The organism is Amycolatopsis dongchuanensis (assembly GCF_039542405.1).
GTDB lineage: Bacteria > Actinomycetota > Actinomycetes > Mycobacteriales > Pseudonocardiaceae > Amycolatopsis_E > Amycolatopsis_E sacchari.
On the sequence record NZ_BAABIB010000148.1, the window covers coordinates 1 to 46265 of the forward strand.

The following is a 46265-nucleotide window of genomic DNA, read 5'->3' on the forward strand; positions in this document are numbered from 1 at the left end:
GGGGCACGGGGCGCGGGGGCGCGGGGGCGACGACGGCCGGGCGTGCGCCAGGGGCGCGGGGCGCGCGGGCTGTGATGGCCCGGCGGCCGCAGCGGGTCGGGACGGGGCGGTAGGCCGACCCGGGGAGCCAGCGCCGCGAGAATCAACCCCCGAGATCCGCCAGCCGTGCTGCCAGCCGCTCCGGGTCGGTGGGCGTCAGCGTCAGCCAGGACTCGCCGCCGCGGCCGGGGGCGACGCCGCCGCAGTACGCCCCGGCCTCGGTGGTGAACCAGCTCAGCCCACCGACCCGGCGCACCCGCCCGCCTTCGCGCACCCGCACCGAGAACTGCCCCGCACCCAGCACCGGCCGGGCCTGGATCGCCCGCAGCTCACGCAGCTGCTTCTCCCGCGTCTCCGACCCGCCCCCGACCAGGGCCGACTCCGGCACGCTCACCCCGAACCCCGGCCCCGGCCCGAACGGCGGCAGCAACCCGACGACCGCCCCGTGCAACTCCGTCCCGCGGATCGCCGACAAGCCGATCGTCCGGCTCGGCTGCGCCGCCAGCACCGCGCGCCGCCCGTCCCCCGCCGCCACCGCACGCAACGGCGTCTCGTCCGACAGCGACACCAGCACCTCGCACTCGACGTACCGACTCGCCGACGCCAGGACCTCCAGGCGGTCGGCCAGCACGTCGTCCGGACGGCCCCCGTGGGCCAGCCCGCGCTCGGCCAGATTGCGGTACACCGCCTCCCGGACCTCCGCCCGCTCCCGCTCAGTACCGCCCGGGCTGGGCACCGCGAACGGCAGCGGCACCTCCGGCAACCCCAGGTCCTCCCACAGGACGTCGAAGGCCGTCGCCGAGACGCGGATCAAGTCAGCTCCGGCGGCGCCTCGAACACGCGGTCCGGGACCGACGCCCGCAGTGCCGCGTCCCGCGCCGCCATCACGTCGATCGCCTTGCGGCGGGCCGCTTCGGACTCTTCCCGCCGCCGCGCCATCCGGTCGGACAGGCCGACCAGCGCGACCACGTCACCCGCCGACTCGCGGATCATCGCGACCGGGTCGTACGACACCGGCGGCGGCATCTCCGCCCGCGCCCTGGCGGCGATCTCCGCCTGCCCGCTCACCGCACCGGCCACCGCCCGCGAGACCTCGGTGGCCTGGTCCGACCACGCCGCCGCCTTGGCCAGCGTCGCCCGCACGGCTTCGGCCGCCGGACCCTGCCACGCCTCGCCGCTGCGGTCCGCCAGCGACTCCAGCGCCTGCGCCGACTCACGCAGCCGCGTACCGAGCTCCGCCCACCGCGCGCCGAGCTGCCCCGCCGCGGCCGGGTCGTTGCCCTCGGCCACCTCGCGGGCCAGCTCCTCGTGCGAGCGGGACTCGTACCGGCGGACCGGTTCCGGAATCGTCACGGCTTCCTCCTACGGCAGCTTCGGCTCCACCAGCAGCGCCACCGTCTCGGCGCGACGGCAGGCCAGCCCGGTGTCCCGGAAGTTCGCGTTGGAGACGTCGACCTGCACGCTCGCGCGGTCCTCGACGTCGAGCAGGACAGCGCAGGTGCCGTCGTCCTTCTCCCGGTCGGCCACCTCCAGCGCCTGGTGGCGGCCCACGGTGCGCTGGTTCCCCTCACCGGTCCGCAGGTCGCTCACCGCGGCCGTGTCGTCGACCGTGACCGTGAGGCCGAACGTGCCGGTCTCGGTCCAGTCGCACGCCCTCGCGACCCCGATCGTCTTCTCCTGACCCAACGACGTCAGCCCGGCCTGTGAGCGGTCGACCGAGGACAGCAGCCCGCACGGGGCAGGCAGGGCACTCGGCGAGGGCGAGGACGCCGGCGGCGACGCGGGTGGTGCGGCCTGTGCCCCGCAGGCGGCCGGCAGCCAGGCCGCGGCGAGCAGCAGGGCGGGAAATCGCCTAGCCACCGTGGCAGTCGACCCCGTCGGCCGCGTCGTCGTCGGCGGCCCGGTACCGCTTGAGCGCCTTCTCGATGTTGTCGCGCAGGCCCTGCAGCTCCTGGCCGAACTTCGTCAGCTGGTCGGCCGCCGAACCGGGACCACCGATCCCGTAGCGCGCCATGAACTCGCCGATCTCCGCCGCGTAGCCGCCGCCGAGCGGCACGGCACGGCCCAGCACCTTGGCCTCGCGCACCAGCTCGCCCACGACGTCCTGCAACTGGGTGAGCTGCGCGAACGCCGCCGTCGCGAGTTCCGGGGACACCGCGAACGCACCCGCGTCCACCCTCGGTGCCACCTTCGATCCGACCATCGCGCCTCTCCGTAGCCGACCGGTTTCCCACCGCAGCATAGAGGCTGGGCCCCCGAATGCCCATCACCCGGGAAAATGAGGGTTCGGTCACGCGGTTGGCACGAGTTTGACACACTGGATGCGAGGCTGGAGACCAGCCGAACAGCATCGGAAGGCTCGTACGCGCCGCCGGACCCGTCTGTGAGACGCTTCCGCGCCACCACTCATTCGGGGGGCGTGCGGTTCACTCCGTACCCAGCACGCACGCAACAGGGGTTTCACCACCAGGAGGTCGAGTGACGTCGAGGATCCAGCCCGCGACGCCCGGCGAGTACGCCGGCGAGCAGGCACCGGGGCCCGCGCCGTACTACGCGTCAGGGGCCACCGCCTACAACGGGCACGCGACCGTCTCCCTCGACGAGCTGCACGACACGATGCGCCGCATCGCGGGCAACGTGGAACGCGTGCTCGTCGGCAAGCCCGACGTGGTCCGGATCGCGCTGGTGACCCTGCTCGCCGAGGGCCACCTCCTGGTCGAGGACGTGCCCGGCGTCGGCAAGACGTCGCTGGCCAAGGCGCTCGCCCGCTCCATCGACTGCACGGTCAGCCGCATCCAGTTCACCCCCGACCTGCTGCCCAGCGACGTCACCGGGGTGTCGATCTACAACCGGCAGACCGGCGGCTTCGAGTTCCGCCCCGGCCCGGTGTTCGCGAACATCGTGGTCGGCGACGAGATCAACCGCGCCTCGCCGAAGACGCAGTCCGCGCTGCTGGAGTGCATGGAGGAGCAGCAGGTCACGGTCGACACCACGACCTACACCCTCGAAGACCCGTTCATGGTCATCGCGACGCAGAACCCGATCGAGATGGAGGGCACCTACGCCCTGCCGGAGGCCCAGCGCGACCGGTTCACCGCGCGGGTCTCGATCGGCTACCCCGACCAGCAGGCGGAGCTGGCGATGGTCGACGAGCACGCCGGGCACAACCCGCTCGCCGAGCTGGAGCCGGTGTCCGACGCCGCCACCGTGGTCCGGCTGATCCACCTGGTGCGCAACGTGCACATGGCGCCCGAGGTGCGGCGCTACGCCGTGGACGTGGTGGCCGCGACGCGCCAGGCGCCGGAGATCCGGCTGGGCGCCTCCCCGCGGTCCACGCTGCAGCTCGTCCGCGCCGCGCGGGCGCAGGCGGCGCTGTCGGGCCGCGACTTCGTGGTCCCCGACGACCTCCACGCGGTGGCGATCCCGGTGCTGGCGCACCGGCTCGTGCTGACCACGGAGGCCCACGCCGCGCGCCGCTCGGCCGTCGACGTGGTGCGCTCGGTGCTGCAGCGCGTGCCGGTGCCACAGGGCGGTCCCGCGCTCAACGGCCAGGGCCGCCGGTAGCCGGCCATGCTGCGGTCGCTGTCGGGGCTGACCACGCGGGGCCGCTGCCTGCTCGCCGCGGGCGTGGCGGCGGCCGTGTGCGCGGTGGTGCTCAACGAGCGCGACCTGCTGCGCGTCGCCGTGTTCGTCATCGGGCTGCCCCTGCTGGTGGTGGTGTTCATCGCCGCGTCCCGCGTGCGCATCGGCGCCTCGCGGCGGCTGCTGCCCGACCGCGTGGCGGCGGGCTCGGCGGGCGAGGTCGAGCTCGCGCTGTGGCGCAACGGGAAGCTGCCCGCCGGTGAGGTGCTGCTGGAGGACGGCGTGCCCTACGCGCTGGGTTCGCGGCCGCGGTTCGTCGTGGAGCGGCTGCCGCAGGGGCGGGCGATCGCGCTGCGCTACCCGATCCAGCCGATGCTGCGCGGGATCCAGCAGGTCGGGCCGCTGCGCGCGACGCTGACCGACCCGTTCGGGCTGTGCGAGTTCGAGCGCGAGCTGTTCGGCCACAGCAAGCTCGTCGTGGTGCCGCGCGTGGTCTCCCTGTGGGGCCTGCCGACCGGGGCCGGTGTCGGCGCGGGTGACGACGGCAGCGTGCGCCTGCACGCGGGCCAGGGCGAAACCGACGTGATCGTGCGGCACTACCGCCAGGGTGACGACCTGCGCAAGGTGCACTGGCGCTCCACCGCGCGCCGCGACGAGATCATGGTCCGCGTCGAGGAACGCCCGTGGCGCGGCGGCATCACGGTGCTGCTCGACCACCGCGCGGCCGCCCACCACGGCACCGGCCCCGCCGCGAGCCTGGAGTGGGCCGTCTCGTTCGCCGCGAGCGTGTGCCTGCACGTGCGCCGGTCGGGGCACCGAGTGCGGCTGGTCACCGAGCACGGCAAGGTGCTCGCCGACTCGCCCGGCTACGGCGGCGAGGGCAGCTCCAGCAACGCCGACAACGTCCTCCTGGACGCGCTGGCCGCGCTGCAGCCGGCGCACCAGCGCGACCTGACCACCGGGCACGACCCGGCCGAGGGACAGGAGCTGATCGCGATTCTGGGCACGGTGAGCAACGAGGCGGTCCACGAGCTGGCGCGGTTCCGCGCCCGCGGCACGCGCAGCCTCGCGGTCCTGCTGGACACCCCGGCGTTCGCCGGTGGCGTGTCCGCGCCGGACAAGCGCGCGGCGGCCACCGAGGAGTCGGCGGCGCTGCTGCGCGCGGCGGGCTGGGGTGTGGTGATCGCCGACCCGGTGACGCCGATGACGCAGGTCTGGGCCGAGCTGTGCCGGGCCGCCGCGGGCCGGGGCGCGCTGCTGGGGGGTGCGCGATGACGAGCACGCTCCCCCGTCCCCAGGCCCCCGCGCCGCCGCCCGGCGGTCCGGAGCTGCACACCCCCGCGAAGCGCTACGTCCAGCCGCCGCCCGCGTGGCGCAGCTCCGTGCTCGCGCCCGCCGCCGCGGGGGTCGCGACGCTGTGCGCGTCCACGTCGCTGACCGGCGTGGTCGGCGGCGCGAGCTGGCTGGGGTACGTGGCGGTCACCGTCGTGCTCGTCGCGTGCACCGGGCTGGCGCTGCGCTCGGTCCGCACGCCGACCCCGCTGGTCGGGCTCGCCCAGCTCGTCGTGCTCCTGCTGCTGGTCACCGGCGTGTTCACGAGCAGCGGCCTGCTCACCGTCATCCCCGGTCCCGCCGCGCTGAGCGAGCTGAACGACGTGCTGGTCTCGGCGTTCGACCAGATCCGCACGGGACTGCCGCCGGTCGACCCGACGCCGCCGATCCTGTGCCTGGTCACGATCGCGATGGGCATGGTCGCGGTGCTGGTCGACACGCTCGCCGTGGCCGCGTCCGCGCCCGCCGCGACCGGGCTGGTGCTGCTGTGCGTCTACGCGGTCCCGGCCTCGCTGTCGGACTCGATGCTGCCGTGGTGGACGTTCCTGCTCGGCGCGTCGGCGTTCGCCGCACTGCTCGCGGTGGACGGCAACCACCGGCACCGCCGCTGGCGCAACCGGGACAGCCCGGGCACGAACCGCTCCCCCGCCGCCGCGTCGGCCCCCGTCGCGGTGGTGGCGCTGGCGCTCGTGTGCGGGCTGGTCGCGGGCACGGCGATCACCGCCGTCGGCACCGTCGGGCGATTGCCGGGCAGCGGGCGCAACGGGCAGGGCGCGGGCTCGGGCGGCCTGGGCGTCAACCCGTTCACGTCGCTGCGCGGCATGCTCGACCAGGGCGACACCGTGGACCTGTTCCGCGTGCGCGGCCTCGGCAACGACAGGCGGCTGCTGCGGGCGTTCACGCTGGACACCTACCGCCCGAACCAGGGCTGGAGCCTGCCGGACGGGCCGATGCCCGCCGGCTACCCCGCCGACCGCACGCTGCCCGCGGCGCCCGGTGACGACGGCACCGGCGAGTCGCGGCGGATCGACATCGAGCCGGTGAACTGGGTGGACGTGTGGCTGCCGGTGTACGGGGCGCTGCGCGGGCTCCAGGGCGTGTCGCCGGGCTGGTACTACGACCCGGACAGCGGCGCGGTCTTCAGCGAGCGCAAGCAGCACATGCAGCCCTACACGGAGCTGGCGTCCCTGGCCGAGCCGACGAAGGAGCAGCTGGAGACGGCGCCGGACCGCGGGGCGTCGCTGCCCGCGGTCTACACCCGGATCAACGGGGTCGACCCGCGCGTGGTCACGCTGACGCAGCAGATCACGGCGGGGCAGGCCACGACGTTCGACAAGGCCACCGCGATCTGGCGGTACTTCACCGCGGAGAACGGCTTCACCTACGACACGCGCACGGCGGCGGCCACGGACTCCGACGCCCTGGCGGACTTCCTCCTCAAGGGCAAGCGCGGGTTCTGCGAGCAGTTCGCGTCGGCGATGGCCGTGATGCTGCGGGTGCTGGGCATCCCGTCGCGCGTGGCCGTCGGGTTCACCACGGGCTACCCCGACGGCGACTACCGGCTGATCACCTCGCAGGACGCGCACGCGTGGGTCGAGGTCTACTTCGGCGAGGACCTCGGCTGGGTCAGCTTCGACCCGACGCCGCGTTCGGACGGCCGGGGCTACGTCCCGCCGTACCTGCAGTCGGGCAGCGCGTCGACCGACCCGTCCACGCAGGACGACCAGGAGGTGCCGAGCGTCTCCACGACCCACCAGGCGCCGACCGGTGCGCCGACCGCGCAGGAGGACGGCACGGGCGCGAACGGCGATCCGCAGGCGGCGGGCGCGGGTTCGGCGCCGGGCTGGACGGGCTGGATCGCGCTGGGGATCGTGCTGCTGGCGATCGCGCTGACGGTGGCGGCGTTCGCCGGGGCGCGGCTCGCGCGGGGCCGGGTGCGCTGGCTGCCGCTCGCGGCGGTGGGCGCGTGGCTGCTCGCGGTGCTGCTGAGCGCGTGGCTGGTGCACTGGACGCTGTCGCTGGTCCTGCTGGTGGTCGTGGGGGCGGTGCTGGCCCCCGCGGTGCTGCGGGAGGTGGCGCGGCGGCGGCGCAGGCGGGCCATCGCGGGCCGCGAGCCGGGTGCGGCGGACGCCGCGTGGGCGGAGCTGCTCGACGAGTGCGCCGACCGCGGCCTGCCGATCCCGCCGTCGGACACGGTGCGGGTGGCGGCGCAGAAGGTCGCCCACCAGCACCACCTCGACGAGCACGGGCAGGACCACCTGCGCACGGTGGTCGGCGTGGTCGAGCGGTCGTGGTACTCGCCGGGCGCGGAGCCGGAGGACCCGCAGCGGTTCGCCTCGGCGTTCGAGGGCGTGCGGGAGAGCCTGCGGCGGAACGCGCCGATGTCGTGGCGCGGGCGGCTGTTCCCGCGGTCGGTGTTCCGGCGCCGCTGAGGTTTCACCTCGTACTGGTGCGCACCGTGGTGGTCCACGTGACCGGCTCGACGGCGGCTCGGTCGCCGAGCGCGATCCGCGCGCAGGCGCCGGGAACGCGCCGCGGCCTGGCGCGGACGGCTGTTCCCGCGGTCGGTCTTCCGGCGCCGCTGAGGCCTCACCTCGTACTGGTACGCACCGTGGTGGTCCACGGGACCGGCTCCACGGCGGCTCGGTCGCCGAGCGCGATCCGCGCGCAGGCGCGGCCCTGGTCGAACAGGGACTGGGTGATGGTCGTCAGGCCCTCCCGCCGGGCCTCCGGGTCGTCGTCCCAGCCGCCCAGCGCGACGTCGTCCGGCACCTGGAGGCCGCGCTGGCGGGCGGCGTCCAGTACGGCGAACGCGAGCTGGTCGCTCATGGCGAGCACCGCGTCCGGGAGGTGCTCCTCGAACAGCCTGTCGGCCGTCGCCACCGCCTCCGCTCGGTCGTTGCGGGGCGCGACGGCGACGGGCAGCCGGTCCACGGCGACGCCGGCTTCGCGGCAGTGGTCGTAGATCCCCAGCAGGCGTTCGCGGGTCACCGGGAACGCCACGTCCTCAGCGGCCGGGCCCAGCGCCAGCCGTGACCGGCCGTCCCGGTCGAACGGGAAGCTCAGCACCGCCGGTCGACGGGCTCCAGCGAACACGCGCGCGGCGAGTTCCCGTGCCGACGCGCGGTTGTCGATGCTCACCACCTGCGCGCCGGGGACAGCGGGACCGCCGTGGACGGCGACCGGCTTGCCGAGCCCGGTCACCACGTCCAGCACCGGGTCGTCGTCGACGGTGGTCCAGACGATGTAGCCGTCGACCGAAGCCGAGCGGACCCGCTCGACGTCTCCGGCCTCGCCCGTCGTGGGGATCAGGTTCAGCCCCGACCCGCGTTCGCGGCACACCTCCGCGACGCCGGCCAGGAAACGGCGTGCCTGCGGGTCCTCGAAGGCGTACGCCAGGTGCTCCCCCAGCACGACGCCGATCGCGCCGGTGTGGCGGCGGCGCAGCGACCGCGCCGTCGGGTCCGGCCCCCGGTACCCCAGCTCGGCGGCCGCCTCGCGCACCCGCCGCAACGTCTCCGGCGCCACCCGATCGGGCTGGTTGTAGCAGTACGACACCGTCATCGGCGAGACGCCGCAGCGGCGTGCGACGTCGGCCATCGTCACCCGGGACCCTGCCCTCGACATACCCCTACCCTAGCTGTGTATCGTTACACACATGCGCACCGCAGTAGCTCTCGGAGCACTGAGCGCCGCCTGCTTCGTCTCCGTGACCTCGGAAAACCTGCCCGTCTCCCTGCTGCCGCAGCTCGCGGCGGGCTTCGGGGTGCCCTCCTCCGCCGTCGGCCTGCTGACCAGCGGGTACGCCGTCGTCGTCGCGGTCACGGTGGTGCCGCTGGTCGCACTCGCGGGCCGCTGGGAGCGCCGGACGACGGCGCTGGGGACGATCGCGGCGGTGGTCGCGTCCAACGTGCTGCTGGCCTTCGCCCCGAACTACGCCGTCGCCGTGGTCGCCCGGCTCGTCGCGGCGGCGGGGCACGGCGTGTTCTGGTCGATCGTCGCCGCCATGTCGGCCCGGCTCCTCGGCCCCGAGCGGGTCGGGCGCGCCACCGCCGTGGTCTTCGCGGGCAACTCGCTCGCCTTCCTCCTCGGGCTGCCGCTGTGCTCCTGGCTGGGCTCGGCGATCGGCTGGCGGGGCACCGCGCTCGTCGTGGCCGGAATCGCCACGCTGTCGGCGCTGGCGATCCGGGTCAGCGTCTCACCGCTACCACCGGAACACGGGACAGCCCGGCACGACGTGGCGGCGGTCCGCCACGCGCTCACCGACCGGGCGCTCGCCCCGGTCAACCTGGCGACCGTGCTCGTCGTGCTGGGGCACTTCGCGGCCTTCACCTACATCACGGTGCTGATCGGCGACTACGTCCACCTCAGCGGCTCGGCGCTCTCGGGCCTGCTGTTCGCCCACGGTGCCGCGGGACTCGTGGGCCTGCTGCTGATCGGCCGCTACGCCGACAGCCATCCGAGGGCCACGGCGCTGGTCGTCACGGGCGGTCTCGCCGCGTGCATGCTGGTGCTGCTGCTCGCCGGCCGCGGTTCGGCGCTTACGGCGGCAGCGGCCATCGTGGCCTGGGCCGTACCGGCGGGCGGGATGGGTGTGATCCTGCAGGCGGCCGTGCTGCGGGCCGCGGACACCCGCCAGGACCTCGCTTCGGCCGTCTACATCGTCGCGTTCCAGGCCGGCATCGCACTGGGCGCGGCGGTGGGCGGCGTCGGTGTGCCCGTCGCGGTGGGCACCGCGGCGGCGTGCGGACTGGCCGCACTGGGTGTCGTCCACCGGTCGGCGGCGTTCACGCGCAGCCGCACAACAAACAGGTAGCCGGTCCCACCTCGCGGCGGAACCGGCTACCGGAAGCTCGCTACTGCTCCTCGAAGCGCTGGCGGAAGCGTTCTTCCATGCGCTGCGTGAAGGAGCTCTTGGGCCTGCTGCCGCCCTTCTCCCCCTTGGCGCCCGCGGGGCCACGGCCGCCCATGACGGCCAGCACCACCCCGAAGAACATCACGAGGAACCCGAGCACGCTGGCGAGCGGGATCTCCGCGACCCACAGCGCCCTGACCATCACGCCCACCACGAGCAGCGCGACCCCGACTACGAACAGCGCGATCCCCTGGATTCGGCGGCGGCGGGCGGGCCGGCGGAACCGGGCACCGCGCACCGTAGACGCGAACTTGGGGTCCTCGGCATAGAGCTCGCGCTCGATCTGGTCGAGCAGCCGCTGCTCATGCTCGGAGAGTGGCATCTTTCCTCCTCCGGCACAGCTGTCGCGGGCGCCGGGCCGCGCAACGTCCTGGACCCAACAATGTCACCCCTGAGCGGGGTGCACTGTCCAGGATACGAGTCCTCCGCGCGGACGACTACCCGATCCCGCCACCGAGCTGTGGCCCATTCGGCTCTTTCGTACTTTCGTGCACTCCTCGTGTCACGTCGGACTGCGCCGCCGCGGTTCACCGGGCTCGGCGGACAGCAGCGAAGCGGGCCGGATGGCCGCCGCCCCGAACTTGGCACGGGCGCCGTCCGCGGCCACCTCCGCGTCCCGCCAGCGCGGCTCCTGCCGCTCGAAGCTCAGCTGCTCGGGCGCGTCGGTTCCGGCGAGTCCTTCGACCCGCACCCCGAGTAGCCGGATCTCCGCGCCGGAAACCGCCTCCCCCAGCAGTGCCACCGCGGTCGAGTGGATCACCCGCGCGACGTCCGTCGGCGCGGCCAGGGTGCGGGCGCGCGTGATCGTCCGGAAATCCGCGAACCGCACCTTGATCGACACGGTCCTGCCGCGGACCTCGCGCGCCCGCAGCGTCGCCGCCACGCGCTCGGACAGCCGCAGCAGCTCGCGCTCCAGCAGCCGCGGATCACGCTGGTCGGTGTCGAAGGTGTGCTCGGCCCCGATCGACTTGTCCACGCTCTCCGGCACGACCCCGCGCTCGTCCTGCCCGTTCGCCAGCGCGTGCAGGTGCTCGGCCGCCGCGTTGCCGACCGCGCGCCGCAACCGCGGCAGCGGGGCCGCCGCGACGTCCGCGATCGTCGCCAGCCCGAGCCGTTTCAGGCTCTCCTCGGTGCGTTTGCCGACGCCCCACAGCGCCGAGATCGGCAGCGGGTGCAGGAACTCCAGCGTCTGGTCCGCCGGCACGACGACCACGCCGTCGGGCTTGGCCATCCCCGACGCCAGCTTCGCGATGAACTTGACCGCCGCGACCCCCACCGAGCACGTGATCCCGTGCTCGGCACGCACGCGCTGCCGGATCAGCTCGGCGACCTCGGCCGGCGTCGCCCGCAGCCGTCGCAGCGCCCCGCTCACGTCGAGGAAGGCCTCGTCGAGGCTCATCGGTTCCACCAGCGGGGTGAGTTCGCGGAAGATCGCCATGACGCCCCGCGACACCTCGCCGTACAGCCCCTTCGTCGGCGGGATGAACACGGCGTGCGGGCACAGCCGCCGCGCCACGGCGACCGGCATGGCGGCGCGGACGCCGTACTCCCGCGCCGGGTAGTTCGCCGACATGACGACCGAGCGCGGCCCGCTGCCCGCCACGACCACCGGCTTGTCTGCCAGCTCGGGCCGCGTGCGCAGCTCCACGGCGGCGAAGAACGCGTCCATGTCGACGTGCAGCAGCCCGCATCCGGTGTCGTCCGGCACGTGCTGCCCGGAGACCCGGAACCGTTCGTACCCGGCACGCAGGCCGGAGTTGTGTCCCATCGCAGGTCAGCCTAGAGGGACCTACCGACATTTACGGACGACGAGCCAGCGCATGGAGTCGGGTCGCGATGTCCCGCAAGGGGGAAACCACGCTCGCGGCCGTCTCGAACTCCGTCAGCTCCTCGGCGGTGAACTCGTCCGACTCCGCCTCGCCCAGCGTGTCCGACACCACGCCGTCGCCCTGCAGCAGCGCCAGTTCCAGGCCCGCGGCCTCCAGCAGCGTGCGCAGGCCCTCGCTGTCGAAGCGCCGCAGGATGCTCTCGCCGTCGTCGGGCAGGACCCCGTCGGTACCGGTGAGCAGGTGCCGCGCCTCCGTGAGCCGCCCCGCGAGCGCGCGGTGCAGCACGGCGGCGAAGCGGTTGGCGGCCAGCACCGACAGCGCCCCGCCGGGAGCCACGGTCGCCGCCAGCGCGGCGGCCGCCCGAGCCGGGTCGTCGACGACCTCGAGCAGGCCGTGCGCGAGCACGAGGTCCGCCGAACCCGCCGCCACGTGCTCGGAGATCGCGTCGGTGTCGTCCGCCACGACGGTGATCCGGTCGGAGACCCCGCACTCCTGCGCGCGGCGGCGCAGGGTGGCCAGCGCGTTCTGGTTGGGCTCGACGACCGTCACCCGGCAGCCCGCCGCGGCCAGCGGAACCGCCCAGACGCCCGTGCCGCCGCCCGCGTCGACCACGTGCGGCTCGGCCCCGCCCTGCGCGCGGACGCGGGCCAGCTCGTCCTCGAGTACCCGCCAGACCGCGCTCGAGCCGCGTGCCGCCCCGATCTCCGTTCGCATGGTGGGACAGCGTAGTAAGACAGGCGGCGCGGGAGGCGAGCGCACCCGGCTACCCTCGGAGACGTGCACACGGTCGCCGTACTCAGCCTCAAGGGAGGCGTCGGCAAAACGACGGTAGCGCTCGGCATCGCCTCGGCTGCGATGCGTAGGGGCATCCGGACGCTGGTGGCCGACCTCGACCCGCAGGGCAACGCCACGGCCTCGCTCGACCCGCCCTACACCGACGCCACCCTCGCCGACGTGCTGGAGAACCCGCACCGGACGGTGCTCGACCAGGCGATCGGGCCGAGCGTCTGGGGCGCGGAGGTCGAGGTGCTCGTCGGGTCCGAGGACCTGGAGGCGCTCAACGAGCCCGGCCCCGACGAGGAGCGGCTGACGAGCCTGTCGCGTGCGCTGGACGAGCTGGACGAGGCGCCGCCGCGCGGCAAGCCCTACGACCTGGTGATCCTCGACTGCCCGCCGTCGCTGGGCAGGCTGACGAAGTCGGCGCTGGTGGCGGCCGACAGCGCGATCCTCGTCACCGAGCCGACGATGTACGCCGTCGCCGGGGCGCAGCGCGCGCTGGAGGCCATCGAGACGATCCGCGACGAGCACAACCAGGACCTGCGTGCGGTGGGCGTGCTGGTGAACCGGCTGCGCCCGCGCTCGCACGAGCACCAGTTCCGCATCGCCGAGCTGCGCGAGTCCTTCGGCGCGCTCGTGATGCCCACGGCGATCCCGGACCGGCTGGCGATCCAGCAGGCGCAGGGCGCGTGCAGCCCGATCCACGAATGGCACTCGCCGGGCGCGCAGGAGGTCGCGCTCACGTTCAACATGGTGCTCGCCAAGATCCTACGGTCCACCCGCGCGGGGCGGCACCGCATGGACCCGGAACCGGAGACCGAGGCCGAGGTGACCGGCCCGATCGAGCCGATCCGGACCGATGCCCGAGGGTGACACCGTCTTCCTGGCGGGCAAGAAGCTCGACCGGGCGCTGGCGGGCCGGACGCTCGTGCGGACCGATTTCCGCCACCCCGCGCTGGCGACCGCCGATCTCGCGGGACGCGAGGTGCTGGGCGTGCGCACCGTCGGCAAGCACCTGTTCACGCGGTTTTCCGGCGAGCTGAGCCTCCACAGCCACCTGAAGATGGACGGCTCGTGGGAGGTCTACCGGCCCGGCGGCCGCTGGCGGCACCCCGCGCACCACGTGCGGGTGGTCCTCGCGGCGGAGGAGGTGCAGGCCGTCGGGTTCCGCCTGCACGACCTCGAACTGCTGCCCACCGGCGAGGAATCCCGGCTCGTCGGGCACCTCGGCCCCGACCTGCTGGATCCACAGTGGACGGACGAGCACACCGGCCGGGCCGTCGCGGCGCTGACCGCGCGGCCGGACCGCGAACTCGGCCTCGCCCTGCTCGACCAGCGGGTCATGGCCGGGGTCGGCAACCTCTACAAGTGCGAGATCTGCTTCCTGCTCGGCGTGACCCCGTGGGTTCCGGTGTCCGAAGTGGACGCTCGCAAGACCGTGGCGCTCGCGCGGAAGCTGTTGCTGGCCAACGCGTGGCGGCACGAGCAGAGCACCACCGGCGACACCACGCGCGGCAGGCGCAACTGGGTCTACGAGCGCAGCAGGCAGGGCTGCTTCCGCTGCGGCGGCCGGCTGCGGGTCGGCACGCAGGGGCACGACGTGCAGCGGCGGCCCACCTGGTACTGCCCGCGCTGCCAGCGCGGGCCCGCTCCGGCAACGTGAAATTAATGATGTTGCGGGACCGCCGGGAGCAGGCATAACTTGGCAGTACACGAGAAAGGAGGTGGTCCGAAGTTGATTAACTACAGGACTCGTGAGGTGGCTGTCCGCTAGCGGACCGAAGCTGCGAAAAGCTCGTGACGGCGGTGGCCGTCGCGTAGTGCCGCCCTCCGTCGATCGCCGCCCGGCGTCCGGAGGAGCGACAGGACAGTGAAGGCCTGCGAAGCGAATACCAGGCAGTCACCGGACCCCCGGCGTCCCGAGCAAGTCCGGCTCGGGCCGGCAGCGGCTGACGACGCTGCCGGAAGCACGCCGGGGGTTTCCTGTCACCCGCGGTCAAGGCCGGTGACGGTGCGCGATTTCCGCGTGGAACTTCCACGCAGCGCCGCGGTTTCCGGGAAGGATTGCCCTTTCTGCCGCAATTACCCGCACACGACCGAGTGATCACCGGCCGCGAAACCGGCGTTTCCTAACTTTTCGGCAAGATCCTTGGACAGTGTTCCTGACGAGCGCCCGACCTGCGGCTACCCTGCTCGATGTGCTCCGGCCCACATATCCGCTGAAGACACCGCGGCTGCTCCTGCGTCCGTTCACCCGGAACGACGTGGCCGCGTTCCACGCCATCTATTCCCACCCGGACGTCGTCCGCTTCCTGCTGTGGGAGCCGCACCGTCCGATCGAAAGCGTCAAGCTGCTGGAGAAGAAGGCCAAGCACAACACCCTTTCCGAACCCGGCCAGACCCTCTCCCTCGGCGTCGAGATCGTCGACACCGGTGAGCTGATCGGCGACGCCTCGCTCACGTGGGCCAGCCAGGAGCACGGCAGCGGCGAGATCATGATCATCCTGCACCCGAAGCACCACGGGAAGGGCTACGCGGCCGAGGCGACGACGGAGATCCTGCGCCTGGGTTTCGAGGAGCTGGGGCTGCACCGGATCTACGGCCGTTGCGACGCGCGCAACATCGCCTCGGCGTCGCTCATGGAGGGTCTGGGCATGCGCCGCGAAGCGCACCTGCGGGAGAGCGACCGCGTCAAGGGCGAATGGACCGACGCACTGGTGTACGCGATGCTGGCGACGGAGTGGCAGCGGGGCTGAGCGAAGATGGGGGCGTGCTCTTCGAGAAGCTCCTCCGGCCCGCGCTCTACCGGCTCAACGGGAACGACGCCGAGACCGTCCACGAACGAACGGTGCGCCTGCTGAGCCTGCTGCCCGCCGATCCGCCCCTGCTGCGGGGCATCTACGCGGAGGACGACCCCGCGACCGTGTTCGGGCTGCGGTTCCCCAACCGCGTCGGGCTCGCCGCCGGGATGGACAAGGACGGCCGGGCGCTGCACGCGTGGCCCGCGCTGGGGTTCGGTTTCGTCGAGGTCGGCACCGTCACGCGCCTCGCGCAGCCGGGCAACCCGAAGCCGCGCCTGTTCACGCTCGCCGGGAACGACGCGGTGATCAACCGCATGGGCTTCAACAACTCCGGCGCCGACGCGCTCGCGGCCCGGCTCGCCGCCCGCGGGAAACCCGCGGTGCCACTGGGCATCAGCATCGGGAAGTCCAAAGTGGTCCCATTGGACGAGGCCGTGGAGGACTACCGGTACTCGCTGCGGACCCTGTACCCGCACGCGGACTACTTCGCGGTGAACGTCAGCTCCCCCAACACCCCCGGCCTGCGTGAGCTGCAGGACAGGGCGGCGCTGGCGGAGCTGCTGGGCGAGCTGCGCCGGACCTCGGCGGAGCTGGCCGGGGATCGCGAGCCCACTCCCCTGCTCGTCAAGGTCGCGCCGGACCTCACGGACAGCGCGCTGGCGGAGCTGCTGGAGGTGTGTGACGAGCACGGTGTCGCCGGGCTGATCGCGACCAACACGACGTTGTCCCGCGAGGGGCTCACCGGCCAGGAAGCCGTGCTGGGCAAGGAAACCGGTGGCCTGTCGGGCCGCCCGCTCACCGCGCGCGCCCGCGAGGTGGTGGGGTTCGTGCACCGGCAGACCGGCGGCAGGCTGCCCGTCATCGGCGTCGGCGGGATCCTCAGCGGCGCGGACGCGCGACGCATGCTGGACGCGGGGGCGAGCCTCGTCCAGGTCTACACCGGGTTCGCGCTCAAGGGGCCCGGGCTGGTGCGGGAGATCAACCGGACATTGGGCGGGTGGCGGTGAGGTAACGCAGGTACGCCCGCCAGTCGCCGAACGCCGTGATGTCGCGCCCGGTTCGCGTGTCGGTGCAGTGCACTCCCAGCGCCGTCCTGCCGTCGTCCAGTTCGATCTCGCGAAGCTTGAGGGAGCCCGGGAGCTGGGCGGCGAACGCCTCCAGCCCGGCGGGCGAGATGGTCCAGCGTTCACCGCTGAGGGAGGCACCGCCGGCGGCGGGGACGACGCCGGGCTCGGTCGCCCCGGCGATCAACCGGTAGCGGGGCGCCGTTTTCACCTCGCTGCGGAAGCGGGCGCCCAGTTCGGTGAACAGGCGGTTGAGCGGCTGGCCACGGAGGTGGGTGCCGAACACGACGACGTCCGTGCCGGTGTCCGCGCAGGGCTCGCGGAGCTGCTCGCCGTGCAGGAAGGCCGCGATGTCCAGCGCGACCTGGTCGTCGAAGGGCGCGGCGAAGACGTCGGCCGCGGGCACCCGGACCGACGGCGGGGCGTGCGGTTCGAGGAGGCCGGGCGGGGCGACGAGTGCGTCGTGCCCGGCGAGCGCGTGACCGCGTTCGACGACGGCGCCCCAGGCGAGCAGGTCACCGGTGGTCTTGGCGACTCCGGCGGGGACGGCGATGCGGGGGTGCTCCCCGGCCGACAGGCGCACCGAGGCGGGCCACGGGCGGGTGGTGATGGCGCGGAGGGTGCGTTGCGCGTCCTCGACGGTGCGGGCGAAGACGCTGATCCGCTGCGGCGCGAGCCCGGCGGTGGGGGTGACCACGACGACGTCGGGTGGGGCGGCGCGGCCCGCGCCGATGGCGATGTCGGCGATGTCGAGGCCGACGAGTTCGCCGCACTGGTCGTCGGCGGCGTCACCGAGCACGACGGCTCCGGCCTCGGTCAGGCCGTCCAGCGCAGCGCCGACGGCGAGCAGCCCGGCAAGGGGCAGGGATTCCCCGGCGCGGACGCGTTCGTCCACGGCCTTGGCGTCGATGAGCACTTCCTCGCAGGGGCGGAGGGTGCACCACAGTTCGGGGCGGGCGACCTCGGCGATACGGTCGTATGCGGCGAGGACCTGGCGGTGGGCGGTGACCGGCGCCGGGGGTAGGGGCGCCGGTTCTGGGGGCAGCGGCAGCGTCTCCATCACTTGACGGTAAGCACCGGATATTCCGGTAGATGACCGCTTCGCGTTACGCCCAGGTATCGGAGAGTGTCCGGAAGGGGTTTCCGGAGACCCCGGACGGGGTGATTTCGGGGATGGCGGGTGGCTTCGGTGCGGGCTCCGCCTACGGGCTCCGGCTGCGCTGCCGAACGGGGCCGCCAGGAAACCTCGCGCAGGGCCGAGCGGCCAGGGCGAGGTCGCAATGACGAGCCCCGGCAAGGCGATCGGCGGCGCCGCTCCGCCCGACTGCCGCCCCCGCGAGTCGGCCGCAGCAGCGCGCGCCGCCTTCCGGCGGCAGCCACACGATCGACGGCGCCGACCACCCGCGCCACCCACCGCCCTGGGCGGCGCCAGGAAACCTCACGCAGGACGGCCGGCTAACCCGGCCAGGGCGAGGTCGCAGCCACGAGCACCGGCGAGGCGATCGGCGGGCGCCGCTGCGCCCGACTGCTGCCCCGCGAGTCAGCCGCCGCAGCGAGCGCCACCTTCCAGCGCCAGCCACACGATCGGCGCCGCCCGCCCGCGCGCCACCCACCGCCCTGGGCGGCGCCAGGAAACCTCACGCAGGACGGCCAGCCCCGCCAGGCAATCAGCCGCCGCAGCAAGCGCCACCTTCCAGCGCCAGCCAGACGATCGGCGCCGCCCGCTCGCGCCACCCACCGCCACCGAGCAGCGCGCCCGTGCCTCAGGAAACCTCGCGCAGGGCGATCGCCAGCCCGGCCAGGCGGTCGGTCGCGTCGGTGAGTGCCGTTTTCGACTGGTGCAGGCCACTGCCGCCCGCGGCGACCGCGTGGCCCGCGGCCGCGATCAGGGCCCGGTAGTCCTCCAGGCCGTCCTCCAGCTGGTCCCGCAGGGTGGCGATCGCCGAGTCGAGGGCGTTTCGGTCGGCCGCCGGGGCGGCGTCACGCGCGCGCTCGATCGCTTCGATGCGGGCCGCCAGCGTCCGTAGCGCCGCTGCGGCTTCGGCCGCCGTCGAGCGGGCCTCCGCCACCGACTCCTCCGACACCAGCGCCGACGCGGCCAGCTGCCGCAGCACCTCCACCAGCGACGCCTCGCACTCCGCCAGCCGCTCCATCGGCTGCCGGGCCGCCGAGCCCGGCTGCGGCAACGGCGGCGGCGCGGTGCTGACCGGCAGCTGCGTGCGGTTCAACTGCCGCAACCGCAACCCCGAACGCACCCCCAGCGCCGCGAACACGATCCCGCCCGCGATCCCCACGAACGCCTCGCTCACCGTCGCCGTCCCGGCGAGCCCGAGGCCCATCACCACCGCGTACAGCCCGCACAGCAGCGTCAGCACGATCCACAGCGTCATCGCCCGCGAGGCCCGCCGCTTGCGCCGCTCCAGCTTCGCCGCCGGCTCGTTCCAGCGCGTCCACCGGGCCCGCGCCTCCGCGAACACCGGCACGTCCGTCAGCGACACCGGCCGCGGCGGCGCCGGACGCCGGAGCGGGTGGGCCCGCTGCCGGTCGTCCTGCGGGAAGTACCGCTCCAGCTTCGCCTGAGCGCGCTGCGCGTAGTCGGGCAGGCGTTCGAGGTGCTTCTCCAGCCTGGCGCTGAACTCGCCGAAATCCCGTCTGCCCGACGTCATCGCGTGGACCCCGTCAGGCCTGGTTCTTCTGCTCGGCCTGCACCCGCGCCTGGATCTCGCGCTGGATGTCGGCCGACGGCGTGGCCGCCGTCTTGCCCTCGGAACCGTCGGTCACCTGCGCCACCGAGTCGCCCTTGAGCGAGGCCCGGATCTGCTCCAGCCGCGAGTGCCCTGCCAGCTGCGTGGTGGCCTGCTGGACCTCCAGCATCCGGCCCTGCACCGAGTTCTGCGCCAGCTCCGCCGAGCCCAGCGCCGTGGTGTACCGGCGCTCGATCTTCTCGCGGACCTCGTCCAGCGACGGGGTGTTGCCCGGCGCGGCCAGCTCGGACATCTGGTTGAGCGAGGCCGACACCTTCTCCTGCATCTTGGCCTGCTCCAGCTGCGACAGCAGCTTCGTGCGCTCGGCCAGCTTCTGCTGCAGCATCGTGGCGTTGCGCTCGACGGCCTGCTTGGCCTGGGCCGCCGCCTGCAGCGCCTGGTCGTGCAGCGTCTTGAGGTCCTCGATGCTCTGCTCGGCCGTCACCAGCTGGGTGGCGAACGCCTCGGCGGCGTTCTCGTACTGGACCGCCTTCTGCTCGTCGCCCTTGGCGCGCGCCTCGTCGGCCAGCACCAGCGCCTGCCTGGCCGAGGCCTGCAGCTTCTCGACCTCCCCCAGCTGCCGGTTGAGCTTCATCTCCAGCTGCCGCTGGTTGCCGATCACCGCGGCGGCCTGCTGGGACAGCGCCTGGTGGTTCCGCTGCGCGTCCTCGATGGCCTGCTGGATCTGCACCTTCGGGTCGGCGTGCTCGTCGATCTTCGACGAGAACGCCGCCATCAGGTACTTCCATGCCTTGACGAACGGGTTGGCCATCTGCTCCGCCTGCCTTCTTACGTCCCACTGTCGGAAAGTTTGTCCTGGCCGATGGGGCGCTGCCCCCCTCTGTGCTGGCAACGTCCCGGCCCCGGCGTGGGTTCCATCGTGTCAGGTCGAGGCGCGCTCTTCCAGGCGACCCGGGGGTAATTCAGGGACTACCCCGAGATCGGGACCCGGGAAACGGCGAGGCCACTCCCCGGACACCTGCTGTCCGGAAAGTGGCCTCGTGCGAAGAACCGGGACCTACGCCGCCACCATCTTCGGGGCGCTGATCGTCGTGCGCAGGGCCGGGCCCATGCGCTGGGTGGAGACCCGCAGGTCCGCCAGGTCGTTGCCGATCACGCCGTCCACGAGCCTGCCGCCTTCGAGGCTGCCCGCGGCTTCCCGGCGCTCCGGCTGCTCGCCGCGCTCCTCGGCGCCCTGCCGTTCGGGCATGGTCGCCACGTCGACGCTCTCCAGCGCGGAGATGTCGGCGGCCACGTTGTTCAGCAACTCGCCGAGCGGAAGCTCCAGCGCCTCGCAGATGGACGCCAGCAGCTCGCTCGACGCCTCCTTCTGCCCCCGCTCCACCTCGGACAGGTACCCGAGGCTCACCTTGGCGGCGCGGGAGATGTCGCGCAGCGTGCGACGCTGGTTGGTGCGGGCATGCCGGAGCCGATCACCGATCGCCTCACGCAACAGCACGGTCATCACGCGCCTCCCTTCCTGGTACCGACCACGTTACCCAGACCTCGCCCTCCAGTGCAGCGGTTGACACGGCCGTACGCCAAGGGCGAACGCCTGGCTCAGGCCAGTTGTTCCCCCAGCAGGAGCAACGCGGCGCGCACCGATTCGGTTCGGACGAGTGCCCGATCGCCCTCGAACCAGTGCGTGCGGACGTCCCGCACGCCGGGCCCGGCGAGCCCGATGTGGACCGTTCCCGGCACCACCCCGTCCTGCGGATCGGGGCCCGCGACCCCGGTCAGCCCCAGGCCCCACGTGGCCCCGCACCGGTCACGGGCACCCTCGGCGAGCTGCGCGGCGACCTCGGGGTGCACCGCGCCGTGCTCCGCCAGCAACCGCGTGTCCACCCCCGCCAGCCGCGCCTTGAGCTCCGTCGCGTACACCACCAGCCCGCCCCGCACGACCGCGCTGGCGCCCGGCACCTCCGTGAGGGTGACGCACACCAGTCCGGCCGTGAGGGACTCCGCGGTCGCGACGGTTTCACCCCGTGCGGTGAGATCGGCGATCAGCCGCCGGGCGAGGTTCACGACGACGCGGCCCGCGTTCCCGTCGCCCGCAGCCGCAGGGCGCGCACCACGTAGTCCACCCCGGTGACGACGGTCAGCACGAGCGCCAGCGCCATCAGCGCCCACGACACCGGCGCCGCCCCGGCGGGCAGGGGCAGCAGGAACAACACGATCGCGGCGATCTGCGTCAGCGTCTTGGCCTTGCCGCCGCGGCTGGCCGGGATCACCCCGTACCGGATCACCCAGAACCGCAGCAGCGTCACGCCGATCTCGCGCACCGCGATCACGATCGTCACCCACCACGGCAGGTCGCCGAGCACGCTCAGCCCCACGAGCGCCGCTCCGATGAGCGCCTTGTCGGCGATCGGGTCGGCGATCTTGCCGAAGTCCGTGATCAGCCCGAAGCGGCGGGCCACCCAGCCGTCGATCTGGTCCGTCAGCGACGCGACCGCGAACAACGCGGTGGCCGCGATCCGCCAGCCCGTGCTGGTGCCGTCGTCGACGAACAACGCGACGACGAACACCGGGACCAGCACCAGGCGCGACAGCGTCAGGAAGTTGGCGACGTTGAGGTTGGAGACGGGGGTCCGCGGCGGCACGTGGGCGGGGCGGCCGGTCTGCGCGGACTCGTCCGGCACGGCACTCATCCGTCCGCGTCCGGGCGCACGAGCAGGTCCACGCCTTCGCTGTCCACGACGCGGCAGCGCACGAACTGCCCGACCTCGACGTCACCGGCGTCGAGCACGATGCACGCCCCGTCGACCTCGGGCGCCTGGTGGGCGGCCCGGCCGACCACCTCCTCGCCGGTCTCCTCGATCAGCACGTCCACCACCTCGCCGACGCGCTCCTCGGCGCGCTGGGCCGTCAGTTCCTCGACCAGCGCCGAGATCTTGGTGACCCGCTCGGTGACCAGGTCCGGGTCGATCTTGCCGTCGAAGCCCTCGGCCTCGGTGCCGTCCTCGTCGGAGTAGCCGAACACGCCGACGGCGTCCAGCCGGGCGTGCGTGAGGAACCGCTCCAGCTCGGCGACGTCCTCCTCGGTCTCGCCGGGGAAGCCGACGATCACGTTGGTGCGGATGCCCGCCGTGGGCGACAGCTCGCGGATCTGGTCGATCAGGGCCAGGAACGAGTCCGTGGAGCCGAACCGGCGCATCCGGCGCAGCACCTGTTCGCTGGAGTGCTGGAACGACAGGTCGAAGTAGTCGGCGACGCCCGGCGTGGTCGCGATCGCGCGCACGAGGTCCGGGCGCGTCTCCGCGGGTTGCAGGTAGGACACGCGCACCCGTTCGATGCCGTCGATCGCGGCGAGCCGGGGCAGCAGGCGCTCCAGCGCGCGCGTCCCGCCGTCCTCCCGGCTCAGGTCCTTGCCGTAGGAGGTGGAGTTCTCGCTGACCAGGAACAGCTCCTTCACGCCCTGCCCGGCCAGCCACGCGGCCTCGGCGAGGATCTCGTCGGGGCGGCGCGAGACGAACGAACCGCGGAAGGACGGGATCGCGCAGAAGGAGCAGCGCCGGTCGCAGCCGGAGGCGATCTTCAGCGCCGCGACGGGGCCGTCCTGCAGCCGCGCCCGCGGCACCCAGCCGTGGCCGGGGACGGCGACCTCCGAGGCCGCGGACGGACGTTCGACCGGGCTGATCGGCAGGAGCTTGCGCCGGTCGCTCGGCACATGCGACTCGATCTTGTGCCCTGAGACGATGGACCCGAGCTTCTCGGCCAGGTCCGGGTAGTGGTCGAAGCCCAGCACCGCGTCGGCCTCGGGCAGGCTCTCGGCCAGCTCGGCGCCGTAGCGCTCGGCCATGCACCCGACGGCGACGACCTTCGCGCCGGTGTCGGCGGCCGCGAGCAGCGTGTCCACCGAGTCCTTCTTCGCCGACTCGACGAAGCCGCAGGTGTTGACCACCACGACGTCCGAGTCCTCGGGGTCCTCGGTCAGCTCCCAGCCACCGGCGGCGAGGCGGCCGGCCAGTTCCTCGGAGTCGACCTCGTTGCGGGCGCACCCCAGGGTCAGCAGGGAGACACGACGGGATTCGGTGGCGGAAGACACGCCACTCAGGGTAGCTGGCGGGCCCGGGCGGCCGGTGTGCGCAGGTGGCGCAACCCGGCGCGACCACGCGGCTCCGGTGCGGTTACGGTCGATCCGTGCCGGAAGATCCTTCGTGCCGGGTCGGCATCCGCCGGGCCCGCATCGCCGACGTCCGCAAGATCAAGGCTCTCGTGGACGCGGACGCGGGGCGGGTGCTGCTGGAGAAGGACCTCGTCACGCTGTACGAGGACATGCAGGAGTTCTGGGTCGCGGACTCCGGCGGCGAGGTGCTCGGCTGCGGGGCGTTGCACGTGCTGTGGGAGGACCTGGCCGAGATCCGCACGGTCGCGGTGGACAAGGCCGCGCGCGGGCAGGGCATCGGGCACCGGCTCGTGGGGCGGCTCGTGGACCACGCGGTGGAACTGGGGCTGCGGCGGATCTTCGTGCTCACGTTCGAGACGGAGTTCTTCGCCCGCCACGGTTTCCGCGAGATCGACGGCACGCCGGTGCCGCAGCAGGTGTACGACGAGATGCGCCGTTCCGTCGATCCCGGGGTGGCCGAGTTCCTCGAACTCCCTTACGCGAAGCCGAACACGCTCGGAAACACGCGCATGCTGCTCGAGCTCTAGGACCAGGCCACAATGGAGCGCATGAAGAGGGGGCTTCGCCGCTGCGCGCTGGCCGCACTGGGGGTCACGGTGCTGGCGATCCCGTCGGCCGCCGCGTTCACCGCGGCACCGGCGCAACCTCCGGTCGCCGCGCCGCCGCCCGTGGTGCCGGGTTGCGAGCAGGGCTGCGAGACCGTGTTCACCGCCGGCCTGCCCGGCGGGCGCCGGCTCGAAGGGCTGCGCTTCCGCGGCGGCAGTGTGCTGGCGTACTGGGAGGGCGCGAAACTCCTCGACAGCAAGCAGGTTCTCGGCAGCGACGGGCATCCGTACGAGACCGTCACGGCGGGGCTCTGCGGGGCCGGACGGTGCTCGGTGGCGTTCGAGTACGGCGTCCACTCCGCGGCCGTCGCGTCGGTGCGGCTGGACGCGGAGATCACGGTCGACACCGCGGTGGAGGGCATCGTCGCCGACGTGCGTGACCTCAACGGCGACGGACGCCCGGACGCGTCGGTGCGGCAGAGCACGTACGAGCCGAGCTTCGCGCTCGCCCCGCTGTACTGGGAAACGTACGTGCAGCAGGACGACCGCCTGGTGCCCACGGGCTGCACGACGCCGGTGCAGGCGTTCGAAGCCGCGCCGGCGGCCCCGGCGACCGGCCCCTGCCCGACGAACGTCTAGCTCTCCGGTACCGGCAGCGGGTGCGCCCCCTCGGGGCGCAGCCCGTCGAAGATGATCCCCAGGTAACGCCGCCACAGGTCGGGTGGCGGGTCCTTCACGAAGCTGACGACGTGGTTCGGCGCGCACATCAGGAGCACGACGTCGTTGCCGGTGACGTCCGGCCGGACGGCGCCAGCCTCGCGTGCGCGGTCGACCAGCCGGCGGACGGTGCCGTACAGCCGCTCGCGGAGCTCGACCACCTCCGGGCCCGCGTCGTCGGCGTTCAGCAGGAACGACAGGTCGCGCTGCTCCCGTTGCCCGCCCGCCACGGTGAGGAATTCCAGCAACGCCGCGCCGGGGTCCTCGGCGTCGAGCAGTCGTCGCCCGGCCTCGTCGAGCGCGCTGACGTGGGGCCGCACGACCGCGGCGATCAGCTCCTCCTTGGTGGCGAAGTGGCGGAACACGGTGCCCTTGCCCACCCCGGCCCGGCGCGCGATGTCGGCGACCGAGGCGTCGGGGCCCCGTTCGGCGAACTCGGCCTCGGCCGCGGCCAGCAGCAGTTCGCGGTTGCGCGCGGCGTCGGCGCGCAAGGTGCGGGAGGGCGGGTTCACGCGGTGATCCTAGCAAGTTGACCGCGCGGTCCGTTTCTGTGTACCGTCGCGGCAGATAACCTGACCCATCGGTCCGTTTACTGGAGGAACTTCCGTGAAAGCCCTTGTCGCGACCGCGTACGGCGAGCCCGAGCAGCTGTCGATCGGCGACCTCGAGGTGCCCCGCCCCGGCCCGGGGCAGATCCAGGTGAAGATCGCCGCGTCGGCGATCAACCCCACCGACATCAGGGTGGTCACGGGCGACTACCGCGAGCTCGTCGAGCTGGAGTTCCCCTACGTCCCCGGCAACGAGTTCGCCGGTACCGTCACCGAAGTCGGCGCCGGGGTGACGGACTACCGGGTGGGCGACGAGGTCTTCGGGCAGGCACTGCCGCGGCAGCTGCGCTTCGTGCCCGCGCGCCGCCCGTCGATGAGCACGGGTGCCTTGGCCGAGTACGCGGTCTTCGAAGCCGACACCCCGCTGCTGGCGCACCGCCCGGCCAACATCCCCGTCGAGCAGGCCGCCGCACTGCCGATCGCGGGGATGACCGCGCTGGGGGTGATGGCCCTCGCCGCGATCCGGCCGGGGGAAAAGGTCCTGGTCATCGGCGCCAGCGGCGGGGTGGGCACGGCGCTGCTCCCGCTGCTGGCCGCCGCGGGCGCGCACGTCGTCGCGACCGGGGCCGCCGGCGACCACGCGGTCCTGCGGGAACTCGGCGCGGACGAGGTGATCGGGTACGACGCGGCGGGCTACCCCTCGGGCGTCGACGCCGTCTTCGACCTGGTACTGCCCCACGACCGCCTGTCCGCGGCGGCCGCCACACTGCGGCCCGGCGGACGGCTGGTGACGATCATCTACCCCGAGCCGGCGAAGGAACTGCTCGGCCGGGACGACGTGGACCTGCACTTCTTCCTGGACATGGACGCCGAGCTGGGCGGGATGCGGGAGGTCGCCGAGGCGGCGGAGCGGGGCGCGCTGTCGGTCCGGATCGCCCGCCGCTACCGGCTGGCGGAAGCGGTGCAGGCCGCCGTCGCGTACGTCCGCGAGCACAACCTGGGGAAGGTCGTCGTGACGATGTGAGCCGGGTGGCTGCCCCGGCGCCCCGGCGCCCGGGCAGCCCTGGTCCGGCTTGCCGGAATGCAACACTTCGTGTTTTAGTTGCATCGCGCGTCGCGACGGAGCGATGCCCGGCGGGAAGGATTCCGGATGCGTCCCCCCCTTGCGGCACCTGGTCACCATCGCGGTCGCGGCCCTGCTCGCCCTCGTCGGCGGAAGTGGCGTCGCCGGAGCCGACGGGTACGCGCCGGCCGGCCGGCCCGGTCCGGCGTTGACCGTGCCCGACCTGGCGAAGAGCCTCCGGTGCACCGCCGACGTCCGCGACGCCACCCGCGAACCGGTCCTGCTCACGCCGGCCACGACGGTCGACAGCGGGCAGAACTTCGGCTTCAACTACGAGCCGCTGTTCCGCCGCCTCGGCATCCCGTACTGCGTGTCGGACTCGCCCGTGGACCCCTACAACATGGGCGACATGCAGGTCCGGGCCCAGTACGTCACCTACGGCATCCGCGAGATGCACCGGCTCGCCGGGCGCAAGATCGCCGTCATGGGGCACAGCCAGGGCGGGATGATCATGCGCTGGGCGCTGCGGTTCTGGCCCGACACCCGCGGCATGGTCGAGGACGTGATCGGGATGGCCGGTACCAACCACGGCTCGGTCGTCGTGCCTGCGTTGTGCGTGCCCAACTGCGCACCGGCGTTGTGGCAGCAGCGCGCGAACTCCGCGTTCATGAAGGCGCTCAACTCCGGGCAGGAGACCTTCCCCGGCATCAGCTACACCGAGATCTACTCCCGCACGGACGAGTTCGTGCAGCCCAACCTCGACGACCGCGGCACCTCGTCGCTGCACGGGGGCGGCGGGACCGTCACGAACGTCGCGGTGCAGGACGTCTGCCCGCTCGCCGTGCCCGAGCACCTGCTCATCGGCACGATGGACCCGGTCACGTCCGCGCTCGCCGTCGACGCGCTGACCCACGCCGGCCCGGCGGACCCGGCCAGGATCGGGCGGGCGGTCTGCGGCCGCCTGCTGATGCCCGGCGTGGACCCGGTGACCGGCCCGCTCACGTTCGTGACGCTGACGGCCCAGGTCGCGGCGCAGCTGACCGTCGCGGCGAGGCGGGTGCCGTCCGAGCCCCCGCTCGCCTGCTACGTCACCGCCGACTGCCCATGACACCGGCGGGCCGTCCCGATCGCGAGAGCGCGCTTCGCCTGGCGCAGAAGACTTTCAACGCGCAGCAGCGGGTGGAGGTCAACGACCTCGCCGCCGCGCTGGGGGTCAACCGGGTGACCATCTACCGCTGGCTCGGCGACCGCGACGCCATCCTCGCCGAGGTGGTCTGGCGGCTCGGCCAACGGACCATGCTCGACGCCTACGCCTCGGCGGCGGGGACCGGGGGCACGCGCATCGCGAACACCATGTCGACGTTCGTCCGGCAGACGCTGGCGCACGCCGGGATGCGCCACTTCCTCACCAACGAGACCGAGACCGCGCTGCGCGTCCTCACCCGCGGCGGCCACACGTTCCAGCCACGCCTCGTCGCGCTGGTCGAGCAGCTCCTGACCAGGGAACGCGACGCGGGTGCGCTGCCCGCCGGGGACATCGACCCGCACGACCTCGCCTACCTGTGCGTCCGGGTCGGCGAGTCGTTCGTGTACACCGACGCGATCAACGGTGAGCCCCCGGACCCCGATCGCGCCGAACGGGCGCTGCGCTACCTGCTCCGCTAGTCCTCCTCCGGGGCGGGGGCGCCGCCGCCGCGGATCATGTACAGGACGCTGTCCAGCTCGTCCGGTTTGATGAGCACGTCGCGGGCCTTGGAGCCCTCCGACGGGCCCACCACGCCGCGGCTTTCCAGCAGGTCCATCAGCCGCCCGGCCTTGGCGAACCCGACCCGCAGCTTGCGCTGCAGCATCGACGTGGACCCGAACTGCGACGTCACCACGAGCTCCGCCGCCTGCAGCAGCACGTCGAGGTCGTCGCCGATGTCCGGGTCGATCTCCTTGGCCTCGCCGGGCTTCGCGGCCGTGACGCCGTCCTGGTACTCCGGCTGCGCCTGCTCCTTGGTGAAGTTCACGATCGCGGCGATCTCGTCGTCGCCGACGAACGCGCCCTGGATGCGGACCGGTTTGCCCGCGCCCATCGGCAGGTACAGCGCGTCGCCCATGCCGATCAGCTTCTCGGCGCCCGGCTGGTCCAAGATGACGCGCGAGTCCGTCAGCGACGACGTCGCGAACGCCAGCCGCGACGGCACGTTCGTCTTGATCAGGCCGGTCACGACGTCCACCGACGGGCGCTGCGTCGCCAGCACCAGGTGGATACCGGCGGCACGCGCCTTCTGCGTGATCCGGACGATCGCGTCCTCGACGTCGCGGGGCGCGGTCATCATGAGGTCGGCCAGCTCATCGACGATCGCCATGATGTACGGGTACGGCCGGTACTCGCGCTCGCTGCCCGGCGGCGCAGTGATCTCCCCCGACTTGACCTTGCGGTTGAAGTCGTCGATGTGGCGCACGCGGTTGGCCTGCATGTCCTGGTACCGCTGCTCCATCTCCTCCACCAGCCAGGCCAGCGCGGCGGCGGCCTTCTTCGGCTGGGTGATGATGGGCGTGATCAGGTGCGGGATGCCCTCGTACGGCGTCAGCTCGACCATCTTCGGGTCGATCAGGATCATCCGGCACTCGTCGGGCGTGGCGCGCGCGAGCAGCGACACCAGCATCGAGTTGACGAAGCTCGACTTACCGGAACCGGTGGAACCGGCCACCAGCAGGTGCGGCATCTTCGTCAGGTTCGCGGTGACGAAGTGGCCCTCGATGTCCTTGCCCAGCCCGATGACCATCGGGTGGTTGTCCTTCGCGGCGGTCGGCGAGCGCAGCACGTCGCCCAGCCGCACCATCTCGCGGTCGGAGTTGGGCACCTCGATGCCGACCGCGGACTTGCCGGGGATCGGCGCCAGCAGGCGCACGTTGTCCGTGGCGACCGCGTACGCGATGTTCTTGGTCAGCGCGGTGATCTTCTCGACCTTCACGCCGGGGCCCAGCTCGACCTCGTACCGGGTGACCGTCGGGCCCCGCGTGAAGCCGGTGACCTGCGCGTCGACGTTGAACTGCTCCAGCACGCCGGTGATCGCCTCGATCATGGCGTCGTTGGCCTTGCTGCGGGTCTTCGGCGCGTCACCGAGCTGCAGCAGGTCCGCCGACGGGAGCTGGTAGTCGCCCTCGACGGTCCGGGTGACCGAAAGCGCGGGCTCGGGGGCCTTCTTCGGCTTCTTCTCCGGCACTTCGGCGGGCTTGACCCGAGGTGGCCGCGTCGGCGTCGGGGGCTCCGCCAGGGCGGCCTCGATGTCGAGCTGCTCCCCCGCGCCGTCACTGCTGGCCTGCCGCCGCCGCGAGGGCTTGCGCAGCCGCACGGACTTCGGGTCGACCTCGGTGACCTCGGCCTTTTGCTCCTCCTCGAAGGCCCGCTGCTCCTCCGCCATGCGCTCGCGTTCCTCGGGGTCGAGACCCCATTCACGCAGTGCCTGCGGGATATCGCGGATGCGCGTGCCGGTGAACACCAGCACGCCGTAGCCGAGCGCGAGGACAAGCAGCGGCGCCGCGACCCACGCCGTCACGCCGCGCGCGAGCAGGCCACCGGACAGCGCGCCGAGCTGGCCGCCCGCGTACATCCGGTCGTCGTTGGGCGCCGGGCTGTGGTTGAACAGGTGCAGCAGCCCGAGCAGGGCGAACGTGACCAGCAGGGTGCCGATCACCATGCGGGGGCGGGTTTCCGGGCGCGGTTCGGAGCGCATCAGCGCGATCGCGGTGGCGAACAACGCCAGCGGCAGCGCGACCGACCCCGCGCCGAACACCGTGCGGGTGGCGAGTTCGAGGTACCCGCCGACCGGACCGCCCGCGCGCCACCACACGGCGGCCGCCAGGATCAGGCCGAGCGCGATGAGGCCGAGCGCCACGCCGTCCCTGCGGTGCTCGGGCTCCAGCTCGCGGCTGCGCCCCACCGTGCGGGCCATCGTGCCGACCCCGCGGGCCAGCAGCGTCCAGCCGCCGCGGACGGCCTTCGCGAACGTGCCGCCGGACGAGCGGCGGGCCGGGGGCTTGCGTGCCGACGACCGCGCGCGCGGCTTGGTCCCCGAGCGCGGTTTGCGCGCCGGGCTCTTGCTGCCGCCCCGTTTCGCCGTCGTGCTTCTCCTCGCCGTCGTCCCCGCCATGTCCCCTACGGTAACCGGATCGGCGCACCAGTCCCATCCGCCACTCGCGACCCAGTGCGAACTTTCGCATCTGACATGCTCTGCGTCATGGTCGCGTTGCGAGACGGAGGAAACCCGAGGCCGCCGGCGATCTGGCGGACGATGTCGGCGCTGGACACGGGCCTCGTGCACCTGGTGGGCAGGCTGCGGGTCACCGGCGGCATCCCCCGAGCCCTGCGGGGCAGGCCGCTGCTGATGGCGGCCAACCACATCGGCGTGTTCGACGCGTTCGTGCTGATCGCCGCGTGCCAGCGGCTCGGGTTCGCGCCGCGGTTCCTGCTGGCCGGCGGCCTGCTGGACGCGCCGGTGCTCGGGCCGGCGCTGCGGGCGAGCGGGCACCTGCGGGTCGACCGGGGCAAGGCGACCGCGGTCGAGCAGTTCGCGCAGGCGGTCGAGGCGATGCGCACGACGACCAGCCCGATCATCGTCTACCCCGAGGGGCGGATCAGCCACGATCCCGGTCTGTGGCCGGAACGCGGCAAGACGGGTGCGGCGCGGCTCGCGCTGGCGGCGGGCGTGCCGGTGGTGCCGATCAGCCAGTGGGGCGCGCACGAGGCGGTGTACTGGGGCACGGAGACGGTCACCGGCCCGGCGGACCTGCTGCCGCTCGCGCGGTCCGGGTTCACCGCTCCCCTGCGCCGCCCGACGTTCAAGGTCCACTTCGGCGACCCGGTGGACCTCTCCGACGTGGACCCCGAGCGCCCGGGCGCGGGTGTCCGGGCGCACGCGAAGATCATGCGTGCGATCACGGCGGGTCTCGTGCCGCTGCGGGCTTCGGAACCGGACCGCCCCCGCTTCCACGACCCGACGCGCCCGACCGACACCGTCAGCCCCTGGCGGCCCGGGGCCTAACGCCGGTAAGACGCTCCAGGGTGGGGCGGGGCGAGGCGCGGGCCGGGGAAGCCGAGCCGCTCCCGCAGCGTCGGCCCCTCCGGGGCTTCGGGCACCCGGCCCCGGCGCCGCAGCTCCGGGACCACCCACCGCGCGAAGTCCGCGAAGGTGCCGGGCGTCGTGACGTACGCGAGGTTGAAGCCGTCCACGTCGGCCTCCTCCACCCAGCGCTCCAGCTCGTCCGCGACCTCGCCGGGCGAGCCCGCGAACACCGGGCCACGGCCGCCGAGGCCGATGAACTCCGCCAGCTCCCGCGGCGTCCACGCCCGGTCCGCCGTCGTGAACGACGCCAGCGCCGAGCGGTTCGCGTTCGAGTCGGCGTAGGTCAGGGGCTCGTCCAGCGCCAGCTCGGACAGGTCCACCCCGGTCCAGCCGCCGAACAACGCGAACGCGCCCGGCACGCTGACCAGCTCCTGGTAGGACCGCAGCTTCGCCTGTGCCTCCTCACTCGTCTCGGCGACCACGGGCGTGAGCATCGTGAACACCTTGACCGAGCGCGGATCCCGCCCCTGCTCCGCCACCGCGGCCCGCAGCGCGTCCACGGACTTGCGCACGACCTTCGGCGACGGCCCGGACACGAACACGGCTTCGGCGTGCGACGCGGCGAACTTCAGCCCGCGCTTGGACGCGCCGGCCTGGAACAACACGGGCGTGCGCTGCGGCGACGGCTCGCACAGGAACGGCCCCGGCACGCTGAAGTACTTGCCCTTGTGCCCGATGTCGTGGACCTTCGCCGGGTCGGTGTACACGCCGCGCTCGACGTCCCGGACGACGGCGTCGTCCTCCCACGAGCCTTCCCACAGCTTGTAGCAGACCTCGACGTACTCCTCGGCGATGTCGTACCGCTCGTCGTGCGGGATCTGGCTGTCCAGACCGAGGTTGCGGGCGGCACTGTCCAAATAGGACGTGACGATGTTCCACGCCACGCGGCCGTCCGTGAGGTGGTCCAGCGTGGTCAACCGCCGGGCGAGCGCGTACGGCTGCTCGTACGTCGTCGAGATCGTGACCCCGAAACCGAGCCGCTCGGTCACCGACGCCATCGCGGAGATCGCCATCGTCGGGTCGTTCACCGGGAACTGCGCCGCGTCGGCGACCGCGGCGTCCCGTGAGCCGCCGTAGACGTCGTACACGCCCAGCACGTCGGCGAGGAACAACGCGTCGAACCCGCCCTGGTCCAGCAGCTTCGCCAGCTCCAGCCAGTGTCCGAGCTCGCGGTAGCGGTGCCCCTGGTCCTCGGGGTGCCGCCACAGCCCGGCGGACTGGTGCCCGGCGCAGGCCATGTCGAAGGCGTTCAGGTGGATCCTGGTCATTTCGCGGTCTCCTCCGCGTAGAACGCCGACGCGAACGTCAGCACGGCCAGCACTCCGAAGTAGACCACGATCAACCACGTCCCGCCCGAGGCCAGCAACGCGGCCGCGATCAGCGGGGCGAACCCACCGGACAGCACGGCGCCGACCTGGTAGCCCAGCGAAGCGCCGCTGTACCGGACGCGCGTGCTGAACAGCTCGCCGAACCACGCCGCCTGCGGCCCGTACATCGCGTCGTGCACCACGTTCACGCCGAAGACGATCGCCAGCACCACCAGCAGTTCCGAACCCGAGTGCGCGGCGAGGAAGAACAACGCCAGCGCGAGCACCCCGGCCGCCGCGCCGAACAGGTAGAACGGCCTCCTGCCGTAGCGGTCGGACAGGTGCGCCCACAACGGCGTGCTGATCAGCCCGAGCGCCGAAGCGACCATCACCGCGACGAGCCCGACCTGGTTGTGCTTGCCGAACGTGCCCTGCAGGTACGTCAGCGAGTACGTCGTGAGCAGTACGTACAGGGCGATCTGCGACAGCCGCAGCCCGGTGGTGAGCAGCACGTTCTTCGGCTGCGTGCGCAGCACCTCCAGCACCGGCAGCCGCGCGAGGTCGTCCCGCTGCTTGAGTTCGCGGAACTCGGGCGCGTCCTCCAGCCGCAGCCGCACGACCAGCCCGATCGCCACCAGCACGAAGCTCAGCAGGAACGGCAGGCGCCACGCCCACGACACGAACACGTCGTCACCGGCGAAGGCCCGCACCCCGGCGTAGATCCCCGTCGCCAGCAGCATCCCGGCCGGGGAGCCGACCTGCGTGAAGCTGCCGAACAACCCGCGCCGCCCGGCGGGCGCGTGTTCGACGGACAGCAGCGCGGCCCCGCCCCACTCGGCGCCGACGGCGAGCCCCTGCAGCACCCGCAACACCACGAGCAGCGCCGGCGCGAGCACCCCGACCTGCGCGAACGTCGGCAGCGCCCCGATCGCCGTGGTCGCCAGGCCCATCAGCAGCAGCGCGCCGACGAGCATCGTCTTGCGGCCCACGCGGTCGCCGAGGTGCCCGGCGATGATCGCACCGATCGGGCGTGCGCCGAACCCGGCGGCGTAGGTGGCGAAGGTCGCGAGCGTGCCGGCGGTGGGCGAGATCGTGGGGAAGAACAGGGGTTTGAAGACCAGAGCCGTGGCAGTGGCGTACAGGTAGAAGTCGTACCACTCGATCGTCGTGCCGATGGCGCTGCCGACGGCGGCGCTGCGCGCGGTGGTCCGCGGCGGGGCTGGGGTGAGTGTGGTCACGCTCTCGCACGGTAGGTCCCGTTTCCCGTACCGAACAGGCTGTTCCATATTTTGGGAGCCCCGGCGAAGATCGCTAGGGTGGCGGGGTGAGCACACGCATCCTCGTGGTCTTCTACAGCGCGACCGGCAACACCGCCAAGCTCGCGGAGGCGCTCGCCGGCGGCGCGCGTGACACCGGGGCCGACGTCCGGGTCCGCACGGTCGCGGAAACCGCGCCGCCGCAGGCGATCGCGACCAACCCGCGCTGGCAGGCCTACGTCGACTCCGGGCCCCACGCCGATCTGGCCACGCTCGACGACCTGGAGTGGGCGGACGGGCTCGCGGTCGGCAGCCCGACCCGCTTCGGCGGCCCGGCGGCCCAGCTGAAGTCCTTCTTGGACACCACGGGTGGCCTGTGGGCGCAGGGGAAGCTCGCGAACAAGGTGGCGACGTCGTTCACCACCGCGTCGACGGCCCACGGCGGACTGGAATCGACGTTGCTGGCCATCAACAACATCTTCTACCACTGGGGCGCGATCGTCGTGCCGCTCGGTTACGCCGAACCGCACCTGCTGCGGTCGGGCAACCCGTACGGCGGTTCGTTCGTGTCCCGCAAGTCCGCCGAGCCCGGCGACGAGGCGCTGGAAGCCCTGCGCATCCAGGGCACGCGCCTGGCGACCGTGACCGGGTACGTGGCGCGCGGGCTCGCCGGAGATCGCTGAGACCCGCCGAAAAGAGGAGGTCTTCCCCGCGTGGACGACCTAGCCTCGGTCGTGTGTCACTGGAACTACCCGCCGTACGCCCGCAGCGGCTCTCGTCCCGCGGCCGCGGCACCGCGTTGATCCTCGTTTCCTCGGTCTGCTTCGGCAGTTCCGGCACGATAGCCAAACCCGCGATGCTCGCGGGGTTCTCGCCGGAACAGGTCGCCGCCGCGCGGATCGGGCTCGCCGCGGTCGTCCTCGTCGTCGCCGCCGCGCTCTTCCGCCCGCGCCTGCTGCGGGTGCGGCGCGCGGAGTGGCCCGTCGTGCTGGGGTACGGGATGCTCGGCGTGGCGGGCGTGCAGCTGTGCTACTTCGTCGCGGTGGGACGGTTGCCGGTGGGCATCGCGATCCTGCTCGAGTTCACCTCGCCCGTGCTGATCGCGCTGTGGACGCGGTTCGTGCGCGGGGTCCGGCTGAGCCGCGTGATGTGGCTCGGCATCGGGCTCGCGATGCTGGGGCTGGCGCTGGTCGCCGAGGTGTGGGAAGGGCTGAGCCTCGACGCGGTCGGGTTGCTCGCCGGGCTCGGCGGTGCGTTGTGTTCGGCGGCGTACTTCCTGCTCGGCGAACACGGCGCGGCCACCCGCGACCCGCTCGGCCTCGTGCTGTGGGGCATGGTCGTCGGTGCCGTGGTGGTGTGCGCCGTATCCCCGCCCTGGCGGCTGTCGGGGCTCGACGCGGTGACGGACTTCGGGCCGTGGCACCCGCCGGTGTGGCTGCTGCTGGTGGCGGTGGCCCTGCTGTCCACGGTGTTCGCCTACGGACTGGGCACCAGCGCGCTGCGGTACCTGCCCGCGGCGGTCGCGTCGGTGCTGGGGCTGCTGGAACCGGTCGTCGCGACGGCCAGCGCGTGGGCGCTGCTCGGTGAGGCGCTGAGCTGGGTGCAGCTGGCCGGCGCGGTCGTGCTGCTGGGCGGTGCGGCGCTCGTGCAGTACGTCCACAGCAGACAGAGCGGTCAGGCGCACCCCGCGGTGGGGCAGGAGAGCCCGGCGAGCGCGCCGTAGAACACGTCGGCGATGTGCGCCAGGTCGGGTGCCACGAACGCCCGCCCGCCGGTCGCCGCGGTGATCGCGTCCAGCTCGGGCACGTCGATGTCGGTGCCGAGGCCGATGGCGATCACCGGCAGTGGCCGCTTCGGGTCCTGCAGGCTCCGCAACTGGTCGAGCAGCTGGTCGCGGCTGATGCCGTGCGGGTCGGAGTTGCGCCCGTCGGTCATCAGGATCACCAGGTTGAGCCGCCCGGGCTCCCACTCCTGGCGGGACTGCCGGTAGGCGGCGAGCACGGTGTCGTACAGCCCGGTCTGGCCGTTCGGCGTGGCCCGCAGGTCCCGCAGCCGCTGGGCGGCCCCGGCGGCGAGCTGCGTGCTGACCGGCGCCATCGGCAGGACCTCGCGGTAGTCGCGGTCGCCGTCCAGCTCGGTCGCGAAGATCCACGTGGCCGTTTCGGACGTGGGTTTGAACAGGTCGAGCGCCCGCGCCGCGGCGTCGACGGTCAGCTGCATCCGGGTGCGGTCGCCGGAGCCGGGCACGACGGCGTTCATCGACCCCGACACGTCGATCAGGACGCGGGCGCGGGAACTGGTGTTGATCTTCGCCCACTGGCCGAGCAGCGCGTCGAGCGCGTCGTCCGGAGGCAGCGACGCCAACGGCTGCGTCCGGGCGGACACGTGTTCGTCGCCGACGTGCCCGTAGAGCATGCGGCCGTCCGGGGTGCGCACGCCGACGTCCGCGAGCGCGGCCTGGCCGTCCGGTTCGAGCAACGCGCGCAGCAGCTTCGCGGCGGCCTCGCGCTGCGCCTGCCCGGCGTTGCCCAGCACCGCGAACGGGTAGTCCAGCGACGGCACCGGCTGCGGAGCGTACAACGCCACCAGCTGCGCCGGCGTCGCGGTGACGCCGGCGCGCGCGTTGTACCGAAGCACCGAGGTTTCCGACGCGGGGAAAGCGCTTACCGGCTGCCGCGAACTGCCCGCGCCGGGCAGCCTGGCGTACAGGTCCGCCACGGCGGGCAGCGTGTTCGGCGCCAGTCTGCGCATCCCGGCGGCCACTTCGGACGGTTGGGAAAACGCTTTCGAGATGCCCAGCAGCGCCGACACGCCCGCGGGGTCCGTCCCCGGGTCCGGCAGCCCGACCGGCGTTCCCGACGCCAGCAGCTCCGGCCAGTCCGGCTGTTCCTCCGGCCAGCCAAGCGACCGCGCGACCTCCTCCGTCACCGCGAACACGACGGGCGAGTTGGCGATCGGCGAACCGGACTCCGGCACGTCCGCGGCCCCGGCCGCCTTCGCGCGGCGCAGCCGCAACGTCGAGTCGGGGATCCAGACGTCCGGCCGCTTCGTCCCGTCCGCGACGGTCAGCGACGAGGCGACGGCGGCCGGATCCCGCTCCTCGACCTCGAAGCGGAAGCACTGTCCACCCGCGACGGTCCGCCCGATCCGGTCCACCGCCGCCGCGAGTTCCGGCGCGACCGCGACGCGGACCGTGTCCTCCCCGGCACAGCCGGGTCGCTGGGTCGCGCGCTCCACGACGACCCAGCCGGTGGTGCCCAGTACCAGGACCGCCGCGGTGGCGGCGAGCACCAGGGGCACGCGCCGCCGCCCGGTGGCAGGCTCGTGTCGCCCCACCGGTATCGCCTCCTGCAACTCGAGTTCGGCTACAGGTTAGAGCGAAAATCGAGCAGCACAGGCGCCACCGGGAGGAGCGGGGACTCCTCCGTTCGGCTCAGACCGGGATCACGGTGGGCACGATCATCGGCCGGCGGCGGTAGGTCTCGGCGACCCAGCGGCCCACCACGCGCCGCACCGCCTGCGCGATGCGGTGGCTCTCCGTGATGCCCTCGGCCTCGGTGCGCGACAGCTCCATCTCCACCAGCGGCACGACCGCGTCGAGCGCCTTCGGGTCGTCGGAGAACCCGCGCCCGGACACCGTCGGCGTGCTCACCGCCCGGCCGGTCGTCGAGTCCACCGCGACGGTGATCGCGATGAACCCGCCCTCGCCCAGCACGAGCCGGTCCGAGAGGGTGGACTCGCCGACGTCACCGACCGACAGCCCGTCCACGTACACGTGCCCGACCTCGACACGCCCCGTCGTCCGGGCCCGGCCGTCCACCAGGTCGACGACCACGCCGTCCTCGGCGAGCACCACGTTCTCCGGCGCCACCCCCGTGCGCACGGCCAGCGCCGCGTTCGCCCGCAGGTGCCGCCACTCGCCGTGCACCGGCATGACGTTGCTGGGGCGGATCGCGTTGTACAGGAACAGCAGCTCACCGGCCGACGCGTGGCCGGACACGTGCACCTTCGCGTTGCCCTGGTGCACGACGTGCGCGCCCAGCCGGACCAGGCCGTTCACGACACCGAACACGGCGGTCTCGTTGCCCGGGATCAGCGAGCTGGCGAGCACGACGGTGTCCCCGGCGCGGATCGAGATCTGCCGGTGCTCGCCGCGCGCCATGCGCGACAAGGCCGACAGCGGCTCGCCCTGCGAACCGGTGGACACGAACAGCACCTTGGTCTCGGGCAGGTTGACGGCCTCGTCGAGGTTCATCAGCAGGCCCTCGGGGATGTTCAGCAGCCCCAGGTCCGCCGCGATGCCCATGTTGCGCACCATCGAGCGGCCCACGAACGCCACGCGCCGCCCGTGCCGCACCGCCGCGTCGAGCACCTGCTGCACGCGGTGCACGTGGCTGGCGAAGCACGCCACGATGACCCGCTGGGTGACCTTGCCGATCACGTCGTCGAGCACCGGGCCGATGTCGCGCTCCGGCGTGACGAACCCGGGCACCTCGGCGTTGGTTGAGTCGATGCACAGCAGGTCGACACCCTCGTCACCGAGCCGGGAGAACCCGGCCAGGTCGGTCAGCCGCCCGTCGAGGGGCAGCTGGTCGAGCTTGATGTCCCCGGTGTGCAGCACGACCCCGGCGGGGGTGCGGATCGCGACCGCGAGCGCGTCCGGGATGGAGTGGTTGACCGCGAAGAACTCCAGCTCGAACGGGCCCACCGTGCGCCGCTCGGCCTCGGTCACCTCGATCAGCTTCGGCCGCTGCCGGTGCTCGCGGCACTTCGCCTCGAGCAGCGCGAGCGTGAACCGCGAGCCGTAGACCGGCAGGTCGGGGCGCATCCGCAGCAGGAACGGCACGGCACCGATGTGGTCCTCGTGCCCGTGGGTGAGCACGAGCGCGTCGATGTCGTCGAGCCGGTCCTCGATGGCGCGGAAGTCGGGCAGGATCAGGTCGACGCCGGGCTGCGCGTCCTCGGGGAAGAGCACCCCGCAGTCCACGATGAGCAGCCGCCCGGCGTGCTCGAAGACGGTCATGTTGCGGCCGACCTCGCCGATGCCGCCCAGCGCGACCACGCGCAGGGCACCTTCGGGCAGGGCGGGCGGCGGGTTCACCGGGCCTGGCCCGGCGGGTTTCGGAGAACTTGCAGTCACCTAGGAATGATCCCAACGCTGGTATGGGTGGTCGGCGCGACGTAGGCCGCGGCCGAGTCCGCTTGCGCGACCCTCGAACTGTGCCAGTCCTGGCCGTGCGACTCGTCGAGGGGGACCCCCGCCTGGGCGAGGTCGCCCGCGATGGCCTCGATCTGCTCCGGCGAGGCCGGGACGATCGGCAGCCGCGGGTCACCCGCGTCGTGGCCGCGCAGGCGCAGCGAGGTCTTCGCGAACACGACCCCGCCTACCCGCGACATCGCGCGGTAAACGGGCAGCATGCCGCGGTGGTTGGTGCGCGCGGTGGAGGTGTCGCCGCTGTCGTAGGCGTCGAGCATCGCGCGGATGCGGCCCGCGACGACGTGCCCGATCACGCTGACCACGCCGGTGGCGCCGACCGACAGCCACGGCAGGTTCAGCGCGTCGTCGCCGGAGTAGTAGGCCAGGTGCGTGTTGGCGATGACCTCGCTGCCGGCCAGCAGGTCGCCCTTGGCGTCCTTGACCGCGAGGATCCGCGGGTGCTCGGCGAGGCGGAGCAGCGTGTCGACCTCGATCGGCACGATCGAGCGCGGCGGGATGTCGTAGAGCATCACCGGCAGCCCGGTCGCGTCGGCGACGGTCGTGAAGTGCGCGTACAGCCCCGCCTGTGAGGGCCGCGAGTAGTAGGGGGTGACCACCAGGACGCCGTGCGCGCCGGCCTTCTCGGCCTCGCGCACCAGGTGCACGCTGTGCGCGGTGTCGTACGTGCCCGCCCCGGCGACGACGGTCGCCCTGTCCCCGACCGCCTCGACGACCGCGCGGATGACGTCGGCCTTCTCCTCGTCGGAGGTGGTCGGGCTCTCCCCGGTGGTCCCGTTCACGACGAGCCCGTCGTTGCCCAGTTCCACCAGGTGCTCGGCGAGCTCCCCGGTGCGCTTCAGGTCCACCGCGCCGTCGGCGTCGAACGGGGTGACCATCGCGGTGAGCACGCGCCCGAACGGCCTGCCGGGCGCGGCGGTGGGTGGAGTGGACATGCTGTTGACGGTACCTCTTCCGCGCCGGTATCTCCGCGACGACCTGCCGGTTCGGCATGATCGGCAGGCGGTGTCGCCCTCCTGCCGGAGAATCACCGGCGGCGCTGTGTCGCGGCGGGAACTTCTGCGGCTACTCCAGCGGCGTGGAAACGGCTCCGGTGAAGGCCTCCGGCTTGCCCGCGAGGCAGTAGACCTTGCGCACGGGCTCACCGGAGTAGCTGTTCTCGGTCTGCGTCTCCCACGCCTGCCGCGACGGGACGAGCGCCTGGTAGGTCAGGCCGGTGCGGTCGCGGACGGCGTTGGAGTGGAAGGTCATCGCGCAGCGCGCCTCGGCCCACTCCCGCAGCTTCTCCGGGTACCCGGCCTTGACCGCGTCGGAGTCGTTGGAGCCGTAGGTGGTGGCGGTGTCGTAGAGCTCGGCGAAGTGCAGTTCCTTGCAGTCCACCCAGTCGTCCTGCGCGACGCCCGCGCCGCTGAGCGGGATCTTCAGGCACGGGTAGCTCGACGAGACGACCAGCGCGGGCACGTCGCCCCCCGAGCCGTAGGTCTGCGTCGGGCGCATCGCCGGGTCCGGGTCCGGGGTGGCCCACCGGTCTCCGAGCACGAACCCGCCCGCGAGCAGCAGCACCGCCGCCACGACGGCCGCGATCCACCACGGCCTGCGCTTGGCCGGCGCGGCCGCGACCTTCGTCGGCACGGGACCGGACCACGCCGGCGCGCCGTGCGGCGGCGTGGGCTGCGCCGCTTGTGGCGTGGCGGCCAGCGAGAGCAGCTGGTGCGCCTGGTCGGCGGAGATCCGCGCCTGCGGGCTGGTGATCAGCAGGCCCATGATCGCGGCGGCCAGCGGGCCCCGCACCCGCGTCAGGTACGGCACCTCGTGCAGGATCGCGTGCAGCGTGGCCGCGGTCGTGGGCCGGTCGAACGCGAGCGCGCCCTCGGCGGCGAAGAACAGCGTCGCGCCCAGCGACCACAGGTCCGAGGCGGGCAGCGCCTCCTCCCCCGCGACCCGTTCCGGCGCCATGAACGCGGGCGAGCCGATGATCATCCCGCTGGTGGTCAGCCGCGGGTCGTCCACGGCCTGCGCGATGCCGAAGTCGGTCAGCTTCACCCGCCCGTTCGGCGCGACCATGATGTTGCCCGGCTTGACGTCGCGGTGCACGATCCCGGCGCCGTGCGCGGCCTGCAGCGCCGTGAGGACCTGGCGGCCGATCTCGGCGACCTGGGCGGGCGGCAGCGGCCCCTGGCGGCGCACCAGCTCGGCGAGCGTGGGCGCCTCGACCAGCTCCATCACGATGAACGTGCTGCCCTGCTCGGCGACGACGTCGAACACCGTGACCACGGCCGGGTCGTTGAGGCGGCCGCCGGTGCGGACCTCACGCAGCACGCGCTCGCCGAACACCGTGTCCTCGGCTCCGTCCGGCAGCCGCAGCTCCTTGATCGCCACGTGCCTGCCGATCACCCGGTCCTCCGCGCGCCAGACGACCCCCATGCCGCCGCGCCCCAGCTCCGCCAGCAGCGCGTACCGGCCGGCGACCAGCCGGGGAGCGGGCTGGGTGGCCTGGGTCGTGTACTCGGAGGTCACGGGGTTGCGCCTTTCGTCGGGATCGGACAACCGGATGCTAGTCCGACCCGCCGGGCGCCCCGGTGGTTCCCGCTTGGTCAGCCCGCGAACGTCAGGTAGACCAGCACCACGTTGAGCACGCTGATCACCCCGGCGATCGCCCACGCCAGCACCGTGGTGACGCGGTGGTTGGCCGACTCGCCCATCAGCCGCCGGTCGCCGGTGATCCGCACGAGCGGGACCAGCGCGAACGGGATGCCGAACGACAGCACCACCTGGGAGATGACGAGCGCGCGTGACGGGTCCACCCCGATCGCGAGCACCACGATCGCCGGGGTGAGCGTGATCAACCGCCGCAGCAGCAACGGGATCCGCTTGCGCAGCAGGCCCTGCATGATCATCGCGCCCGCGTACGCGCCGACCGACGTGGACGCCAGCCCCGACGCGAGCAGCCCGACCGCGAACAGCAGCGCCATGCCGCCGCCCAGCAGTTCGCCGATCGCCGAGTGCGCGCCCGCGATCGAGTCCACATCGGACCGGCCGCGCAGCACCGTCGCCGCGAGCAGCACCATCGACAGGTTCACCGCGCCCGCGAGCAGCATCGCGAGCGTGACGTCCAGGCGGGTCGCCCGCAGCAACGTGGTGAGCCTGCCGTCGGTGGCGCGGCCGTGCCGGTCGCGGGAAAGCCCGGAATGCAGGTAGACCGCGTGCGGCATGACAGTGGCGCCCAGCATCGCGGCGGCGATCAGTACGCTCTCGGTGCCGTCGAACCGCGGCACCAGCCCGCCCAGCACGCCCGTGCCCGACGGCGGTTCGACGACCACGCTCGCCACGAACCCGATCGCGATCACGGCCAGCAGCCCGGTGATCACGCGCTCGAACGGCCGCTGCCCGCGCTTGTCCTGCACCAGCAGCAGTCCCATCGACACCACGCCGGTGATCACGCCACCGACCAGCAGCGGCAGGTGGAACAGCAGGTTCAGCGCGATCGCGCCGCCCACGACCTCGGCGAGGTCGGTGGCGATCGCGACCAGTTCGGCCTGCCCCCAGTACGCCAGCCGCCCGGCGCGCGGCATCCGCTCGCGGATGGCTTCGGGCAGCGACAGCCCGGTGACGATGCCGAGCTTCGCCGACAGGTACTGCACGAGCCCGGCCATCAGGTTCGCCGCGAAGATCACCCAGACCAGCAGGTAGCCGAACTGGGCCCCGGCGCTGATGTTCGACGCCACGTTGCCGGGGTCGACGTAGGCGATGGCGGCGACGAACGCCGGGCCCAGCAGGACCGAGCCCGCCCGCACGCGAGCCAGCTTCGGCCGCACGGTCTCCGCCAGCGCCATGCCGTCCACCTCTCGCTTGCAGTGGTCCTAAATCAAAGTTTAGGCACGCCGAACTTCTGAGTTCAACCCAGATGAGAGGAGTGTTACCCGAAACGGACTCGGTTATGCCGGGAGGTGCACCTCGTGCCCGGCCGACGTCAGCGCGGCCTTGGCGCGCGCCAGGTCGGACTCCTTGACCAGCACGTGCTCGGTGTCGAAGGTCGAGAGCGTCACCAGCGGCACCCCGGCGGAGGCCAGCTCGTTGGTCAGCGCGGCGATCACCCCGGTCAGCGTGAAGGCCAGCGGGCCGCGCACGGTCAGCAGCCGCCAGCCGCCCTCGACCTGCGCGCCCTCCGGCACCTCGTCGACCGGGCACACCACGGACAGCTCCTTCGCCGTGCGCGTCACCGAGGCGAACGCGGTCCGGCCCGGCGCCAGCAACGCGGCGGGCACCACGGCCTCCGCGCCCAGGCGCGCCACGGCGTACTCCCCCGGCTGGAGGTCGATCGCGAGGCGCTTCACCCTTCCAGCACCTTCGGGCTCGACGCGACCTCGGTGCCGTCCGGCAGGGTCGAGATCGTGAAGTCGGCGAAGACGTTCGCCGCCACCTTCTGCAGCTGCCGCAAGCATTCCACGGCCAACCCCCGGATCTCGACGTCGGCGTGCTCGGTGGCGCGCATCGCGATGAAATGCCGCCAGGCGCGGTAGTTCCCGGTGACCACGATGCGGGTTTCGGTGGCGTTGGGCAGCACCGAGCGGGCCGCCTGGCGCGCCTGCTTGCGGCGGAGCGTCGCGCTCGGGGCCTCGGCGAACTTCTCCTCCAGCCCGGCGAGGAGCTCGGTGTAGGCGTCCACGCTGGCCTGGGTGGCCTTGACGAACTTCTCGTGCAGCTCGGGGTCGTTCGCGATGACGTCCGGCTCGACGAACGCCGCGTCCCGCTCCGGCACGTACCGCTGGGACAGCTGGGAGTACGAGAAGTGGCGGTGGCGGATCAGTTCGTGCGTCAGGGAACGGGAAATCCCGGTGATGTAGAAGCTGACGGAGCCGTGCTCCAGCACCGAGAGGTGGCCGACCTCGATGATGTGGTCGAGATAGCCGGCGTTGGTCGCGGTCCTCGGGTTCGGCTTGCCCCACGACTGGTAGCACGCCCGGCCGGCGAACTCCGCGAGCGCCTCGCCGCCGTCCGCGTCGGTGGACCACGGCACGTCCTCCGGCGGGAAGAACTCCGTCTTCGCGATCAACTGCACCCTCGGCGCGACGGTTCCGGCCATGCGCACTCCTTCCCCTCTTCGAGATCGAGCCTAGCCGTCCGCACCGCGACACCTTGACTGACACCATTCGTGGTGTCATGGTGGTGTCATGGATTTGTCGCCTTACATCAACAACCTCCGTGAGGACCTCAGCGCGACGGCCTCCGCGGGAGACGAGAACACGCGTCGCGCGGCCGCCGTGCTGTCGGCGGCGCTGGAGCCGGCCGTGCGGCTGGCGCTGATGAACGCCCTGTCGGACCTCGCCGCCGAGGTCACGACGCAGCTGCCGGACCAGGTCGTCGAGGTCCGGCTCGACGGGCGGGACGTCCGGGTCGTCGTCACGGGGACCGGCACGGGTGAACGGGAGGGCGGGCCGGTGCCACCGCCCCCGCCACCACCGCCGCCCGCCCCGGAGGGGGACAACAACATCGCGCGGATGACGCTGCGCCTGGTGGAGCAGATCAAGGGCCAGGCGGAGCAGGCGGCGGCCGCGCAGGGGGTTTCGCTGAACACGTTCATCTCGCAGGCGGTGCAGGGTGCCTTGCACGGCACGTCGCACCTGCGTGGCGAGTCGCAGAGCAAGCCGGCGCGGGGCGAGCGCAGCGACTCGCACCTGCGTGGCTGGGTGAGGGGTTGAGCATGGGCGAGCAGCCGGGGGGCGAGCTGATCCGCACGGAGACGTTCGACGCCGAGGGTCCGCTGGACCTGGACGTGAGCGTGCCGCTGGGCCGGGTCGAGGTCGAGTTGACGGAGACGGCGGAGGCCGTCGTCGAGGTCCGGCACGCGCCGGACGAAAGCGAGCCGTGGGCGCAGGGGGTGTCGAGCCTGCTGAACTGGTTCAACGACCAGTTCGGGGACCAGTTCGGTGGTGCGCAGCTGCGGGGTGGCGCGAAGGAGGCGGTCGAGCAGACGCGGATCGAGCTGACCGGGAAGCGGCTGGTGGTGCGCGCGCCGAAGGCGTTGCCGCTGCGGAACCAGCCGCTGGCGGTGAAGCTGCGCGTGCCGACGAGTTCGACGCTGGAGGTGCGTGCCGGTTCGGCCGACGTGCGGGTGACCGGGACGTGTGGCCGGGCCGATGTCGCGACCGGTTCGGGCGAGGTGGCGCTGGACCGGGTGGAGGGCCCGACGAACGTGCGGACCGGCTCGGGTGCGATCCGCCTGGGGCCGGCGTTGTCGGGGCTGCAGCTGCGTTCGGGCAGCGGCGACGTGGAAGCCGCATCGCTCGACGGCTCGGCAACGCTCGTGACCGGAACGGGCGACGTGTGGCTGGGTGCGACGACGGGGAAGGTCCTGGCGCGCAGCGGCAGCGGCAACCTGTCGGTGGCGGAGGCGGTGAGCGGTTCACTGGAGCTGATCACCGGCAGCGGGGACATCCGCGTGGCGATCCGGCCCGGGGTGGCCGCGGAGGTGGACCTGTCGAGCTCGAGCAAGGTGACGAGCGAGCTGGAGGTGTCCATGGAGCCGCCCGAGGGCGAGGTCCCGCTGACCATCCGCGGCCGGACGGGGCTGGGGAAGGCAGTCCTCACCCGCGCGACCGCGTAGCGGTCGGGGGGGCGCCGGGCCGGGGACGGACGGCACGGCGGGGGGTAGGGGCGCCGGGCCGGGTCGGATCGGACGGCGCGGCGGGGTTGGGAGGCGGGCGCCGGGGACGGGCGGGGGCGCCGGGGCCGGGGACGGTGGCCAAGCCACGCGGTGAGGCGCCGGCCGAAGCGGGGCAGCGACGCACGGCGGACGGCGCGGCGAGGGTTGGGACGGACGGTGCGGCGGGGTTGGCCGGGGACGGACGGCACGGCGGGGGGTAGGGTCAGGCGCCGGGGCGGGTGCGGTGGGCCGATCTGGCGATGGGGCTGGTCGCGGCCCGCCCGGCGGAGCAGGACTCGCCACGGCGGAGCGGAGCCGGTGGCGGCCCGCACGGGCGGTCGGGCGTGGCGGCTAGGCCAGGCGGGGCTGGAGCAGCGGCGGGCCAGGCCCGTGGCGGCCCGGTCCGGCCGGACCCGGCGGGGCGGGGCGGGCGGGTGTGACAGCCAGCGGCCGGTCAGTCGTGTGGGCCAGTGCGCAGCGGGCAGGCAGCGGTGGGGCGCGGCGTGGCGCGGCGGTCGGGCGTGGCAGCTGGCGACGGGCGGCGCGGCGAGTCGGGACGGGGCCGCTTCGCGTGGAGGCGGCTAGGTCATGTCTGACAATGTTGTGGTCCAGGTGATGACGGCGTGCAGGAGGATGGCTGCTCGG

The 46265-nt window shown here is 73.0% G+C and carries 44 protein-coding genes; 18 read left to right on the forward strand and 26 right to left on the reverse strand.

Going from position 1 to position 46265, the window contains the following annotated elements; translation table 11 throughout:
* Window positions 1–142 precede the first annotated feature (142 nt).
* The 4 genes from ABFX51_RS35035 to ABFX51_RS35050 are packed head-to-tail and all read right to left on the reverse strand — an operon-like array spanning window position 143 to window position 2242.
* Window positions 143–853, reverse strand: a complete 711-nt coding sequence (locus ABFX51_RS35035; protein WP_091516504.1) for an ESX secretion-associated protein EspG — start codon at window positions 851–853, stop codon at window positions 143–145.
* Window positions 850–1392 (reverse strand): PPE domain-containing protein, encoded by a 543-nt coding sequence (locus tag ABFX51_RS35040; protein ID WP_091516501.1) that lies wholly within the window; start codon window positions 1390–1392, stop codon window positions 850–852. The genes ABFX51_RS35035 and ABFX51_RS35040 overlap by 4 nt, the downstream gene beginning before the upstream one ends.
* A 9-nt stretch (window positions 1393–1401) precedes the next feature.
* On the reverse strand, window positions 1402–1899 hold the full coding sequence (locus ABFX51_RS35045) for a DUF3558 family protein (protein WP_245783428.1): 498 nt from the start codon (window positions 1897–1899) through the stop codon (window positions 1402–1404).
* Window positions 1892–2242 carry a hypothetical protein gene (locus ABFX51_RS35050; protein WP_091516500.1) on the reverse strand — a complete coding sequence of 117 codons (351 nt, stop codon included), beginning with the start codon at window positions 2240–2242 and terminating at the stop codon, window positions 1892–1894. Before ABFX51_RS35050 ends, ABFX51_RS35045 begins: the two co-directional genes overlap by 8 nt.
* 275 nt (window positions 2243–2517) lie before the next feature.
* Here ABFX51_RS35050 and ABFX51_RS35055 point away from each other — a divergent pair, with 275 nt between their 5' ends.
* The 3 genes from ABFX51_RS35055 to ABFX51_RS35065 are packed head-to-tail and all read left to right on the forward strand — an operon-like array spanning window position 2518 to window position 7385.
* Window positions 2518–3603, forward strand: coding sequence for an AAA family ATPase (locus ABFX51_RS35055; RefSeq protein WP_177229003.1), 1086 nt, complete (start codon window positions 2518–2520; stop codon window positions 3601–3603).
* 6 nt (window positions 3604–3609) lie between these two features.
* Window positions 3610–4896, forward strand: coding sequence for a DUF58 domain-containing protein (locus tag ABFX51_RS35060; RefSeq protein WP_091516497.1), 1287 nt, complete (start codon window positions 3610–3612; stop codon window positions 4894–4896).
* Entirely contained in the window at window positions 4893–7385 is a 2493-nt protein-coding gene (locus ABFX51_RS35065) for a transglutaminase TgpA family protein (protein WP_091516523.1), read from the forward strand. Before ABFX51_RS35060 ends, ABFX51_RS35065 begins: the two co-directional genes overlap by 4 nt.
* A gap of 157 nt (window positions 7386–7542) precedes the next feature.
* Here the strand turns inward: ABFX51_RS35065 and ABFX51_RS35070 are convergent, their stop codons facing one another.
* On the reverse strand, window positions 7543–8580 hold the full coding sequence (locus tag ABFX51_RS35070) for a LacI family DNA-binding transcriptional regulator (protein WP_346056318.1): 1038 nt from the start codon (window positions 8578–8580) through the stop codon (window positions 7543–7545).
* A gap of 31 nt (window positions 8581–8611) precedes the next feature.
* Between ABFX51_RS35070 and ABFX51_RS35075 the strand changes: the two genes are divergently transcribed.
* Complete coding sequence (locus ABFX51_RS35075) at window positions 8612–9769, forward strand: MFS transporter (RefSeq protein ID WP_346056319.1); 1158 nt, start codon at window positions 8612–8614, stop codon at window positions 9767–9769.
* 40 nt (window positions 9770–9809) lie between these two features.
* Here ABFX51_RS35075 and ABFX51_RS35080 read toward each other — a convergent pair whose 3' ends face one another.
* From ABFX51_RS35080 to ABFX51_RS35090, 3 genes are all read right to left on the reverse strand, one after another.
* Window positions 9810–10190: a DUF3040 domain-containing protein gene (locus ABFX51_RS35080; protein ID WP_091516493.1), complete on the reverse strand. Its 381-nt coding sequence runs from the start codon at window positions 10188–10190 to the stop codon at window positions 9810–9812.
* Between the two features lie 180 nt (window positions 10191–10370).
* The gene (dinB, locus tag ABFX51_RS35085) at window positions 10371–11636 is read right to left on the reverse strand and encodes a DNA polymerase IV (RefSeq protein ID WP_346056321.1); all 1266 of its coding nucleotides are present in this window, start codon (window positions 11634–11636) and stop codon (window positions 10371–10373) included.
* Between the two features lie 31 nt (window positions 11637–11667).
* Window positions 11668–12411, reverse strand: coding sequence for a methyltransferase domain-containing protein (locus ABFX51_RS35090; protein WP_091516489.1), 744 nt, complete (start codon window positions 12409–12411; stop codon window positions 11668–11670).
* A gap of 63 nt (window positions 12412–12474) precedes the next feature.
* On the opposite strand from ABFX51_RS35090, the gene ABFX51_RS35095 reads away from it, so the two are divergent.
* The 4 genes from ABFX51_RS35095 to ABFX51_RS35110 all read left to right on the forward strand — a co-directional run bounded on the left by ABFX51_RS35095 (window position 12475) and on the right by ABFX51_RS35110 (window position 16282).
* Window positions 12475–13347 (forward strand): ParA family protein, encoded by an 873-nt coding sequence (locus ABFX51_RS35095; protein ID WP_091516486.1) that lies wholly within the window; start codon window positions 12475–12477, stop codon window positions 13345–13347.
* Window positions 13334–14137, forward strand: a complete 804-nt coding sequence (locus ABFX51_RS35100; RefSeq protein ID WP_346056322.1) for a DNA-formamidopyrimidine glycosylase family protein — start codon at window positions 13334–13336, stop codon at window positions 14135–14137. The genes ABFX51_RS35095 and ABFX51_RS35100 overlap by 14 nt, the downstream gene beginning before the upstream one ends.
* A 535-nt stretch (window positions 14138–14672) precedes the next feature.
* Complete coding sequence (locus ABFX51_RS35105; RefSeq protein WP_091516482.1) at window positions 14673–15230, forward strand: GNAT family N-acetyltransferase; 558 nt, start codon at window positions 14673–14675, stop codon at window positions 15228–15230.
* Window positions 15231–15244: 14 nt separating this feature from the next.
* Window positions 15245–16282, forward strand: a complete 1038-nt coding sequence (locus tag ABFX51_RS35110) for a quinone-dependent dihydroorotate dehydrogenase (protein WP_177229002.1) — start codon at window positions 15245–15247, stop codon at window positions 16280–16282.
* Here ABFX51_RS35110 and ABFX51_RS35115 read toward each other — a convergent pair.
* From ABFX51_RS35115 to rimO, 7 genes are all read right to left on the reverse strand, one after another.
* A complete protein-coding gene (locus tag ABFX51_RS35115) occupies window positions 16254–17399 on the reverse strand; it encodes an allophanate hydrolase-related protein (RefSeq protein ID WP_346056323.1) in 1146 nt (381 codons plus the stop codon). The two genes, ABFX51_RS35110 and ABFX51_RS35115, sit on opposite strands and share 29 nt — an antisense overlap.
* Before the next feature lie 703 nt (window positions 17400–18102).
* Complete coding sequence (pspM, locus tag ABFX51_RS35120) at window positions 18103–19005, reverse strand: phage shock envelope stress response protein PspM (RefSeq protein ID WP_346056324.1); 903 nt, start codon at window positions 19003–19005, stop codon at window positions 18103–18105.
* Between the two features lie 13 nt (window positions 19006–19018).
* Entirely contained in the window at window positions 19019–19855 is an 837-nt protein-coding gene (locus ABFX51_RS35125) for a PspA/IM30 family protein (RefSeq protein WP_091516473.1), read from the reverse strand.
* Between the two features lie 246 nt (window positions 19856–20101).
* Window positions 20102–20548, reverse strand: coding sequence for a helix-turn-helix domain-containing protein (locus ABFX51_RS35130; protein WP_177229001.1), 447 nt, complete (start codon window positions 20546–20548; stop codon window positions 20102–20104).
* A gap of 95 nt (window positions 20549–20643) precedes the next feature.
* Window positions 20644–21108 (reverse strand): CinA family protein, encoded by a 465-nt coding sequence (locus tag ABFX51_RS35135; protein WP_346056325.1) that lies wholly within the window; start codon window positions 21106–21108, stop codon window positions 20644–20646.
* The gene (gene pgsA, locus ABFX51_RS35140; RefSeq protein ID WP_346056326.1) at window positions 21105–21734 is read right to left on the reverse strand and encodes a CDP-diacylglycerol--glycerol-3-phosphate 3-phosphatidyltransferase; all 630 of its coding nucleotides are present in this window, start codon (window positions 21732–21734) and stop codon (window positions 21105–21107) included. Before pgsA ends, ABFX51_RS35135 begins: the two co-directional genes overlap by 4 nt.
* A complete protein-coding gene (gene rimO / locus ABFX51_RS35145) occupies window positions 21731–23131 on the reverse strand; it encodes a 30S ribosomal protein S12 methylthiotransferase RimO (RefSeq protein WP_346056327.1) in 1401 nt (466 codons plus the stop codon). Before rimO ends, pgsA begins: the two co-directional genes overlap by 4 nt.
* A gap of 95 nt (window positions 23132–23226) precedes the next feature.
* On the opposite strand from rimO, the gene ABFX51_RS35150 reads away from it, so the two are divergent.
* The gene (locus tag ABFX51_RS35150; RefSeq protein ID WP_091516462.1) at window positions 23227–23739 is read left to right on the forward strand and encodes an amino-acid N-acetyltransferase; all 513 of its coding nucleotides are present in this window, start codon (window positions 23227–23229) and stop codon (window positions 23737–23739) included.
* A gap of 21 nt (window positions 23740–23760) precedes the next feature.
* Window positions 23761–24396: a hypothetical protein gene (locus ABFX51_RS35155; RefSeq protein ID WP_245783426.1), complete on the forward strand. Its 636-nt coding sequence runs from the start codon at window positions 23761–23763 to the stop codon at window positions 24394–24396.
* Here the strand turns inward: ABFX51_RS35155 and ABFX51_RS35160 are convergent.
* Window positions 24393–24986, reverse strand: coding sequence for a TetR/AcrR family transcriptional regulator (locus tag ABFX51_RS35160; protein ID WP_346056328.1), 594 nt, complete (start codon window positions 24984–24986; stop codon window positions 24393–24395). The genes ABFX51_RS35155 and ABFX51_RS35160 overlap by 4 nt on opposite strands.
* 94 nt (window positions 24987–25080) lie before the next feature.
* Here ABFX51_RS35160 and ABFX51_RS35165 point away from each other — a divergent pair, with 94 nt between their 5' ends.
* The 3 genes from ABFX51_RS35165 (at window position 25081) to ABFX51_RS35175 (ending at window position 27750) form a co-directional block, all read left to right on the forward strand.
* A complete protein-coding gene (locus tag ABFX51_RS35165; protein ID WP_346056329.1) occupies window positions 25081–26046 on the forward strand; it encodes an NADP-dependent oxidoreductase in 966 nt (321 codons plus the stop codon).
* Between the two features lie 139 nt (window positions 26047–26185).
* Window positions 26186–27193, forward strand: coding sequence for a lipase family alpha/beta hydrolase (locus tag ABFX51_RS35170; RefSeq protein WP_346056330.1), 1008 nt, complete (start codon window positions 26186–26188; stop codon window positions 27191–27193).
* Window positions 27190–27750 (forward strand): QsdR family transcriptional regulator, encoded by a 561-nt coding sequence (locus tag ABFX51_RS35175; protein WP_346056331.1) that lies wholly within the window; start codon window positions 27190–27192, stop codon window positions 27748–27750. The genes ABFX51_RS35170 and ABFX51_RS35175 overlap by 4 nt, the downstream gene beginning before the upstream one ends.
* On the opposite strand, the gene ABFX51_RS35180 is transcribed toward ABFX51_RS35175, so the two are convergent.
* A complete protein-coding gene (locus tag ABFX51_RS35180) occupies window positions 27747–30227 on the reverse strand; it encodes an FtsK/SpoIIIE family DNA translocase (RefSeq protein WP_346056332.1) in 2481 nt (826 codons plus the stop codon). The genes ABFX51_RS35175 and ABFX51_RS35180 overlap by 4 nt on opposite strands.
* A gap of 75 nt (window positions 30228–30302) precedes the next feature.
* Between ABFX51_RS35180 and ABFX51_RS35185 the strand changes: the two genes are divergently transcribed.
* Complete coding sequence (locus tag ABFX51_RS35185) at window positions 30303–31118, forward strand: lysophospholipid acyltransferase family protein (RefSeq protein ID WP_428832525.1); 816 nt, start codon at window positions 30303–30305, stop codon at window positions 31116–31118.
* Here the strand turns inward: ABFX51_RS35185 and ABFX51_RS35190 are convergent.
* Both ABFX51_RS35190 and ABFX51_RS35195 read right to left on the reverse strand, forming a co-directional pair.
* Complete coding sequence (locus ABFX51_RS35190; protein WP_346056334.1) at window positions 31115–32467, reverse strand: LLM class flavin-dependent oxidoreductase; 1353 nt, start codon at window positions 32465–32467, stop codon at window positions 31115–31117. The two genes, ABFX51_RS35185 and ABFX51_RS35190, sit on opposite strands and share 4 nt — an antisense overlap.
* Window positions 32464–33744 carry an MFS transporter gene (locus ABFX51_RS35195; protein ID WP_346056335.1) on the reverse strand — a complete coding sequence of 427 codons (1281 nt, stop codon included), beginning with the start codon at window positions 33742–33744 and terminating at the stop codon, window positions 32464–32466. The genes ABFX51_RS35190 and ABFX51_RS35195 overlap by 4 nt, the downstream gene beginning before the upstream one ends.
* Window positions 33745–33830: 86 nt before the next feature.
* On the opposite strand from ABFX51_RS35195, the gene wrbA reads away from it, so the two are divergent.
* Together wrbA and ABFX51_RS35205 are read left to right on the forward strand one after the other, a co-directional pair.
* Window positions 33831–34445 carry an NAD(P)H:quinone oxidoreductase gene (gene wrbA, locus ABFX51_RS35200; RefSeq protein WP_346056337.1) on the forward strand — a complete coding sequence of 205 codons (615 nt, stop codon included), beginning with the start codon at window positions 33831–33833 and terminating at the stop codon, window positions 34443–34445.
* Window positions 34446–34498: 53 nt separating this feature from the next.
* Window positions 34499–35485, forward strand: coding sequence for an EamA family transporter (locus ABFX51_RS35205; RefSeq protein ID WP_346056339.1), 987 nt, complete (start codon window positions 34499–34501; stop codon window positions 35483–35485).
* Here ABFX51_RS35205 and ABFX51_RS35210 read toward each other — a convergent pair.
* From ABFX51_RS35210 to thyX, 7 genes are all read right to left on the reverse strand, one after another.
* A complete protein-coding gene (locus ABFX51_RS35210; RefSeq protein ID WP_346056340.1) occupies window positions 35437–37098 on the reverse strand; it encodes a substrate-binding domain-containing protein in 1662 nt (553 codons plus the stop codon). The genes ABFX51_RS35205 and ABFX51_RS35210 overlap by 49 nt on opposite strands.
* A gap of 97 nt (window positions 37099–37195) precedes the next feature.
* The gene (locus ABFX51_RS35215) at window positions 37196–38902 is read right to left on the reverse strand and encodes an RNase J family beta-CASP ribonuclease (RefSeq protein ID WP_091516441.1); all 1707 of its coding nucleotides are present in this window, start codon (window positions 38900–38902) and stop codon (window positions 37196–37198) included.
* Complete coding sequence (dapA, locus tag ABFX51_RS35220) at window positions 38899–39912, reverse strand: 4-hydroxy-tetrahydrodipicolinate synthase (RefSeq protein WP_091516440.1); 1014 nt, start codon at window positions 39910–39912, stop codon at window positions 38899–38901. The genes ABFX51_RS35215 and dapA overlap by 4 nt, the downstream gene beginning before the upstream one ends.
* A 130-nt stretch (window positions 39913–40042) precedes the next feature.
* Entirely contained in the window at window positions 40043–41494 is a 1452-nt protein-coding gene (locus tag ABFX51_RS35225; protein ID WP_346056343.1) for a serine/threonine-protein kinase, read from the reverse strand.
* Between the two features lie 77 nt (window positions 41495–41571).
* The gene (locus ABFX51_RS35230) at window positions 41572–42810 is read right to left on the reverse strand and encodes an Nramp family divalent metal transporter (RefSeq protein ID WP_177228999.1); all 1239 of its coding nucleotides are present in this window, start codon (window positions 42808–42810) and stop codon (window positions 41572–41574) included.
* Window positions 42811–42912: 102 nt separating this feature from the next.
* Window positions 42913–43311, reverse strand: a complete 399-nt coding sequence (locus ABFX51_RS35235; protein WP_091516435.1) for an ACT domain-containing protein — start codon at window positions 43309–43311, stop codon at window positions 42913–42915.
* Window positions 43308–44060, reverse strand: a complete 753-nt coding sequence (thyX, locus tag ABFX51_RS35240) for an FAD-dependent thymidylate synthase (RefSeq protein WP_091516434.1) — start codon at window positions 44058–44060, stop codon at window positions 43308–43310. The genes ABFX51_RS35235 and thyX overlap by 4 nt, the downstream gene beginning before the upstream one ends.
* 88 nt (window positions 44061–44148) lie before the next feature.
* On the opposite strand from thyX, the gene ABFX51_RS35245 reads away from it, so the two are divergent.
* Window positions 44149–44676: a toxin-antitoxin system HicB family antitoxin gene (locus tag ABFX51_RS35245; RefSeq protein ID WP_091516431.1), complete on the forward strand. Its 528-nt coding sequence runs from the start codon at window positions 44149–44151 to the stop codon at window positions 44674–44676.
* A gap of 2 nt (window positions 44677–44678) precedes the next feature.
* On the forward strand, window positions 44679–45581 hold the full coding sequence (locus ABFX51_RS35250; RefSeq protein ID WP_091516428.1) for a DUF4097 family beta strand repeat-containing protein: 903 nt from the start codon (window positions 44679–44681) through the stop codon (window positions 45579–45581).
* Window positions 45582–46265 lie beyond the last annotated feature (684 nt).

Coding starts and splice junctions, on each gene's coding strand:
- ABFX51_RS35050 (WP_091516500.1), bottom strand. CDS start 2,242: ATGGTCGGATCGAAGGTGGCACCGAGGGTGGACGCGGGTGCGTTCGCG.
- ABFX51_RS35060 (WP_091516497.1), top strand. CDS start 3,610: ATGCTGCGGTCGCTGTCGGGGCTGACCACGCGGGGCCGCTGCCTGCTC.
- ABFX51_RS35065 (WP_091516523.1), top strand. CDS start 4,893: ATGACGAGCACGCTCCCCCGTCCCCAGGCCCCCGCGCCGCCGCCCGGC.
- ABFX51_RS35070 (WP_346056318.1), bottom strand. CDS start 8,580: ATGTCGAGGGCAGGGTCCCGGGTGACGATGGCCGACGTCGCACGCCGC.
- ABFX51_RS35075 (WP_346056319.1), top strand. CDS start 8,612: ATGCGCACCGCAGTAGCTCTCGGAGCACTGAGCGCCGCCTGCTTCGTC.
- ABFX51_RS35080 (WP_091516493.1), bottom strand. CDS start 10,190: ATGCCACTCTCCGAGCATGAGCAGCGGCTGCTCGACCAGATCGAGCGC.
- dinB (WP_346056321.1), bottom strand. CDS start 11,636: ATGGGACACAACTCCGGCCTGCGTGCCGGGTACGAACGGTTCCGGGTC.
- ABFX51_RS35090 (WP_091516489.1), bottom strand. CDS start 12,411: ATGCGAACGGAGATCGGGGCGGCACGCGGCTCGAGCGCGGTCTGGCGG.
- ABFX51_RS35100 (WP_346056322.1), top strand. CDS start 13,334: ATGCCCGAGGGTGACACCGTCTTCCTGGCGGGCAAGAAGCTCGACCGG.
- ABFX51_RS35115 (WP_346056323.1), bottom strand. CDS start 17,399: ATGGAGACGCTGCCGCTGCCCCCAGAACCGGCGCCCCTACCCCCGGCG.
- pspM (WP_346056324.1), bottom strand. CDS start 19,005: ATGACGTCGGGCAGACGGGATTTCGGCGAGTTCAGCGCCAGGCTGGAG.
- ABFX51_RS35125 (WP_091516473.1), bottom strand. CDS start 19,855: ATGGCCAACCCGTTCGTCAAGGCATGGAAGTACCTGATGGCGGCGTTC.
- ABFX51_RS35130 (WP_177229001.1), bottom strand. CDS start 20,548: ATGACCGTGCTGTTGCGTGAGGCGATCGGTGATCGGCTCCGGCATGCC.
- pgsA (WP_346056326.1), bottom strand. CDS start 21,734: ATGAGTGCCGTGCCGGACGAGTCCGCGCAGACCGGCCGCCCCGCCCAC.
- ABFX51_RS35155 (WP_245783426.1), top strand. CDS start 23,761: ATGAAGAGGGGGCTTCGCCGCTGCGCGCTGGCCGCACTGGGGGTCACG.
- ABFX51_RS35175 (WP_346056331.1), top strand. CDS start 27,190: ATGACACCGGCGGGCCGTCCCGATCGCGAGAGCGCGCTTCGCCTGGCG.
- ABFX51_RS35180 (WP_346056332.1), bottom strand. CDS start 30,227: ATGGCGGGGACGACGGCGAGGAGAAGCACGACGGCGAAACGGGGCGGC.
- ABFX51_RS35185 (WP_428832525.1), top strand. CDS start 30,303: ATGCTCTGCGTCATGGTCGCGTTGCGAGACGGAGGAAACCCGAGGCCG.
- ABFX51_RS35190 (WP_346056334.1), bottom strand. CDS start 32,467: ATGACCAGGATCCACCTGAACGCCTTCGACATGGCCTGCGCCGGGCAC.
- dapA (WP_091516440.1), bottom strand. CDS start 39,912: ATGTCCACTCCACCCACCGCCGCGCCCGGCAGGCCGTTCGGGCGCGTG.
- ABFX51_RS35230 (WP_177228999.1), bottom strand. CDS start 42,810: ATGGCGCTGGCGGAGACCGTGCGGCCGAAGCTGGCTCGCGTGCGGGCG.
- thyX (WP_091516434.1), bottom strand. CDS start 44,060: ATGGCCGGAACCGTCGCGCCGAGGGTGCAGTTGATCGCGAAGACGGAG.
- ABFX51_RS35245 (WP_091516431.1), top strand. CDS start 44,149: ATGGATTTGTCGCCTTACATCAACAACCTCCGTGAGGACCTCAGCGCG.
- ABFX51_RS35250 (WP_091516428.1), top strand. CDS start 44,679: ATGGGCGAGCAGCCGGGGGGCGAGCTGATCCGCACGGAGACGTTCGAC.